At 72.7% G+C, this 45,404-nt stretch carries 40 protein-coding genes, 1 tRNA gene, 1 pseudogene and 1 riboswitch; of the genes and pseudogenes, 14 read left to right on the top strand and 28 right to left on the bottom strand.

The window, feature by feature from the left end; translation table 11 throughout:
• From ABD946_RS25590 to ABD946_RS25575, 4 genes are all read right to left on the bottom strand, one after another.
• Nucleotides 1-283, bottom strand: a 283-nt coding sequence (locus ABD946_RS25590; RefSeq protein WP_345287410.1) for a hypothetical protein, incomplete at its 3' end; no start/stop codon positions are given.
• Between the two features lie 248 nt (nucleotides 284-531).
• Nucleotides 532-840: a hypothetical protein gene (locus ABD946_RS25585; protein WP_345287408.1), complete on the bottom strand. Its 309-nt coding sequence runs from the start codon at nucleotides 838-840 to the stop codon at nucleotides 532-534.
• On the bottom strand, nucleotides 810-2,084 hold the full coding sequence (locus ABD946_RS25580) for a glycosyl hydrolase (protein ID WP_345287406.1): 1,275 nt from the start codon (nucleotides 2,082-2,084) through the stop codon (nucleotides 810-812). Before ABD946_RS25580 ends, ABD946_RS25585 begins: the two co-directional genes overlap by 31 nt.
• A gap of 85 nt (nucleotides 2,085-2,169) precedes the next feature.
• The gene (locus ABD946_RS25575; protein WP_345287404.1) at nucleotides 2,170-2,724 is read right to left on the bottom strand and encodes a hypothetical protein; all 555 of its coding nucleotides are present in this window, start codon (nucleotides 2,722-2,724) and stop codon (nucleotides 2,170-2,172) included.
• Between the two features lie 598 nt (nucleotides 2,725-3,322).
• Nucleotides 3,323-3,447: riboswitch (cobalamin riboswitch) on the top strand.
• A 158-nt stretch (nucleotides 3,448-3,605) separates the two neighbouring features.
• On the opposite strand from ABD946_RS25575, the gene ABD946_RS25570 reads away from it, so the two are divergent.
• On the top strand, nucleotides 3,606-6,023 hold the full coding sequence (locus tag ABD946_RS25570; RefSeq protein ID WP_380150135.1) for a ribonucleoside-diphosphate reductase subunit alpha: 2,418 nt from the start codon (nucleotides 3,606-3,608) through the stop codon (nucleotides 6,021-6,023).
• A gap of 32 nt (nucleotides 6,024-6,055) precedes the next feature.
• Complete coding sequence (locus tag ABD946_RS25565) at nucleotides 6,056-7,051, top strand: ribonucleotide-diphosphate reductase subunit beta (protein ID WP_345287434.1); 996 nt, start codon at nucleotides 6,056-6,058, stop codon at nucleotides 7,049-7,051.
• Between the two features lie 85 nt (nucleotides 7,052-7,136).
• Here the strand turns inward: ABD946_RS25565 and ABD946_RS25560 are convergent, their stop codons facing one another.
• The 10 genes from ABD946_RS25560 to ABD946_RS25515 form a co-directional block, all read right to left on the bottom strand.
• Nucleotides 7,137-9,143 carry a glycoside hydrolase domain-containing protein gene (locus ABD946_RS25560; protein WP_345287403.1) on the bottom strand — a complete coding sequence of 669 codons (2,007 nt, stop codon included), beginning with the start codon at nucleotides 9,141-9,143 and terminating at the stop codon, nucleotides 7,137-7,139.
• Between the two features lie 172 nt (nucleotides 9,144-9,315).
• Nucleotides 9,316-10,173, bottom strand: coding sequence for a hypothetical protein (locus ABD946_RS25555; RefSeq protein ID WP_345287401.1), 858 nt, complete (start codon nucleotides 10,171-10,173; stop codon nucleotides 9,316-9,318).
• Nucleotides 10,174-10,313: 140 nt separating this feature from the next.
• Entirely contained in the window at nucleotides 10,314-10,973 is a 660-nt protein-coding gene (gene def, locus ABD946_RS25550; RefSeq protein ID WP_345287399.1) for a peptide deformylase, read from the bottom strand.
• Nucleotides 10,974-11,053: 80 nt separating this feature from the next.
• The gene (locus tag ABD946_RS25545) at nucleotides 11,054-12,034 is read right to left on the bottom strand and encodes a tetratricopeptide repeat protein (RefSeq protein WP_345287397.1); all 981 of its coding nucleotides are present in this window, start codon (nucleotides 12,032-12,034) and stop codon (nucleotides 11,054-11,056) included.
• A gap of 205 nt (nucleotides 12,035-12,239) precedes the next feature.
• Nucleotides 12,240-13,538, bottom strand: a complete 1,299-nt coding sequence (locus tag ABD946_RS25540) for an HD-GYP domain-containing protein (RefSeq protein ID WP_345287395.1) — start codon at nucleotides 13,536-13,538, stop codon at nucleotides 12,240-12,242.
• Nucleotides 13,535-14,950, bottom strand: a complete 1,416-nt coding sequence (locus tag ABD946_RS25535) for an HD-GYP domain-containing protein (protein WP_345287393.1) — start codon at nucleotides 14,948-14,950, stop codon at nucleotides 13,535-13,537. The genes ABD946_RS25540 and ABD946_RS25535 overlap by 4 nt, the downstream gene beginning before the upstream one ends.
• A gap of 266 nt (nucleotides 14,951-15,216) precedes the next feature.
• Nucleotides 15,217-15,519: a mycothiol system anti-sigma-R factor gene (gene rsrA, locus ABD946_RS25530; RefSeq protein WP_345287391.1), complete on the bottom strand. Its 303-nt coding sequence runs from the start codon at nucleotides 15,517-15,519 to the stop codon at nucleotides 15,217-15,219.
• A complete protein-coding gene (locus ABD946_RS25525; RefSeq protein ID WP_345287389.1) occupies nucleotides 15,516-16,388 on the bottom strand; it encodes a sigma-70 family RNA polymerase sigma factor in 873 nt (290 codons plus the stop codon). Before ABD946_RS25525 ends, rsrA begins: the two co-directional genes overlap by 4 nt.
• 101 nt (nucleotides 16,389-16,489) lie before the next feature.
• Nucleotides 16,490-17,107, bottom strand: coding sequence for an alpha/beta hydrolase family protein (locus ABD946_RS25520; protein WP_345287387.1), 618 nt, complete (start codon nucleotides 17,105-17,107; stop codon nucleotides 16,490-16,492).
• A 58-nt stretch (nucleotides 17,108-17,165) separates the two neighbouring features.
• Nucleotides 17,166-17,921 (bottom strand): SOS response-associated peptidase, encoded by a 756-nt coding sequence (locus tag ABD946_RS25515; protein ID WP_345287385.1) that lies wholly within the window; start codon nucleotides 17,919-17,921, stop codon nucleotides 17,166-17,168.
• A 110-nt stretch (nucleotides 17,922-18,031) separates the two neighbouring features.
• On the opposite strand from ABD946_RS25515, the gene ABD946_RS25510 reads away from it, so the two are divergent.
• The 5 genes from ABD946_RS25510 to hisN all read left to right on the top strand — a co-directional run bounded on the left by ABD946_RS25510 (nucleotide 18,032) and on the right by hisN (nucleotide 22,675).
• Complete coding sequence (locus tag ABD946_RS25510) at nucleotides 18,032-18,745, top strand: M50 family metallopeptidase (RefSeq protein WP_345287383.1); 714 nt, start codon at nucleotides 18,032-18,034, stop codon at nucleotides 18,743-18,745.
• A gap of 216 nt (nucleotides 18,746-18,961) precedes the next feature.
• Nucleotides 18,962-20,281, top strand: a complete 1,320-nt coding sequence (aroA, locus tag ABD946_RS25505; RefSeq protein ID WP_345287381.1) for a 3-phosphoshikimate 1-carboxyvinyltransferase — start codon at nucleotides 18,962-18,964, stop codon at nucleotides 20,279-20,281.
• A 14-nt stretch (nucleotides 20,282-20,295) separates the two neighbouring features.
• Complete coding sequence (gene rsgA, locus ABD946_RS25500; protein ID WP_345287379.1) at nucleotides 20,296-21,351, top strand: ribosome small subunit-dependent GTPase A; 1,056 nt, start codon at nucleotides 20,296-20,298, stop codon at nucleotides 21,349-21,351.
• Between the two features lie 121 nt (nucleotides 21,352-21,472).
• Nucleotides 21,473-21,796, top strand: a complete 324-nt coding sequence (locus ABD946_RS25495) for a DMT family transporter (protein ID WP_345287378.1) — start codon at nucleotides 21,473-21,475, stop codon at nucleotides 21,794-21,796.
• An 81-nt stretch (nucleotides 21,797-21,877) separates the two neighbouring features.
• Nucleotides 21,878-22,675: a histidinol-phosphatase gene (gene hisN, locus ABD946_RS25490; RefSeq protein WP_345287376.1), complete on the top strand. Its 798-nt coding sequence runs from the start codon at nucleotides 21,878-21,880 to the stop codon at nucleotides 22,673-22,675.
• A gap of 76 nt (nucleotides 22,676-22,751) precedes the next feature.
• On the opposite strand, the gene ABD946_RS25485 is transcribed toward hisN, so the two are convergent.
• On the bottom strand, nucleotides 22,752-24,227 hold the full coding sequence (locus tag ABD946_RS25485; RefSeq protein ID WP_345287374.1) for a catalase: 1,476 nt from the start codon (nucleotides 24,225-24,227) through the stop codon (nucleotides 22,752-22,754).
• A gap of 128 nt (nucleotides 24,228-24,355) precedes the next feature.
• Between ABD946_RS25485 and ABD946_RS25480 the strand changes: the two genes are divergently transcribed.
• Nucleotides 24,356-24,772 (top strand): Fur family transcriptional regulator, encoded by a 417-nt coding sequence (locus ABD946_RS25480; protein ID WP_345287372.1) that lies wholly within the window; start codon nucleotides 24,356-24,358, stop codon nucleotides 24,770-24,772.
• A gap of 165 nt (nucleotides 24,773-24,937) precedes the next feature.
• Here ABD946_RS25480 and ABD946_RS25475 read toward each other — a convergent pair whose 3' ends face one another.
• From ABD946_RS25475 to ABD946_RS25465, 3 genes are all read right to left on the bottom strand, one after another.
• Nucleotides 24,938-26,617, bottom strand: coding sequence for a tetratricopeptide repeat protein (locus ABD946_RS25475; RefSeq protein ID WP_345287432.1), 1,680 nt, complete (start codon nucleotides 26,615-26,617; stop codon nucleotides 24,938-24,940).
• A 596-nt stretch (nucleotides 26,618-27,213) separates the two neighbouring features.
• Nucleotides 27,214-27,287: transfer RNA gene (locus ABD946_RS25470), tRNA-Met, on the bottom strand.
• Nucleotides 27,288-27,328: 41 nt separating this feature from the next.
• The gene (locus tag ABD946_RS25465) at nucleotides 27,329-30,235 is read right to left on the bottom strand and encodes a UPF0182 family membrane protein (protein ID WP_345287430.1); all 2,907 of its coding nucleotides are present in this window, start codon (nucleotides 30,233-30,235) and stop codon (nucleotides 27,329-27,331) included.
• Nucleotides 30,236-30,439: 204 nt separating this feature from the next.
• On the opposite strand from ABD946_RS25465, the gene ABD946_RS25460 reads away from it, so the two are divergent.
• On the top strand, nucleotides 30,440-30,997 hold the full coding sequence (locus ABD946_RS25460; protein WP_345287371.1) for a PPA1309 family protein: 558 nt from the start codon (nucleotides 30,440-30,442) through the stop codon (nucleotides 30,995-30,997).
• A 25-nt stretch (nucleotides 30,998-31,022) separates the two neighbouring features.
• Here ABD946_RS25460 and ABD946_RS25455 read toward each other — a convergent pair whose 3' ends face one another.
• The 4 genes from ABD946_RS25455 to ABD946_RS25440 form a co-directional block, all read right to left on the bottom strand.
• Entirely contained in the window at nucleotides 31,023-32,096 is a 1,074-nt protein-coding gene (locus tag ABD946_RS25455; RefSeq protein ID WP_345287369.1) for a YlbL family protein, read from the bottom strand.
• A 43-nt stretch (nucleotides 32,097-32,139) separates the two neighbouring features.
• A complete protein-coding gene (locus tag ABD946_RS25450; RefSeq protein ID WP_345287367.1) occupies nucleotides 32,140-32,319 on the bottom strand; it encodes a hypothetical protein in 180 nt (59 codons plus the stop codon).
• A 186-nt stretch (nucleotides 32,320-32,505) separates the two neighbouring features.
• Complete coding sequence (locus ABD946_RS25445; protein ID WP_345287365.1) at nucleotides 32,506-32,955, bottom strand: molybdenum cofactor biosynthesis protein MoaE; 450 nt, start codon at nucleotides 32,953-32,955, stop codon at nucleotides 32,506-32,508.
• Between the two features lie 109 nt (nucleotides 32,956-33,064).
• On the bottom strand, nucleotides 33,065-34,213 hold the full coding sequence (locus ABD946_RS25440; protein ID WP_380150136.1) for an NAD-dependent epimerase/dehydratase family protein: 1,149 nt from the start codon (nucleotides 34,211-34,213) through the stop codon (nucleotides 33,065-33,067).
• 183 nt (nucleotides 34,214-34,396) lie between these two features.
• Between ABD946_RS25440 and ABD946_RS25435 the strand changes: the two genes are divergently transcribed.
• Together ABD946_RS25435 and ABD946_RS25430 are read left to right on the top strand one after the other, a co-directional pair.
• Nucleotides 34,397-35,893 carry a zinc-dependent metalloprotease gene (locus ABD946_RS25435; RefSeq protein WP_345287363.1) on the top strand — a complete coding sequence of 499 codons (1,497 nt, stop codon included), beginning with the start codon at nucleotides 34,397-34,399 and terminating at the stop codon, nucleotides 35,891-35,893.
• Nucleotides 35,890-36,462: an NUDIX hydrolase gene (locus ABD946_RS25430; protein WP_345287361.1), complete on the top strand. Its 573-nt coding sequence runs from the start codon at nucleotides 35,890-35,892 to the stop codon at nucleotides 36,460-36,462. The genes ABD946_RS25435 and ABD946_RS25430 overlap by 4 nt, the downstream gene beginning before the upstream one ends.
• On the opposite strand, the gene ABD946_RS25425 is transcribed toward ABD946_RS25430, so the two are convergent.
• On the bottom strand, nucleotides 36,459-37,097 hold the full coding sequence (locus tag ABD946_RS25425; RefSeq protein ID WP_345287360.1) for a M48 metallopeptidase family protein: 639 nt from the start codon (nucleotides 37,095-37,097) through the stop codon (nucleotides 36,459-36,461). The genes ABD946_RS25430 and ABD946_RS25425 overlap by 4 nt on opposite strands.
• 212 nt (nucleotides 37,098-37,309) lie before the next feature.
• Here ABD946_RS25425 and ABD946_RS25420 point away from each other — a divergent pair, with 212 nt between their 5' ends.
• Nucleotides 37,310-38,422 carry a TOMM precursor leader peptide-binding protein gene (locus ABD946_RS25420; RefSeq protein ID WP_345287426.1) on the top strand — a complete coding sequence of 371 codons (1,113 nt, stop codon included), beginning with the start codon at nucleotides 37,310-37,312 and terminating at the stop codon, nucleotides 38,420-38,422.
• 119 nt (nucleotides 38,423-38,541) lie between these two features.
• Entirely contained in the window at nucleotides 38,542-39,894 is a 1,353-nt protein-coding gene (locus ABD946_RS25415) for an ABC1 kinase family protein (RefSeq protein WP_345287359.1), read from the top strand.
• A 158-nt stretch (nucleotides 39,895-40,052) separates the two neighbouring features.
• On the opposite strand, the gene ABD946_RS42910 is transcribed toward ABD946_RS25415, so the two are convergent.
• From ABD946_RS42910 to ABD946_RS25395, 4 genes and pseudogenes are all read right to left on the bottom strand, one after another.
• A complete protein-coding gene (locus tag ABD946_RS42910; RefSeq protein ID WP_380150137.1) occupies nucleotides 40,053-40,445 on the bottom strand; it encodes a hypothetical protein in 393 nt (130 codons plus the stop codon).
• A gap of 8 nt (nucleotides 40,446-40,453) precedes the next feature.
• Nucleotides 40,454-40,817 (bottom strand): annotated as a pseudogene (locus tag ABD946_RS25405) (WhiB family transcriptional regulator).
• Nucleotides 40,818-40,987: 170 nt separating this feature from the next.
• Complete coding sequence (locus ABD946_RS25400; protein WP_345287357.1) at nucleotides 40,988-41,419, bottom strand: hypothetical protein; 432 nt, start codon at nucleotides 41,417-41,419, stop codon at nucleotides 40,988-40,990.
• Between the two features lie 240 nt (nucleotides 41,420-41,659).
• Nucleotides 41,660-43,828: an ATP-dependent DNA helicase UvrD2 gene (locus ABD946_RS25395; protein ID WP_345287422.1), complete on the bottom strand. Its 2,169-nt coding sequence runs from the start codon at nucleotides 43,826-43,828 to the stop codon at nucleotides 41,660-41,662.
• A 303-nt stretch (nucleotides 43,829-44,131) separates the two neighbouring features.
• Between ABD946_RS25395 and ABD946_RS25390 the strand changes: the two genes are divergently transcribed.
• On the top strand, nucleotides 44,132-44,389 hold the full coding sequence (locus ABD946_RS25390) for a mycoredoxin (RefSeq protein ID WP_345287355.1): 258 nt from the start codon (nucleotides 44,132-44,134) through the stop codon (nucleotides 44,387-44,389).
• A gap of 25 nt (nucleotides 44,390-44,414) precedes the next feature.
• Here the strand turns inward: ABD946_RS25390 and ABD946_RS25385 are convergent, their stop codons facing one another.
• Complete coding sequence (locus tag ABD946_RS25385; protein ID WP_345287354.1) at nucleotides 44,415-45,317, bottom strand: GntR family transcriptional regulator; 903 nt, start codon at nucleotides 45,315-45,317, stop codon at nucleotides 44,415-44,417.
• Nucleotides 45,318-45,404 lie beyond the last annotated feature (87 nt).

Below are 45,404 nucleotides of genomic sequence, written 5' to 3'. Positions count from 1 at the left end.
GGCCATCGGTTCCTCGACCCGCCGCGCTGGTCGGCGAGGAGGAACGAGCGGCCCAGCACGACCACCAGACCGGCCGTGGACCAGGAGGCCCACCGCGAAGGTCGGACAGCTTGAGCCAGCCCTCGACGGTCCCGTGAACCACTCGCGTCTGCGGGGCGTCGAGCAGCGCGCCGGTCAGGCTGCGCAGGCGGTTGTACCCCTCCACCAGGGCGACGCCCATCACCACGCCCCGGGCCCAGTACCGCCCGCCGAGGATCAGCCAGGCCGAAACCAGGTAGACCACCGCGTAGTTTGGAGGTTGTTGGTCTCGGCCTGCGAGGAGCCGTCACTGACGCCGTAGTAGAAGATCCCCTGGACGAAGGTGGACGAAGCCCACCTGCCCGAAGCAGGTTGTACGCCGCCCAGATCAGCAGGATCGCGCGCCCCAGCCGCCCGCCACCACGGCGGCCGGCCGGACGTGCCGCCCGGCGTATCCGAGCTCGGTCGCGTAGGACACCGGTTGCCCCCCTGGTGATGGCCGGTCAAATGCGGCTAGCCTGCCCACACCGTTCCGACGCCGTTGACACCGGGTTCGGTCGCCCGGGCGATCGTTATGAAACTCAGTCCAAGTGCAGCGCCGACCAGTCCTGGTTCGCCCCGAAAACGCCCCGACCCGCCGGTGATCGCCAACGGGCTGTTGTAGGTGTCCTTGACGTCGGACAGTCGGTTCACCACCGGCCCGGGGCTGACGTTCCGTTCGGTGAGCGACTGCCCCCACACCGTCCACATCGTCCACGGGGTCTGCGCGAGCGTGTCCTGCTGACGGGAGTTCACCGGAACGGCGAACGACTCGGCCAGCACCCGGGGGCTTGCGGTACGCCGAGAGGCCGTCCGTAGTAGCGCTTGGTCCACAGCTCGCCGGTGCCGATCGGGTCGGTCGGGCTGCCGCTGTAGTCGTCCACCCCGACCACGTCGACGTACCCCTCGCCCGGGTAGTAGTCCCAGGGCTCGACGCCCGGGGCACCGTCCCAGGAGACCGGGGTCCAGACGAAGATCAGGTTGTGCAGCCCCCGGGTCTCCACCAGGTACCGGTAGGTGATCGTCCAGAGCTTCTTGAAGTCGGCGCCGGTCTGCCGGACCACCAGAAACTGCGCTGGCAGTCCTGGTTGTTCATCTCGTGGTACGGCCGGAAGAGCACAGGGACGTCGTGCGCGGCCAGGTACTCCAGGTGGTCCGCGAGGAAGCGCAGGTCCTCCATCAGGGCTTGTTCTCGCGGGTGCCGCCCGCCTGGTCGACCGACCCGGCCGAACCACTTCGGGTCGGTCGTCCGGGGGGGAGCTGCGGCAGAGCACGTTCTCGAAGGACTTCACCGGGGCACCGGGGTACGGCTCGTGGTAAGGACATGCCGACCATCCCGGCCGGGGCGCCGCCGTTGTCCGGCAGGGCCGTGGTGCTGCCGTCGCAGTTGCGCTGCGCGCCGCCCTCAACCGGTCCCCGTAACTGCCGTCCGCCGCACGGGGGTAGCCCGACCAGACCGCCTTCAGCAGGTCCACCGCGTCGTCGGTGTACTGCCACTTGGCCTCGCAGGACGGCCAGCGCCCGGCCGAGTAGCTCCGCTCGTTGCCGACCCCCCAGGTCGACTGCCCGTACCCCGGCCCCAGGTCCGTCTCGACGAACCCCGGCAGCTTGCCGGTGATGTCGGCCGCCTTCTTGTAGTAGTAGCCGGCCGGCTTGGAGCCGGCGAAGTCGCCGTAGGAGGTGTTGTAGAGCTCGTTCTGCAGCTCCACGTGCTGCCCGATGACCGTGCCGCGCGGCTTGCCCGAGCGGGCGGCCTGCTCCAGGTCGGCCAGCATCTGGAAGACCGCCCGGGCGTTGGGCGAAGCGGCCGGGTCGCGCTTGAGCAGGTCCTTGCCCAGGTCGGCCGGGACCGGACGCGGCGTCGGGGACGAGGTCGGGTCGGGCCCGGACGGGGTCGGGGCCGCGGCGGGCCCCGTCCCGTCCTCCGCACCGCTGACCGCTATCACCGTCGCGCACACGACCGAGGCGGCCAGCGTCACGGCGGCCAGCGTCACAGCACCGCCGTGCCGGCCCCGCAGAGATCTCACGGACTCCCCCTGAACGATCCTGATCATCCTTGACGGGGAGACAGTATCCGGACCACCGGGCGGAGCTGACTCCGGGTCACACCGGTCAGCCGGCCTGCGAGAGGGCCCGCTTCTCCAGCGTCGCGCGCACCCGGGCGGCGAAGCCCGGCCCGGCGTCGGTGGCGACCTTGTCCGCGACGACGCCGCCCTCCTTCGCCGAACCCGCGGCCGTGAAGTAGGCGAACCGGCCGAGCGAGCCGTGCGTGTTCGCGCAGCCCACCTCCTGGCAGAAGTCCTTCATGCCCTCCACCTGGAGGCCCTTGATCTGCCCGTTGACGTTGTTCGTCGCCGTCTCCGCCTGGAGCCGCTTGTCGAAGACCGCCACGCCGACCACCACGGCGCTGTCGTTCAGCACGTAGGTGGCCCGCAGCACCTGCCGGCAGCCCTGGTTCTCGATCACGTCCGCGAGCCCGCCGGTGATGGCGTGCCAGCACGGGGTGACCGTCGTCGCGCTGCGCCGCGTCCAGGTGGCGCCGCCGAAGTCGATGGTCTGGTCGGGGAAGAACGCGGCCGGGTCCACCGGAGCCTTGTCCGTGCTCGCGTCCCAGATGGCCTTGAGCGACGCGTCGTCACCCGCGAGCGGGGTCCCGGGGGCCGGCACGGGCGCCTTGCTCTCCCCCGCGGTGGCCGTCGGGCCGGAGCCGGGTTCTTTTTTTTCCAGGAGAAGGGGAGGAGGGGAAGATAGGAAGAGAAGGCGAGGAGGGGAAAAAGGCGGAGAAGAAAGGACGAGGAAAAAGAAGAAAGAAAAACAGAGAACAGAAACCTCGAACGAGTTTCCTCTCGCTCTAAAGAGAGGATGAGTAGAAAAAGAAGAGAAGAGAGTGAAGGAATAGGAAGCGGGGAGGGAGAGGGGAGGTACGGTAAGGAACGAAGAGGCAAGATAAGATGAGGAAAAGGAAGGGGAAGAAGGGAGGAGGGTAAAGAAGACAGGAGACGGAGGACGGGGAACGGAAGCGCGGAAGGAAAGGGAAAAGGGAGGAGGTATGGAAATGGGGAAAAAAAGGGAAGGAAAAAAATAAGAAAGAACTTGGGGGAAGAGCATAGAGGACAAAGAGAGGAAAAAAAATGAAAGGGGGGGGAAGGGAGACCGAAAAAGGAAGATAAGAAGGGCAAAGCACAATCAGGCGGAAACAAATGACGATAAACGAAACCACAACAAGATGTGGCGGTCCACCGCAGCATTGGGTAGCACTACATGTATGCTCGCTCTCGCTGTCGATGCAGGGGAACTCCGGTGGAAGTCCGGGACTGCCCCGCAACGGTGAGCGGGCTTCCGGTACGACCGCCCGCGAGTCCGGTGACCTGCCGACGGTGTGCCACACGGCTTCCCCGCAGACGCCTTGGAGCACAGCAGTGACGTCCGGGCCTCGCGGGTGGGCCGGGGGTGGATCGCGCGCGCCGTGACGGTGTCCGCGCCGTACTCCCCTGCGCCCGAGTCGGCCCGGCAGCCATGCCGACCGCCGCCGCCAGGAGAGAAGCGCCTTGACCATCGCTGCCTCAGTTGCCCTGCCCGCCCAGGGAACCGCCGAAGACCGGACCGACCCGGGCGCCGCCCTCCTCCGGCTCCTCACGGACCGCAGCGCCGACCTCCCCCAGGTGGACCCGGGCCACGTCGCGGCCGCTGCGCTGCGCGGCCGGCACGCCGGTTCGGACTTCGCCGAGCTGCGCGGCCTGGCCGTGGAGGCTGCCGCCTCGATGATCGCCGAGGACCCGCAGTACTCGAAGCTGGCGGCCCGGCTGCTCGCCCTGGAGATCCAGGACGAGGCCGTCTCGCAGGGCGCCGTCTCCTTCGCCGCCTCGATCGCCGTCGGCCACGCCGAGGGCCTGATCGGCGACGTCACCGCGGCCTTCGTGGCCAAGCACGCGGCCGCCTTCAACGGTCTGATCGACACGGCCGGCGACGACCGCTTCGAGTACTTCGGCCTGCGCACCGTGCAGTCCCGCTACCTGCTGCGCCACCCGATCACCCGTCAGGTGATCGAGACCCCGCAGCACTTCCTGCTCCGGGTCGCGGCGGGCCTGGCGGTCGGCGACACCGAGAAGTCGGTGGCCGAGGTGGCCGAGCTCTACAAGCTGATGAGCCGTCTGGAGTACCTGACCAGCTCCCCGACGCTGTTCAACTCCGGCACCAAGCACCCGCAGATGTCCTCCTGCTACCTGCTGGACTCGCCGCTGGACAACCTGGACTCGATCTACAACCGGTACGCCCAGATCGCCCGGCTCTCCAAGCACGCCGGCGGCATCGGCCTCTCCTACTCCCGGATCCGCTCGCGCGGCAGCCTGATCCGCGGCACCAACGGCAAGTCCAACGGCATCGTCCCGTTCCTGCGCACCCTGGACTCCTCGGTCGCCGCGGTGAACCAGGGCGGCCGCCGCAAGGGCGCGGCCTGCGTCTACCTGGAGACCTGGCACGCGGACATCGAGGAGTTCCTGGAGCTCCGCGACAACACCGGCGAGGAGGCCCGCCGGACCCACAACCTGAACCTCGCGCACTGGATCCCGGACGAGTTCATGCGCCGGGTGAACGCCAACGCCGACTGGTCGCTGTTCTCCCCGGCCGACGTGCCCGAGCTGGTCGACCTCTGGGGCGCCGAGTTCGACGAGGCCTACCTCAAGGCCGAGCAGGCCGGCAAGGCCGTCCGCACCATCCCGGCGCAGACCCTCTACGCCCGGATGATGCGCACCCTGGCGCAGACCGGCAACGGCTGGATGACCTTCAAGGACGCCTCCAACCGGGCCGCCAACCAGACCGCGCTGCCCGGCCGCGTGGTGCACTCCTCGAACCTCTGCACCGAGATCATCGAGGTCACCGACGACTCCGAGACCGCCGTCTGCAACCTCGGCTCGGTCAACCTGGGCGCCCACGTCGCCGCGGGCGCCACCGTCGCCGACCTGGTGAACGCGATGGACTGGGAGCGGCTGGACGCCACCGTGCGCACCGCCGTGACCTTCCTGGACCGGGTCATCGACATCAACTTCTACCCGACCACCGAGGCCGGGACCTCCAACTCCCGCTGGCGGCCGGTCGGCCTCGGGGTGATGGGTCTTCAGGACGTCTTCTTCCAGCTCCGCCTGGACTTCGACTCCGCCGAGGCCAAGCAGCTCTCCACGCTGATCGCCGAGCGCATCATGCTCACCGCCTACGAGCGCTCCAGCGAGCTGGCCGAGCAGTTCGGCCGCCACGAGGCGTACGGCGAGACCCGGGCCGCCCGCGGCCAGCTGCACATCGACCACTTCGGCGTCACCCCCGCGTGGGCCGACCGCTGGGACGCGCTGCGCGCCCGGATCGCCGAGACCGGCCTGCGCAACTCGCTGCTGCTGGCCATCGCGCCGACCGCGACCATCGCCTCGATCGCCGGCGTCTACGAGTGCATCGAGCCGCAGGTCTCCAACCTCTTCAAGCGCGAGACCCTCTCCGGCGAGTTCCTCCAGGTCAACCCGTACCTGGTCCGCGAGCTCAAGGAGCTGGGCGTCTGGGACCAGCAGACCCGGGACGCGCTGCGCGAGTCCAACGGCTCGGTGCAGGACTTCAACTGGCTGCCCGGCGAGGTCCGTTCGCTCTACCGCACCGCCTGGGAGCTGCCGCAGCGCGCGCTGATCGACCTGGCCGCCGCCCGTCAGCCCTACATCGACCAGAGCCAGTCCCTGAACCTCTTCATGGCGGCGCCGACCATCGGCAAGCTCTCCTCGATGTACGCCTACGCCTGGAAGGTCGGTCTGAAGACCACCTACTACCTGCGTTCGCGCCCGGCCACCCGGATCGCCCAGGCCGCCACCGGCGCCGCCCGCGCCGCCGCCCCGGTCCCGGTGACCGTGGGCGCCCCGACCCTCACCCCGGAGGAGGAGGCCGCGCTGGCCTGCTCCCTGGAGAACCCCGAGTCCTGCGAGGCCTGCCAGTGAGCACCACCCCCGAGACCCCCGGCCGCGAGAAGATGCTGCTCGACCCGGGCTTCGAGCTGACGCTCCGTCCGATGCGCTACCCGTCGTTCTACGACCGGTACCGGGACGCGATCAAGAACACCTGGACCGTGGAGGAGGTGGACCTGCACTCCGACGTCGCCGACCTCGCCAAGCTGAGCGAGGGCGAGCGGCACATGATCGGCCGGCTGGTCGCCTTCTTCGCCACCGGTGACTCGATCGTCGCCAACAACGTGGTGCTGAGCCTCTACAAGCACATCAACTCCCCCGAGGCCCGGCTCTACCTGTCCCGGCAGCTGTTCGAGGAGGCCGTGCACGTCCAGTTCTACCTGACGCTGCTCGACACCTACCTGCCCGACCCGGACGACCGCGCGGCGGCCTTCGCGGCGGTGGAGAACATCCCCTCCATCCACCAGAAGGCGCAGTTCTGCTTCAAGTACATGAACGCGGTCGACCACATCGACTCGCTGCAGACCAAGGAGGACCGCCGCGCGTTCCTCCTCAACCTGATCTGCTTCGCGGCCTGCGTCGAGGGCCTGTTCTTCTACGGCGCCTTCGCGTACGTGTACTGGTTCCGCAGCCGCGGCCTGCTGCACGGCCTGGCCACCGGCACCAACTGGGTGTTCCGGGACGAGTCCATGCACATGGACTTCGCCTTCTCGGTGGTGGACACCGTCCGCGAGGAGGAGCCCGACCTCTTCGACGACGAGATGGCCAAGCAGGTCACCGAGATGCTGGAGGAGGCCGTCGAGGCCGAGCTCCAGTTCGCCCAGGACCTCTGCGGCGAGGGCCTGCCCGGCATGAACACCGAGTCGATGCGCCAGTACCTGGAGGCCGTGGCTGACCAGCGGCTGGCCCGCCTCGGCCTGCCGGTCCGGTACGGCTCCAGCAACCCGTTCGGCTTCATGGAGCTGCAGAACGTCCAGGAGCTGACCAACTTCTTCGAGCGCCGGGTCTCCGCCTACCAGGTCGCGGTCGAGGGCTCGGTCGCCTTCGACGACGACTTCTAGGCCGCCCCGGACCACCGGAGTCCGAACGGACGGAGGGCCCCGACGCGATCGCGTCGGGGCCCTCCGTCCTCACGGTGCGGGCCGGTCAGCCCATCCAGGTCCCGGAGGACCAGACGGGGCTGCCGTCCTGACGGTAGATCACCAGGTTGCCGTCGTCCTGCAGGGTCAGCCGGGCGCCCGGGTTGCCCCAGGTGCCGGCGGACCAGAGGGCGCCGCCGGTGGTCGGGCCGCCGCCGCGGGCGTACAGGACCAGGTTGCCGTCGGCCTGCAGCACCAGGTAGGCGCCGGGGCTGTTCCAGGTGCCGGTCGACCAGGCGGCGCTGCCGTCCAGCTTGTAGATCACCAGGTTGCCGTCGGCCTGCATGACCAGCGAGTCCTTGACGCCCTGGGTCCACCTGCCGCTGCCCAGCTGCCCGCCCGAGGCGAAGGTCTGCCCCACCCGGTAGGTGCCGGAGCCCCAGGCGGCGCTGCCGTCCGGACGGTAGACCACCAGGTTGCCGTCGGCCTGGAGCTGGACCTTGGCGTTGGTGCTGCCGTAGGTGCCGGTCGACCAGAGGCCGCCGCCCAGGGTGTAGCCGCCGGTCGGGCCGTACACCACGAAGTTGCCGTCGCCCTGCATCACCGCGTAGGCGCCGAGGGTGCCGGAGGTCCCGCTGCGCCAGAGCACCGGGCCGGGGCCGTTGTGGGTGTTCAGCCGGGCCACCAGGTCACCGTCGGACTGCATGGTCACCGTGGTGCTGTCGCCGGCCAGGCTAGCGCCGCTGGGGAGCCGCTGGCCGGACTTGACCGTGCGGTCCGACGCCGCGGAGCTGACGTCCAGGACGTTGGAGTCGATGTTGATCCGGATGCCGCCCCAGGTCTCGTCGTGGTCGCCCCGGTGCTGGTGCACCCGGCGGCCGCCGGCCAGCCAGTAGTACGGCTTGGCCAGGCCCATGCCCTGGTCGGACAGGTCCGCGTACTGGTTCCAGGCCGCCGACCAGATGACGTCGGGGGTGGGGTAGTACGGGTCCTCGTACTTGGTGCCCAGGTCCTTCACCGCGCCGGTGGCGCTGGAGTAGACGCCCGAGCGGTAGCCGAGCGAGCGCACCTGGTTGGTCCAGCCCTTGAGGTAGGCCAGCACGCGCGGCGAGTCGGCGGCCGCGTAGCCGCCCTCGACGTCGCTGTAGACCAGGCTGAGCCGCGGGAAGCCGAGGTCGGTGACGGCCTTGACCGCGTCCGCGGCCTCCTCGGCGCCCTGCGCCTCGGCCTTCACCAGGTCGGTGTCGATCTGCAGCGAGTAGCGCGAGTTGGCCTGGCGGCCGACGTAGACCGGCAGGAAGGTCCAGCCCTTGGCGGCCCGGCCGGAGACCCAGGCCGGCGTCAGGTTGCCCTGGGCGCAGGCCCGGGCGGCACCGCCGACGTAGATGCCGACGGTCCGGTAGGGCGAGGCGGACCAGGAGTCCATCGCCGTCGAGGACGGGGCCGCGCAGGTGTCGAAGGCCTGGCCGACGGCCTCGGTCGAGGGCACGGCGGTGTCGGCGGCGGCGGCCCGCGGGGCCACCGGGGCGCCCGCCTGCGGGCTGCCCGCCGCCGCGAGCGACCGCTTCGCGGCCGGAGCGGACTGGACGGCCGCGGCGTCCACCGAGCCGCCGGCGATCAGGTCACCGAGCGCCTTGGCCGAGTCGCGGTAGGTCCCGGTGACCCGCAGCGCGGCCCCCTTGACCTCGGCCCGGAACTCCCGGCCGATCCGGCCGGCCTCCACGACCGGGGCGGGCAGCGGACGGCCGGCCTCCACCACCGGGGCGGAGCTGCCGGCCGGTACCGGCTCGACCACCAGGACGTCGGCCCGCTCGGCGGCCGGCTTGGCCGGGCAGTCCTGGTCCGCACCGGGGGTGCCCAGGAAGACCGCGTTCCGGTCCAGCCGGACGCAGGCCCTGGGGTTCTTCTCCAGGTCGACCACCTGCCAGCCGGCCGGGACGGCCAGCTTGAGCCCGCGGTACGAGACCTGCTGGGTGCCCGGCGCCTCGGCGGCGGCCGCCACCGAGACCCCGCTCGCGGCGGCGGACAGCGTCAGCAGCAGCACGGTGGTGCTCCTGCTCAAACGGTTGCGCATGGAATGAGGTCCACCCCTTCGTTCGACGGGCCGCCGCGCCGTACGCGACGGCTCGGCCCGCACAGGGGTGAGCACGGATGTCCCCGCGGCCGCCCCCGCTGGCCGGAGTGGACTCTAGTACGGAGAACGGACACCCCCTCACCCCGGTCGGGTGGTGAGGGGGTGTCAGGTGTCAGACCCGGCCCCAGGTCCCGGTGGACCAGAGCGCCCCGCCGGCCGACGGGCCACCGCCCTCGCGGTAGAGGACGAAGTTGCCGTCGTCCTGCAGCAGTCCGTACGCCCCCGGGTTGCCCCAGGTGCCGGTGGCCCAGACCGGGCGGCGGCCGGGGCCGGCACCCGGGCTGTAGACGACCAGGTTCCCGTCCCGCTGCAGCTCGATCGAGTTCAGGTCCCCGGAGGTGCCGGTGGCCCAGAGCGGCCTGCCGTCCGACTTGCGGTAGAGCACCAGGTTGCCGTCCTTCTGGTGCACCAGCCAGGCCGTCCTGGAGCCCAGCCACTGGCTGGCGCCGGAGCCCCAGTCCGCGGGCCAGAGCGCGTCCATGCCCGGGTTGCTGCTGACGGTACGGGTGTTGGAGGGGCTCCAGGCCTGGCCGTTCCCGTCACGGACCGCGAAGTCGCCGTACTCGTCGATCCGGGCACAGGCCCTGTCGATGCCCCAGGTGTGGGTGGACCAGAGCGCTCCGCCGGAGGTCGGGCCGCCCCCCTCGCGGTAGACCACGAGGTTGCCGTCGGCCTGCATCAGCAGGTACGCGCCGGGGTTCCCCCAGGTGCCGGTGGACCAGAGCGCGGGGCCGAGCCCGTTGCCGCGGGCCTGGTCCCAGAGGTGGAGCACCACGTTGCCGTCGGCCTGCACCACCAGCTTCACCTTGTCGGTCGCCAGGGTCTGCCCGGCCGTCAGCCTGTCGCCGGGCGACAGCGGCTGCGACTCGCCCGGGAGGCTCCTCGCCTCACAGCTGAGCGGCTGGTCCTCCGCCGCCGCGGCCGGAGCCGTGGCGGCGAGCAGTACCAGTCCGACGAGAGAGGCGGCCATCCGCCCCAACTGCCCTGATTTCAAAGGAGATCCCCCAGTCTGCGCGTGGACCACGATCCGCGGTCGCGGCACGCTACCAGGGGAGGACGAGGGTCCGGCACCGAAATACCGGACCCTCCGCACCGCCGGTTGACGGACCGTCAGTCGTTCGGGACGGTCGCGTAGCGCGGGGTGCCCTCGGCCATCTGCTTGAGGGCGTCCTTGCGGTCCCGCTTCGACAGCTTGTCGATGTAGAGGAAGCCGTAGAGGTGGTCGGTCTCGTGCTGCAGGCAGCGGGCGAAGAAGCCGGTGCCCTCGACCCGGACCGGGTTGCCGTCCTTGTCCTGGCCGGTCACCGCGGCGTAGTCCGGGCGCGGCAGCTCGGCGTAGGCGGTGGGGACGGAGAGGCAGCCCTCGTTGCCGTCGTCCAGGTTGCGCGGGCGGTCGGCCGGGAAGGGCTCCAGCACCGGGTTGATCACGTGGCCGACGTGGCGCACGCCCTCGTCGTCCGGGCAGTCGTAGACGAACACCTTGGCGTCCACGCCGATCTGGTTGGCCGCCAGGCCGACGCCCTCGGCCGCGTACATCGAGACGAACATGTCGTCGATCAGCGCCGACAGCTCCGCGTCGAAGTCCGTGACGGTCCTGGTCTCCCGGTGCAGCACCGGGTTCCCGACCACGGTGATCGGACGGGCCGTGCCCTTGGACGTGTCCGGCAGCTCACCCACGATCCGGCCCGCGCCCGACTCCTGGTGGTCGTGGTCGTGGTCGTGACCCTCGTGGTCGTGGTCGTGGCCCTCGTGGTCGTGCTGGTCCGCCATCGCTCCCGCTCTCCTGTACTCGGATCTTCCGGGTAAAGAGTACGGTGCGCCCGCCGCCCGCGGTCCTTGCTCCCGGGAGCTCAGCAGACCTCTTCGAGGTCCCGGTAGGCCCGGCTGTCCGGCGAGCCGTCCACCCATCCGTCCAGCAGTGCCCGGACCAGCGCCGCCGGGGCGGCGATCCCGCACTCCCGCTCGGCCAGCCAGGCCAGGCCCGAACCGGCCTGGCTGAGGTGGCTGAGGTGTCCCGGGTGGGCGGCGTCCCCGTCGTCGTGCGGATCGTGGTGCACCGTGCGGCCGTCGTCGCTCGGCATCCGGCTCTCCGAACAGGCCCGGCAGAGCAGGCGGACGGAGGAGGTCCAGTCCTCGGCGGCGTACCCGGCGTCGGCCACCAGCCGCTCCAGCGCGTCCCGGTCGGCCGCCGTCCGGGCGTGCAGCAGCACCACGTAGGTGGGCACCGGGGAGGGCGCCCAGAGCTCGATCTCGTCGAAGACCGGGTACGCCACCCCGTCGGCCACCCGCTCGCCGTGCGGGGCGCCGTCGTGCAGCACCACCTCGCCCCAGCGGCGGCCGGAGGAGGGCAGCGGGATGGAGAGCACCTCGATCCGGGCCGGGTCCAGGCGCCGGCCCCAGACCACCTCGGCCTCGCCCTCCGGCGAGAGCCGCACGGGCGTGGTGCCCAGGTCCAGCTGGACCGGGCCGCCCTGGGCGCCGCCGGGCAGCCGCAGGCCGTACGCCTGCCAGGCGCGCCGGGCCAGCGACCAGTCCTGGAGGGCGGTGGCGGTGATGCCGAGGTTCCACCAGTCGGGTGCGCCCTGGTCGCGGTCGAGCAGGGCGACGGCGCGCAGCCCGGCCGCCCGGGCCTGCTCCCAGTCGCGGCGGAACTTGTGCAGCAGGGCCAGGTTGAACCAGGAGTCGGAGAGCCAGGGCTCCAGGTCGGCGGCCATCACCAGCAGGGTGCCGGCGTCCTCGTAGCGGCCGTCACCGATCAGGGTGAACGCCCGGTCGGTGGTCTGCCGCCAGGTCGCCGACGGCCGGTGCCGTGCGCGGTGGAAGATCCTCACGTTCCGTCCCTGCCGTAGTCGTCCGCCGGTTGACCGGCCCGCCGGGTGACGGGCCCCCGGCCCGCCCGGACCGGGCCCTTTCCTCGCTATGACCGCATCCAACCACGACGCCCCCGGGCCGCGCTCCTTGCGAGGGTGCTCAGTCAGGTCCGGAGGCCACGCCGGGCGGAACCGTCCCGGGGGTGTCAGGTAGCGGCGTCCGCGATCAGTCCGGGTACCGAGCACCCGCGGCTGACGGGAACAGACCGCCCAGCGCGTCCAGCACCCTCGGGTCGTAGAGCCGGCCGCCCTCCGCCCGCAGCCGGCCGAGCACCTCCCGGCGGCCGTCCGGCTCGCCCAGCCCGCGGGCCCGGGCCGCAGCCGACAGGTCGTCATAGGCGTTGGCCACCCGGATGATCCGGGCGGCCAACGGGACGGAGGGGTCCTCCCGGCCGTCCGGCCCCCGGCACGGATCGGCCAGCCGGGCCACCTGCCCGGCCACCCGGCGGGGCACCCCGGTCCGGCTGATCACCTCGCTGCCGAGCCGGGCGATCCGCTGCTGCTCGGCCTGCGGCAGCAGCGCGGTGGCCCCGCCCGGCACCGGCTCGACCAGCGAGAGCTGCCCGATGTCGTGCATCAGGGCGGCGTACTCCAGCAGGGCCAGGTCCCGGCTGCCGAGCCCGAGCTCGCGGCCGAGCGCGCAGGCCGTGTCGGCCACCCGGCGGGCGTGGCCCGGCGGGGTGTAGCCGGCCACCTCGGTGGCCCGGGCCAGCGTCTCGATGGTCTGCCCGGTGGTCGCCCGGATCCCGGCGGCCCGGCGGAACGAGGCCTGCGCCAGCACCAGCGGGGCGCAGAACAGCGGCAGCGCCCAGAGCCCGACCTCGCCCGCCAGCAGGCTGATCAGCATGCCGGTGGCCACGATCGCCGAGCCGATCCCGAGCAGCGAGCGCAGCTCGTCCTCCAGCGCGGCCCCGAACCGCAGCCCGTGCGCGGCCCGCCGCTGCACCGCCGCCAGGGTGGCGTCGCAGAGTGCGGCCAGCGCGGCGACCCCGGTCAGGAACACCCCGTAGACCGGCCCGGCCAGCGGCAGCTGGTCCAGCGCGCCGCTGTTGTACAGCGGCTGGAACAGCACCCCGGCGAAACCCACCGTCAGCACCCGCCGGGCCGCCCCGTCCAGCACCCCGGGCGCCGGCTCCCCGCCCCCGTGCGCGGGGCGGCGGGAGCGCCGCCGGTGCGGGAAACGGCCGAGCAGGGTGCCCACCCCCGCGACCGCGACCACCTGGGTGACGCTGTGCGTGGTGGGCAGGCCGTGCAGCGGCCCGAGCAGGGCGTACGCCAGCGCCACCGCGGTGCCGATCGGGGCCTGCTCGCGGTCGCCCGGCAGGGTGATCCGGACGCGTTCGCCGACCGCCACCACCAGCGCGAAGGCGGCCGCCACCAGCGGCGCCGCCACCCCGTGGTGCAGCACGTCCAGGCAGCAGAGCAGGAACAGCCCGGCCGCGGCCAGCCGCAGCGCCCGGATCACGAGCTGCCGCGCATCAGGTCGGACGAGCCGCGGCGGGCGGGCTCGGGCACGCCGAGCGGGATGTCCGGCACCTCGCCGTCCCAGCCGCCGGGCGGCGGCAGCGCGGGCCGCCAGCCGTGCTCGGCCACCGCCTCGACCAGTGCCCGCACCATCCGCGGGTCGAACTGGCTGCCCGCGCACCGCTCCAGCTCGGTCACCGCCTCGGCCACCGGGCGTCCCCGCCGGTAGGAGCGGGTGGAGGTCATCGAGTCGAAGGCGTCCGCCACCGAGATGATCCGGGCGAACTCCGGGATCCGGTCCCCCGCCAGCCCGTTCGGGTAGCCGCGCCCGTCCATCCGCTCGTGGTGGTGCAGGATGCCGCCGCGCGCCTCGCCCAGGAAGTCGATCCCGCGGACCAGCTCGAAGCCGAACACCGGGTGCACCTCGACCGCGCGCCGCTCGGCCTCGGTGAGCGGGCCGTTGCGCCGCAGCAGCTCGGTGGCCACCCCGAGCTTGCCGACGTCGTGCAGCGTCCCGGCGAAGTGCAGGGTGCGCAGCCGGTCCTCGGCCATCCCGAGCTGACGGGCGATCAGCACCGCCGCCCGGCCGACCCGTTCGCTGTGGCCCCGGGTGTAGGAGTCCTTGATCTCCACCGCCTGCACCAGCGCCTGCACGGTGGCCCGGTGCGCCGTCCGCTCCCGGCTGCCCTGGGCCGAGACCCAGGCCGAGATGGAGAACGGCAACAGCGCCAGCACCGCGGCGAACGCCCCGTACGGGCCCTGCCAGAGCACCGCCACCATCAGCCCGCCGGCCCCGTGCAGCAGCGCCCCGGCCAGCCGGCCGCCGAGCCCCTCCGCCACCGCGGTCCGCCCGGGGCCGCCCGTGGCCAGGCGCCGCATCGCGGCCACCAGGGCCGCGTTGACCAGGCAGAACAGCAGGACGGCGGCCAGTGCTGGCAGCGCCGCGCCCGGGAAGCGGGAGCCGAGCAGCAGTTCGGGACCGTGCAGCAGCCGGAACAGCAGGGCGGCCGCGAAGGCGGAGAGCCCCAGCTGGGCCGCGTTCCACGCCCGGCGCAGCGCCCGGGGCGCGGCGGCCGGGGCCACCAGCGCGGCCGGGACGGCGACCAGGGCGGCCGCGGCGGGCGGCAGCATCAGCACCCCGGCGAACAGCACCGGCAGGAAGACCGGCCCGGCCGCCTCCGCCTCCACCGGCCGGGCCACCGGGGCCGACGGCCGCCCGGTGAGCACCGCCCGGGCCGCCCGCGCGGTGCGCAGGCAGGGGGTCGGGCTGCCCTGGGCCAGCGAGTCCCAGCAGGCGTGCAGCAGGGCCAGCAGCCCGAGCCGGGGCCAGTGCACCGGGCCCGACAGCGGCCCGCCGCCCGGCAGCGCGAGGGTCAGCAGACCCGCGACCGCGCCGCACAGCACCAGCACCACGTACCGTCTGGCCGCTCCCGGCAGGGCCGGGGCCGCCTCGTCACCGACGATCTCCGCCTCCCGCCAAGGCCGCAGTTCCCTTGGGGCACCCGCCTACTGAGGGCCCGTCAGGGAGAATAGGGGCCCGGCGGGCGGGCTGGACGCCCGATCCCGGAATGCCCCGGTCGGCGCAGCGCCGACTCACTCGAACGAGTGAGGGTGCGGCGGACACGGAGGAGCCCGGCAGGCCGCGACGGCCTACCGGGCTCCCCCGCGGGTGCTCGTGCCTACTCGGCCGCCTCGGCGGCCAGCGGCTGCGGCTCGCCCTCGCGCTGGGCCGCGCGGATCAGGTCGATCCGGGCCAGCACCTTGCCGCGCAGGTCGGCCGGCGAGTGGTCGCTGGAGCAGGAGCGCTTGACCAGGGCCTTGATGGCGGCCTCCAGGCCGTACTCCTCCAGGCAGGGGGAGCACTCCTCGAAGTGCACCCTCAGCTTGGCGCAGTCCCCCTCGGCCATCTCGTTGTCGAGCAGCTCGTAGAGGTGGTCGAGCACCTCTCCACAGTCGGTGTCGTGCGGATCGCCGCAGCTCATGAGCCCGAGCCCTTCGCTTCCTGCCCTGCACCGCTGCCGGCGGGGACCAGCCCGCGCTCGCGGGCGTAGTCCTCCAGCATGACGCGCAGCTGACGGCGGCCACGGTGCAGCCGGGACATCACCGTGCCGATGGGAGTACCCATGATGTCCGCGATCTCCTTGTACGCAAAGCCCTCTACGTCCGCGAGGTAGACCGCGATCCGGAACTCCTCCGGGATCGCCTGCAGGGCGTCCTTCACGTCGCTGTCCGGGAGGTGGTCGAGCGCCTGGGCCTCCGCCGAGCGCAGACCGGTCGACATGTGCGACTCGGCCCGGGCCAGCTGCCAGTCCTCGATCTCCTCGGCGGCGGTGCGCTGGGGCTCCCGCTGCTTCTTCCGGTACGAGTTGATGAACGTGTTGGTGAGGATCCGGTAGAGCCAGGCCTTGAGGTTGGTGCCCTCGCGGAACTGGTGGAAGGACGCGTACGCCTTGGCGAACGCCTCCTGGAGCAGGTCCTCGGCGTCGGCCGGGTTGCGGGTCATCCGCAGGGCCGCCGAGTACATCTGGTCCAGGTAGCCGAGGGCGTCGCGCTCGAAGCGCTCGCGCCGCTCGTCCTCGGTCTCGTCGGCCGACACCCGGAAGGTGTCCTCGCCGATCGCCTCGGCCAGCTCCTCACCCGTCAGCACCGCGCTGACCTCGACCGGCTCGGCCTCGTGCTCCGCTCCGACGACCGGACCCACCTCCTCGGCAGTACGGGCAGGCGCCTGGGTGGGCCCGCCCGACAGCGAGGATATCGGGCTGACGGACTTCCCGCCCGCGCCGATCCACTCGGACCAGTCCGGCATCGCGGAAGCCGCGCCCGCACGCTCGGGGCACGCGATCGAACCCATCTGCCCTGCCTCTCCACCGGTTTCACCGTGCTGACGTGAGGCTTCAACCCCTCACCCGCACAGGTAATTCCCGGTACGCCGGACGGACCTGTCAGGGCTGGTCAGAGCCAGTCCAGCACCGCCGCGGTGATCACCTCCAGCGCCTCCTCCTGGGAGACCGGCGCGCGCTTGGGCACCGCGAAGCCGTGGTCCCCGTACGGGACCTCGACCAGCCGGTGGGTGTCCGGCAGGGCCGGGTACTCGGCGGGCGTGCCGAAGGCGTCCCGGCCGCCCTGCAGCACCAGGGTGCGGCAGCCGGTGGAGAGCAGTTCGTCCGCCCGGCTCTTCTCCGGCTTCCCCGGCGGGTGGAGCGGGAAGGCCAGCGCGAGCACCCCGGCCGCGCCGAGGGCTCCCGCCGTCCGGCAGGCCACCCGGGCTCCGGCGCTGCGGCCGCCGAGGTACAACGGCAGCCCCTGCCCGCCGAGTTCGGCGATCACCGGGAGCCAGCCGGCGTCCAGGGTCTTCGGCGCTGGGGCGACCTTCTTGCCGGCCACCCGCCAGGGCTGCTCGACCAGGGCCACGGTGATCCCGTGCCCGGGCAGCACGGCGGCCAGCGCCCGGAGGTCGCGCGCCTCGACGCCGCCGCCGGCGCCGTGGCCGAGGGCCAGCAGGGCACGGGGCTGCGCGGCGGCCGGGTGGAGGGTGATCCGGGCCTCGCCGGCCGGGGTGGGAACGAGCATGACACTCCGTCAGGTGGGGCGGCGCTCTGTCAGAACCGCTACCGGGAACTGTGTCGTATCAGAACAGCACGCTCTCGTCGGGTTCGACCTCGTCCGCCGGGCGCAGCAGTTCGGGTCCGTTGTTGCGGATGTTGCCCACCGCCGGGCCGACCGGCCGGGCCACCAGGGCGCCGGGCGCGGGCGGGACGAGCAGCGGGAAGAGCCGGCCCGGGTCGTCCAGCGCCGGGTCGAGCCAGGCGTCGAAGGAGGAGGGGTCCAGGAAGAGCGGCATCCGGTGGTGGATCGGGGCCAGTGCGGGCTCGGCGTCGGTGGTGACGATCGCGCAGGTGACCATCCAGGCCTCCGGGTGGTCCGGCGGGTGGCGGCGGTCCCGCCAGAACTCGTACACCCCGGCCAGCGCGAGGACGGTGCCGTCCGCCCGGTGCACGAAGTAGGGCTGCTTCCTCGGCTTCCCCTTCTCCGTGGGTATGGTCTCCCACTCGTAGTAGCCGTCCACCGGGACCAGGCAGCGGCGGGAGGCGAAGGCCTGCCGGTAGGAGGGCTTCTCGTGGATGGTGTCCGAGCGCGCGTTGATCATCTTCACCGCCGTCTCCGGCGACTGCGACCAGGACGGCACCAGGCCCCAGCGCAGCACCCGCAGCTGGCGCACCGGCGCACCGCCGCCCCGCGGCGGGCGGTCCAGCACCACGAAGGCCGGGGAGGTCGGGGCGACGTTCCAGCTGGCCGCGACGGTCTCGGTCGGGTCCCACTGCTCGACGCCGAAGATCCCGACCAGGTCCTCGGGCGCGGTGGTGGAGGCGAAGCGTCCGCACATGACGGCCAGCTTGCCACGGCCGTTCTCACCCGAAGGGCAGAACCGGACGGTTCCGCCCGGCCGTCCTGGCATGGGAGGCTGCCGGTCCGGCGTGGTGGAGGAGGTAGGGAATGGACTTCGCGGGACTGTGGCGGACGGTCACCGATGCGGTCACCGCCACCCAGCCGGCCCCGCCGCGCTGGCTGGTGCTGGCCTGCGCCGGGGCCGCGCTGCTGGCGGTGGTGCCCCGGCCGCTCTGGCGGCTCAGCCGGAACGTGGTGACCATCGCGCACGAGGGCGGCCATGGGCTGGTCGCGCTGCTGACGCGCCGTCGGCTCTCCGGCATCCGGCTGCACTCGGACACCTCCGGCCTGACCATCTCCTCCGGCCCGCCGACCGGCCCCGGGATGATCCTCACCGCCGCCGCCGGGTACACCGCTCCCCCGCTGCTCGGCCTCGGCGGCGCCGCGCTGCTGGCCGGACAGCACGTCACCCAGCTGCTCTGGATCTCGGTGGTGCTGCTGGCCGGGCTGCTGGTGATGATCCGCAACCTCTACGGGCTGCTCTCGGTGGTGGTCACCGGCGGCGCCTTCTTCCTGATCTCCTGGTACGGCGGCAGCCAGCTGCAGTCCGCCTTCGCCTACGCGGGCGTCTGGTTCCTGCTGCTGGCCGGGGTCCGGCCGGTGCTGGAGCTCCAGGGCAAGCGCCGCCGCGAGGGGGCCCGGTCCACCGACGCCGACCAACTGGCCCGCCTCACCGGCCTCGGGCCCCTCCTCTGGGTGACGGTCTTCCTGCTGGTCGCCCTGGTCTCCCTGGCCCTGGGCGCCGCCTGGCTGCTGGCCTGAACCACCGTCAGCTCCGCCGGAGCGGTACGTGCCGGGACGGCCCAGGGGCCGTCCCGCCGAGCAAGCCGAAGGGGCCGCGGCGTTGGGGTGCGTGGCTCGGCGGCGCCGAGGAGGGAGTCCATGCGGAGCATCGGCGACCGACGAGAAGCCGGCGAGGCGCGTGCCCCGGCGTCGCGGCCTCGGCTTGCTCGGCGGGACGGCCCCTAGACTGACTGCATGACCGAAGAGCTGTGGCCCGCACCCGTCGCGAGCGGTGCCGTCGACGCGACCGTCACCATCCCCGGATCGAAGTCGGCGACCAACCGCGCGCTGGTGCTGGCCGCGCTGGCCGACGGCCCCGGGTGGGTCCGGCGGCCGCTGCGCAGCCGGGACTCCCAGCTGATGGCGGACGGCCTGCGCGCCCTCGGCGTGACCGTCGAGGAGACGGTCAACAACGCCAGCGGCGGCACCGGCGGCGGCGAGGCCTGGCGGGTCATCCCGGCCGGCCGGCTCCGCGGCCCGGCCCAGGTGGACGTCGGCAACGCCGGCACGGTGATGCGCTTCCTGCCCCCGCTGGCCGCGCTGGCCGACGGCCCGGTGCACTTCGACGGCGACCCGCGCAGCCACGAGCGGCCGCAGCACGGCGTGATCGACGCGCTGCGCGCCCTCGGCGTGCGGATCGACGACGGCGGCCGCGGCGGCTTCCCGCTGACCGTGCACGGCACCGGCGCGGTGGACGGCGGCACGGTGGAGCTGGACGCGTCCTCCTCCTCCCAGTTCGTCAGCGCCCTGCTGCTCTCCGGCGCCCGCTACAACTCCGGCGTGGAGGTGCGCAACACCGGCTCCACCGTTCCCTCCCTGCCGCACATCCGGATGACCGTCGACATGCTCCGCAAGGCCGGCGCCCAGGTCGACGCGCCCGAGGACGGCGGTGAGAAGGACGTCTGGCGGGTCACCCCCGGCGCCCTGATCGGCCGTGACCTGGTGGTCGAGCCGGACCTCTCCAACGCGGCCCCGTTCTTCGCCGCCGCGCTGGTCACCGGCGGCCGGGTGACGGTCCGGGACTGGCCGAAGCACACCTACCAGCCGGGCGACCAGCTCCGTGACCTCTACACCCGGATGGGCGGCGCCTGCGCCTTCACCGACGAGGGCCTGGAGTTCACCGGCACCGGCCGGATCCACGGCATCGAGGCCGACCTGCACGACGTCGGCGAGCTCACCCCGGTGATCGCCGCCGTCGCGGCGCTGGCCGACTCCGAGTCGCACCTCTACGGCATCGCCCACCTGCGGCTGCACGAGACCGACCGGCTGGCCGCCCTGGCCAAGGAGCTGAACGAGCTCGGCGGCGACGTCAGCGAGACCGCCGACGGCCTGCGGATCCGCCCGCGCAGGCTGCACGGCGGCACCTTCCACACCTACGAGGACCACCGCCTCGCCACCGCCGCCGCCGTCCTCGGCCTGGCCGTGCCCGGCGTGCTGGTCGAGAACGTGGCCACCACGGCGAAGACCCTGCCGGACTTCCCGCAGATGTGGGCCGAGCTCCTCGGCCGGGGCTGACGGGGAATCACGACATGCGCCGCTACGGCAAGGACACCGACGAGGACGACATCCGCAACCGCCCGGCCCGCAAGGGCTCGCGGCCGCGGACCAGGATCCGGCCCAAGCACGAGGACGCCTCCGAGGCGATGGTGCTCACCGTCGACCGGGGCCGGATCACCTGCCTGGTCGAGGCCGGGACCAAGCGCGAGCGCGAGGTCACCGCGATGAAGGCCCGCGAGCTGGGCCGCAAGGGCGTGGTGGTCGGCGACGTGGTCCAGCTGGTCGGCGACCTCTCCGGCGAGCCGGACACGCTGGCCCGGATCGTCCGGGTGGAGGAGCGCAGCTCGGTGCTGCGCCGCACCGCGGACGACGACGACCCGTACGAGCGGATCGTGGTGGCCAACGCCGAGCAGCTGGCCATCGTCACCGCGCTGGCCGACCCGGAGCCCCGCTCCCGGCTGATCGACCGCTGCCTGGTGGCCGCGTACGACGCCGGGATGACGCCGCTGCTGGTGCTCACCAAGTCCGACCTGGCCCCGGCCGAGCCGCTGCTGGAGACGTACGCGCCGCTCGGCATCGACTACGTGGTGACCCGGCGGGACGAGCTGGAGACCACCGGCGCGGAGACCGTCCGGGAGCGGCTGCGCGGGATGGCCACCGTCTTCATCGGCCACTCCGGCGTCGGCAAGACCACCCTGGTCAACGCGCTGGTGCCGGAGCGTCAGCGGACCACCGGCCACGTCAACGCGGTGACCGGCCGCGGCCGGCACACCACCGTCTCGGCGCTGGCGCTGCGGCTGCCCCCGCCGCCCGGGGCCAAGCCCGGCTCGAAGAAGGCCCTGGAGCCGGGCTGGGTGATCGACACCCCCGGCTTCCGCTCCTTCGGCCTCTCCCACATCGACCCGTCCCGGGTGATCCTGGCCTTCCCCGACCTGGAGCCCGGCACGGAGGGGTGCCCGCGCGCCTGCAGCCACGACGAGCCGGACTGCGCGCTGGACGCCTGGGTCGAGGAGGGCCACGCCGAGCAGGCCCGGCTGTACTCGCTGCGCCGGCTGCTGGCCTCCAAGGAGGCCCGGGAGGGCGACTGAGGTGACGTCCAGATGACTGGTCGACACCTTTCGGCCCGTCAGAAGTGTCGGTCCGCCCCCTCGCGGCGATCATAGGAAGGTCGGACCGGCCGGTCCGGCCTCGCGAGGGGAGTCGGCTCGGATGGCTTGGGCTTTGGTGATCATCGCCGGACTGCTGGAGACCGGCTTCGCGATCAACCTCAAACTCAGCGAGGGCTTCACCAAGCTCTGGCCCACCGTCAGCTTCGCGGTCTTCGCCCTCGGCAGCTTCGGACTGCTCACCCTCTCGCTGAAGACCCTCCCGGTCGGCCCCGCCTACGCGGTGTGGACCGGGATCGGCGCGGCCGGCACCGCGATCTACGGCATGGTCTTCCTGGACGAGGCCACCTCGGTGCTCAAGCTGGTCTCCATCTCGCTGGTGGTCGCCGGGGTGATCGGCCTCCAGCTCAGCGGCTCCGCCCACTGAGTCCGGCCGGTCTGGGACGGACCGGTCCGCAGTGCGAGCCGAACTGGTCCCGGACGGACCCGGCTCGCTAGGGTTTTCGGCATGGCCGACTACCACGACGATCTCCGACTCGCCCACGTCCTCGCCGACTCGGCCGACTCGATCACCATGGAGCGCTTCAAGGCGCTGGACCTCAAGGTCGAGACCAAGCCCGACCTCACCCCCGTCAGCGACGCCGACAAGGCCGCCGAGGAGCAGGTCCGCAACGTGCTCGCCCGGGCCCGGCCCCGGGACGCGGTGCTGGGCGAGGAGTTCGGCCTCCAGGGCTCCGGCCCGCGCCGCTGGGTGATCGACCCGATCGACGGCACCAAGAACTACGTCCGCGGCGTCCCGGTCTGGGCCACCCTGATCTCCCTGCTGGAGGTCGGCCCGGACGGCGAGCAGCACCCGGTGGTCGGCATCGTCTCCGCCCCCGCGCTGAACCGCCGCTGGTGGGCCGCCAAGGGCCTGGGCGCCTACGCCGGCCGCAGCCTGGCCAAGGCCAGCCGGATCGAGGTCTCCAAGGTCTCCCGCCTGGAGGACGCCTCGCTCTCCTACTCCTCGCTCAGCGGCTGGGAGGAGCGCGCCCGGCTGGACGCCTTCCTGGACCTCACCCGCTCCTGCTGGCGCACCCGCGCCTACGGCGACTTCTGGTCCTACATGATGGTGGCCGAGGGCGCGGTGGACGTGGCGGCCGAGCCCGAGCTCTCGCTCTGGGACATGGCCGCGCCCTGCATCGTGGTGCAGGAGGCCGGCGGCCGCTTCACCGGCCTGGACGGCGTCGACGGCCCGGGCGGCGCCGACGCGGTGGCCTCCAACGGGCTGCTGCACGACGAGGTGCTGCGGGCGCTGACCGTCTGACGGCGCGTCCCCGGACATTGGTGCGGGCCCCGGGGGTGACTGAACACACCCGGGGCCCGCGGTCTCTGAACGTCCGTTACTTCTGCGTGCGCAGCTCGCGGACGGTCTCCTCCAGGCGCTTGCCGAAGTCGGCGTCGGCCTGGCGGAAGTTGTTGACCGCGCGCTCGACGATGTCCTCGCGGTCCGCCGACACCTTGGCGATGAAGCCGCCGAGGTTGGCGATCAGACGGGCCTTCTCGTCCTCGGAGAACAGGCGGTAGAGGTTGCCCGCCTGGACGAAGTCGTTGTCCTCGGCGTGCGAGGGGGCCGCGCTCTCACCGGTGGCGCCGGTCAGCGGCACCGAGGCCCAGAGCGGACGGTCGATCTGCACCGGGCCGCCGAAGGAGTTCGGCTCGTAGTTCTTCGCCCGGCCGTGGCGGCCGTCGTAGAGGTACCCGTCCCGGCTGTTGGTGTTCGCCTCGGTGGCGTGCGGACGGTTCACCGGCAAGTGGTCGGCGTTGATGCCGACCCGGTAGCGGTGCGCGTCGCCGTAGCCGAACAGGCGGCCCTGGAGCATCTTGTCCGGCGACGGGCCGATGCCCGGCACGAAGTGCGCCGGCGAGAAGATCGACTGCTCGACCTCGGCGAAGACGTTCTCCGGGTTGCGGTTGAGCTCCAGCTTGCCGATCTCGATCGGCGGGTAGTCCGCGTGCGGCCAGACCTTGGTCAGGTCGAACGGGTTGAAGCGGTAGTTCGCCGCGTCGGCCGCCGGCATGATCTGGACCTGCACGGTCCAGGTCGGGAAGTCACCGTTCTCGATCGAGGTGCGCAGGTCGCGCTGGTGGCTGTCCGGGTCCTCGCCGGCCAGCACGGCGGCCTCGGCCGCGGTGAGGTTCTTGATGCCCTGGTCGGTCTTGAAGTGGTACTTCACCCAGAAGTACTCGCCGGCCTCGTTCTCCCACTGGAAGGTGTGCGAGCCGTAGCCGTTCATGTGGCGGTAGGACGCCGGGATGCCGCGGTCGCCGAACAGCCAGGTCACCTGGTGGGTCGACTCGGGCGACAGGCCCCAGAAGTCCCAGACGTTGTCCGCCTCCTGGGAGCCGGTGTACGGGTCGCGCTTCTGGGTGTGGATGAAGTCCGGGAACTTCACCGCGTCCTTGATGAAGAAGACCGGGGTGTTGTTGCCGACGAGGTCGTAGTTCCCCTCCTCGGTGTAGAACTTCAGCGCCCAGCCGCGCGGGTCGCGCACCGCGTCGGCCGAACCGAGGTTGCCCGCGACGGTGGAGAACCGCAGGAAGGTCTCGGTCTGCTTGCCGACCTCGGAGAGGAAGTTCGCCCGGGTGTACGCGGTCACGTCCGCGGTCACCGTGAAGGTGCCGTAGGCGCCGGCGCCGCGGGCGTGCACCACGCGCTCCGGGATGCGCTCGCGGTTGAAGTGCGCGAGCTTCTCGAACAGCAGCTGGTCCTGGACCAGCGCCGGTCCGCCCACACCCGCGGTCTCGGTGTTCTGGTTGTCCGAGACCGGCGCACCGGCCTCCGTGGTGAGGATGGGCCGCTCGCTCTGGGTGGTCATGTCGGGGTGCCTCCGCGTGTCCGGTCGTCGGTCGTAACCGTGTGCCTGAGCTTCGGCTCGATCCTAGCTTGGACTTTGTCTAAGTCAACACTGGAACCAAGTCGAGAACCTGGCTTACCCTGTCAGGCATGAGTGACCTGTTGGAAAGACTTCGCGGACGCGGCTGGCGCATGACCTCGCAGCGTCGTGTGGTGGCCGAGGTCCTCGACGGCGAGCACGTGCACCTCACCGCCGACGAGGTACACGCCCGGGCGGTGGAGCGCCTCCCCGAGATCAGCCGCGCCACGGTCTACAACACGCTGGGCGAGATGGTCTCCCTGGGCGAGGTGCTCGAGGTCTCCACGGACGGCCGCGCCAAGCGCTACGACCCCAACGCGCGGCACGCCCACCAACACCTCATCTGCTCCGGTTGCGGCTCCATCCGCGACGTCCACCCCCAGGGTGACCTGCTCGCCGCCCTCCCCGCAGCCGAGCGCTTCGGCTATGTCATCTCGGCGGCCGAAGTCACGTACCGGGGCCTCTGCCCTTCGTGCAGTCAGGCCTGAACTTCGGAATTGGTTACGCCTTCGGGGGCGCGAGGAACTGCGCGCTTCGGGAGGCGGCCCACCGGCAACTGAACCGCCGTCAGCCAGTTGCAGGTGCTGCCGTTCCCCTGCGCGCAGTTCCTCGCGCCCCCGGTGTAACCACGTACGTCCCTCGCGCCGCCGGTACTAAGCGCTGAGGTCCGTGTGCAGCGCGCCGAGGAGGCGGGCGGCCCGCTCGGTGACCTCCGGGGGGCCGTAGTCGGCGGCGCGGCGGCACCAGGACTCGGCCTGGACCGGCTCGCCGCGACGGAGCGCCAGCAGGGCCAGCCGCAGGGCGGCCCGCCCGTGGCCGGCGTCGGCGGCCCGGGTGTACCAGGCGATGGCCTCGGCCTCCTGGTCCTGACGGGCCAACAGCAGCCCCAGGTTGAAGGCGGCGCTGCGGCTGCCCGCCTCCGCCGCCCGCCGGTACCAGCTCTCGGCGATCTCCAGCGCCCCGCGCTCCGCGGCCCGCACGCCCATCCGGACCTGCGCCCGCCGGTGCCCGGCGTCCGCCGCGACCGCGTACCAGTGCTCGGCCTCCGCGTCGGCGTCGCCGCGCCGGTCCAGCAGCGAGGCCAGCCGGAAGCCGCCCTCGGCCGAACCGCCCGCCGCCGCCTGGCGGTAGCGCTCCAGAGCACCCGTCAGCTGCCCGCGCTGCTCGTGGACGACCGCGAGCTGCAGCGCCGCCTCCCCGTGCCCCTCCGCCGCAGCGCGCGCGTACCACTCGTGCGCCTGCTGCTGCTCCCCGCGCCCGGCGTGCAGCACCCCGAGGTTGAACGCCCCGTCGACGCTCCCCGCCTCGGCGGCCTTCGAGAACCACGGCTCGGCCCCGGACTCGTCGCCGCGCTGGAGCAGCACGACGGCCAGGGCGTTGCAGGCCTCCCGGTGCCCGGCGTACGCCGCGCGCCGGTACCACTGCTCGGCCTGTGCCTCGCGCCCGGCGCCCGCGCAGAGCAGGCCGAGGTTGAAGGCGCCGTTCTGGTCGCCGGCCTCCAGCGCCAGCCGGTACCAGTGCTCGGCCTCGACGGCCTCGCCGCGACCGGCGTGCAGGGCGCCGAGCGCGTTGGCGGCGTTGCCGTCACCGGCCTCGGCCGCCTCCTGCCACCACTCGGCGGCAGCGGTCAGGTCGCCCGCGTCGCGGTGCAGGAAGCCCAGCGCGCACGCCGCGCGCGCCTCCCCGTTCTGCGCCGCCTGCCGGTACCAGCGCGCCGCCTCCTCCACGTCGCCGCGCTCCTCCAGGAGCACGCCGAGCCGCAGCCCCGCGCGGGCGTGGCTGCGGGCGGCGGCGGTGCGGTACCAGGTCTCGGCGGTCTCCTTGTCGCCGGCCGCCTCGCGCATCCGGGCCAGGCGGTAGGCGGCCTCCCGGTGGCCGGCGTCGGCGGACACCTTGAACCAGCGCTCGGCGCGCACGTCGCGCCGGTGCTCCATCAGGTCGCCCAGCGCGTAGGCGCCGAGCGGGTGGCCGTGCTCGGCGGCGAAGTGCAGCCAGTACTCGGCGGCCTCCTCCTCGCCCTGGTCGCGCAGCTGCAGACCGAGCGCGTGCGCGGCCGGGGCCGAGCCGGCCACGGCCGCCTGCCGCCACCACTGGGCGGCCTCGGCCCGGTGGCCGCGCTGGTGCAGCAGCACGCCGAGGTTGTTGGCGGCGGCCCGCAGTCCGGCGGAGGCGGCGCTGCGCAGGTAGGGCTCGGCGTCCTCCAGGTCACCGCGGCGCAGCAGCAGCGCACCGAGCTGGCTGGCCGCGTTCGGGTCGCCCTGGTCGGCGGCCTGACGGTGCCTCACCTCGAGGGCGGCCTGCTCGCGGGCGGCGAGGGCGGACTCGAAGCTCATCGGGTCGGGCTCGGGCTCGTCGGCGGGCGCGGCGTAGCTGCCCGCGGCGGGCGCGAACTGCCTGGCGGGCACCCGGACCAGGCTGTCGGGCCCGTAGCCGGCGGCCCGGGGAACGGTCAGGCCGCTGGTGCGCTGGGCCGGCAGCGCGGCGGCCGGCTCCTCGCTCTGCGCCCACGCCTCGGTGTCGACCGCCCCCACGGCCGACTTGTCCGCCCTGCCCGGATCGTTCCTTCCGATCAGCCTCATGCCGACTCCCGCTTCCCCCGAGTGCCGCGGCATCCGCCGGGGACGTCGAGGCTGCGACGGCGACCTCCCCGGGGCAGGGGAGTCAACTGCCGTACGGCGTCCCCCATGTGCTCCATCGTCGCATCACCCGCAACCCGCGTACACCTGCCCCGGCCAGGTTTGGCGGGAGCGGGCCGAAGCCCGGCGAGATTGCTTCAGCGCTTTGTCGATTTCCCGACACTTGCCCCCCACAAACCCCGGGGACGCATCGTACCGGAGCACGACCCGGACGGGTGAGCCCATTTGACGGGCGATCAGCCCCGGGAAGCACCGAAGGCCCGGAGATGAATCTCCGGGCCTTCGGTTCAGAGTAGCGGGGACAGGATTTGAACCTGCGACCTCTGGGTTATGAGCCCAGCGAGCTACCGAGCTGCTCCACCCCGCGTCGTTGTGTTCACAACTGTAGCACGGGGTCTGAGCAGGTCGTTAACCGGCCTTCTGCTGCGCTGCCGCCGTCGCGGCGTCGAGGGCGGACTTCAGTGCCTTCTGGGCCTCGCCGTACTTGGCCCAGTCGCCGTCCTTGCGCGCCTGCTCCATGTCGTTGAAGGCCTTCTGCGCGTCGGCCACCGCCTTCTGCTGCGCCGCGTCGCCGGTGCCCGGCGTGGTGGGCGTCGTCGGGGTGGTCGGGGTGGTCGGCGTGGTGGGCGTCGTCCCCGGGGTGGTCGGCGCGGTCGGCGTGGTGCCGGTGGTCGCGTTGCCGAGCACCTTCTTGAGCGCCTCCTCCAGCGTGCTCTCGAAGGCCACGTTGTCGTTCCCGTAGACCGCCAACACCCGCTGCAGCACCGGGTAGTTGGCGCCGCGGCCGCGGACGTAGACCGGCTCGATGTTGAGCAGGCCGCCACCGACCGGGAGGGTCAGCAGGTTGCCGTACTCGACCTCGGAGTCGCCGCCGATCTTCAGGGTGTTCAGCTTGTTCGCCACGTCGGCGTTGGAGTTGAACTGCGACTGCACCAGCTTGGGACCGAGCGTGTTGGAGTCGCCCGGCACCTTGAGGATGCGGATCTTGCCGTACTCCGGCCCCGGGTCCGCGCTGACGGCCATGAAGGCGGCCAGGTTGTCCCGCTTGCTGGGCACGAAGGTGGTGGTCAGCGAGAAGCTCGCCTGGGTCACCGCCGGGTCCGGCATCCGCACCGTCATGTAGTACGGCGGCTGCACGTCACCGGTGTTGGTGGTCGGGTCCACCGGCACCTGCCAGATGTCGGTGCCGTTGAAGAAGGAGTTGGCGTCCGTCATGTGGTACATGCCGAGCAGGTCGCGCTGCACCTTGAACATGTCCTGCGGGTACCGCAGGTGCGGCATCAGCGCGGACGGGATCTTGTCCTTGGCCTCGACCGTGCCGGGGAAGGCCTTCATCCAGGTCTTCAACACCGGGTCGGCGTCGTCCCACTGGTAGAGCGTCACCTCGCCGGTGTAGGCGTCCACGGTCGCCTTCACCGAGTTCCGGATGTAGTTGACCTTGTTGACCGTGGTGAGCGTGCGCCCGCGCTGGTCGGTCAGCGAGTCCTTGGTGACGTCGCCCAGGGTGGTCTTGGAGGCGAACGGGTAGCCGTCCGAGGTGGTGTAGCCGTCCAGCACCCAGACCAGCTTGCCGTCCTGCACCACCGGGTACGGGTCGGCGTCGATCGACAGCCACGGGGCGACCTTCTCCACCCGCTCCTTGGGGGTGCGGTCGTAGAGCACCTTGGCGCCGTCGGTGATGGCGCCGGCGTACAGGATCTGCGGCTCGGCGAAGCGCACCGCGTAGGCGGCCCGGGTGAACGGGTTGTCCAGCGAGACGCCGCTGTCGCCGGTGTACTTGTAGGTCTTGTCCCCGTTGTCGGTGGAGTAGTCGATCTCGTCGTTGGAGCCGCCGACGATGGAGTACGTCTTGGTCTCCTCGCCGTAGTAGATCCGCTGCTGGTAGTCGCCCAGCGCCCCGGTGGACGGCAGGCCCGACTCGGTGAAGACCGGCTGGCCCTTGTCGTTGACCTGGTTGCCCTTGGCCGAGACGACGCCGTAGCCGTGGGTGTACTTGAAGTGGTCGTTGATCCAGTTCCGCTGCTGCACCCCGTTGAGGTCCAGCTCGCGCAGGCCGATCACGGTGTCCTGGCCGCCGATCTGGCCGTTGGTGTACCGGTCGACGTCCAGCGTCTTCGGGAACTTGTAGTACGACCGCTGCTGCTCGATCTGCTGGAAGGTCGGCGAGACCACGTTCGGGTCGAGCAGCCGGATGTCGGCGATGGTCTGCGCGTCCTGCTTGAGCGCCTCGGTGGAGGTGGACGCCTTGGGCGAGTACTGCTGCGTCTCGCTGTCGGCGATGCCGTACGCCTGCCGGGTGGCGTCGATGTTCTTCTGGATGTACGGCGTCTCCTTGGCCTGCTCGTTCGGCTTGACCTGGAACTGCTGCACGATCGCCGGGTAGAGCCCGCCGATCAGCACCGCCGAGAGCGCCATCAGCCCGAAGCCGATCAGGGCCGGGGCCCAGGTCTTGCGGATCGGGGTGAGGAAGAACAGCAGGGCGCAGATGATCGCCACGAAGAACAGGATGGTCTTGGCCGGCAGGAACGCGTTGGCGTCCACGTAGCGCAGCCCGGTCCAGCCGTCCACGCCCTTGTAGCCGCCGGTCTTCACCGCGAGCGCGTACCGGTCCAGCCAGTACGCGACCGCCTTCAGCAGCACGAACACGCCCAGCAGCACCGCCAGGTGGCCCTGCGCGCCCGGGCTGGCCTTGCGGCCGGGGCCCTGCAGGCGCAGCCCGCCGTACAGGTAGTGCACCAGCGCGGCCGCCAGCAGCGAGACGATCACCGCACTGAACGCGAAGCCCAGCAGGAACTCGTACCAGGGCAGCTCGAAGGCGTAGAACGAGACGTCCAGGTGGAACTGACTGTCCTTCACCCCGAACGGCGTCTGGTTGGTCCACAGCATCCAGGTCCGCCACTGACCGGCCGCCGCCGCGCCGGCCACCAGGCCGGTCAGCAGCGAGATCCCGATCAGCAGCCACTTCCGGTAGGGCGCCACGCCCATCCGGTAGCGGTCCAGGCTCTGCTGCTCCACCGACATCGCGGCCAGCGGCGGGCGCAGCCGGTGCGCCAGCCAGACGTTCAGTCCGACCACCACCGCCATCGCCAGACCGAAGACGGCGAACAGGCCCACCTTGGTCCAGAGCTGGGCGGTGAACACGGAGGAGTAGTGGAGCGACTTGAACCAGAGCCAGTCCGTCCAAAGACCCGCGAACATCACGAACAGCAGGAACAGCACCGCGAGGACGCCTGCGGTCAGCAGGAGCACCCGGGTGCGGCGGGAGGGCGGGCCGACTCTGGCACGGAAGCCCGGGCCTTGCGGGCGGTCCGGCATCTGGAAAACCAAGGGGGCACCTCTGGTGTGTCGTGTCGTCAGATTTCGGGCGGGTCTCCTGATGCAACTTAATGGCTCTTTACCTGAGTTCCCACGGTTCACCACGACTTCACGCACTCCGTCCGGTCGGACGGCGGCACTCCCCCCACCCACGGCCCCCAGAGCCTGCGCGGACCGCACCCGCCGCCGTGTGAGGATGGAGCCATGTCCGATGCCCTTGATGCCCTGGCCGGCGGCAAGCCGCCCGCCGCCTCCCCGCTGACCCGCGCCGCGCTGGAGATCGACGAGTACGCCGCCACCCTCGGCTGGGACCTCCCGGCCCGGCTGTTCGCCCTGGTCGACAGCGCCGCCCTGCGCCGCCAGGACCCGCGGCTGGCCAAGCAGCTCGGCCTGGGCCCGGACGACGACGGGCTGACCCCGGTCGAGCAGGACGAACTGCCCGCCGGCATGGAGCTGGACAAGTTCCTCGGCACCATCGCCTGGCCCGAGCAGGTGGCCGGCTGCGCCCTGGTGGTGGAGCGTCAGATGCTTCCGCCGGGCGCCGAGCAGACCCGCCCGAAGAACGCCACCGAGGCCCAGATCGCCGAGTGGGTGGCCAACCAGCCGGGCCGCGAGGAGGTCCGGATCACCGCCGCCGTGCTGCGCGACGGCAAGAAGGAGATCGCGCTGCGGCTGCGCTCCAAGGACGTCGCCCGCGAGGTGCTGACCGGCCCGGAGCTGGTCCCCGGCCTGACCGAGGCGCTGCTCTCCACCTTCTCCTAGGGCTTCTCCCAGGGCTGACCCCGGGTCAGGCGGCCTTGCAGGACGGCAGGTCCGCCGCCTTGCCCTCCCGGATCAGGTCCAGCGACTTCAGTGCGCTGTCGAGGGTCTCCGCCTTCACCAGGCGGAGGCCCTCCGGCGTGTTCTTGGAGGCCTCGGCGCAGTTGTCGGCCGGGGTGAAGAAGTACTGGGCGCCCTTGTCCCGGGCCGCGATCAGCTTCATCGAGATGCCGCCGATCGGGCCGACCTTGCCCTCGTCGGTGATGGTGCCGGTGCCGGCCACGAACGTGCCGCCGGTCAGGTCGGTCGGGGTCAGCTTGTCCACGATGCCGAGGGCGAACATCAGCCCGGCGCTGGGACCGCCGACGTCCTGCAGACCGATCTCGATCTTGAACGGGTAGGTGTGGTTCACCCGGGGGCGGATGCCCACGACCGCCCGGTCGGAGTCGGGGGCCTTGGCGGTGGTGATGACGACCCGCTGCTGCTCGCCGGAGCCCGCCTCCTTGTCCTTGGGCAGGACGGTGAAGACCACCTCCTCGCCCGGCTTGTGCTTGGTGACCTGCTCGGCCACCTGGGTGTCGGTGGTGATCGTGGTGCCGTCCACCGCGAGGATCCGGTCGCCCGCGTGCAGCTTGCCGTCGGAGGGGCCGCCCGCCACCACCGAGTTGACGATCACCTCGCTGCCGATCGGGATGCCCAGCTGGTTCAGCGCCGCGGTCTTGGCGCTGTCCTCGGAGGAGGCGAACTCCTCCGCGTTCTGCTGCTGCGCCTCCTGGTCGGTCTGCCCCTCGGGGTAGACGTTGTCGTGCGGCACCACCAGCACGTCCCCGCGCAGCCAGCCGACCACCGCCGAGACCAGGCTCGGCTCGTACTTGGCCCCCGTCACCTGAACCGTCGTCATGTTGAGGTGGCCGCTGGTCGGGTAGGTCTCGTGGCCGGTGATCTGGATCACCGGCTTGTCGCTGTTCTCCTGCGTCCCGAGCGTGTTGTACGTCGGGCCCGGGCTCATCTCCGTGTACGGGACCTTCATCAAGACCGACGCGCAGAGCAGTGCTATGAGCAGCAGGGTGGCGGCGAGCATCGTCGCGGAGCGGCGTGGCATGGGACCGACAGTACGGGACGGAACCGTCACCGCGCCGCCCGGGTCACCGGTCCCGTTCCCCGCCGGCCGAGGTGCTGCGCTCCATCGCCGCCTTGAACCGCTGGTGCTCGGCGAGCGAGGCGGGATCGCCGGTGGCCCTGGGGGTGCGGGCGGCCCAGCCGGCCCAGACCATGGCGCAGAGCGCCGCCACCACAGGAATGATCAACCAGGCGAGCGCAGCCATGTCCCCAACTCCCAGCTCCTCGTTCGTATGAGCAGATTAACCACCCGGGAGTCCAACGGTGACGGCGCCATTCGGGTTACGGCGCGGGGAGCGCGCTCAGCTCGGCGGAGTATTCGTATGACCGGGTGCGCCCGAACGTGACCGGGCACGACCGAACGGCCGTACCCGCCGGAGCGGCCGGACCGGTCAGCAGGAGCCGGCGCCGACCCACTCCTCCTCGCCGTCGGCGAAGACCTGGTGCTTCCAGATCGGCACCTCGTGCTTGAGGTCGTCGATCAGCCGCCGGGCGGCCGCGAAGGCCTCGCCCCGGTGCGGGCACGAGACCGCGACGATCACGGCCTTGTCGGTGATCTCCAGCCGGCCCACCCGGTGCACCGCGGCGAGCGCCCGGACCGGGAACTCGGCGACGATCTTCTCGGCGATCCGGCGCATCTCCGCCTCGGCGGTCGGGTGCGCGCTGTACTCCAGCGCGGAGACCGACTTGCCGCCGTCGTGGTCCCGCACCGTGCCGACGAAGACGGTGGTGCCGCCGGCGGCGTCGTCGCCGACCGCCTCGTACACCTCGTCCAGCGAGAGCGGGGTCTCGCGGATGGCCAGCAGCCGGATGGGGTCGTGGTTCTCGGACATGCTCCCCATGATTCCTCATCCCCCCGGGCTCGCGACAAGAGCCTTCCGCATCACGATTGGAGCATTCCGCACTGCGGAAAGCTCCAAGCCCGCCGACACTCCGTCAGGTCCACCGCCGTCAGATCCGCCGCCGCTTGCGCATCTGCCGCACCAGCGCCGCCGTGCCGACCAGCGCCACCGTGGCGCCCGCCGCGCCCAGCCCGGCCGTGGCCTCCTTGCCGCCGAGGCGCCGCCCGGCCACCGCGTGCTTCCCGGCGACCTGCTCCAGCAGCTCGGCCAGCACCTCCTCGTTGCTGAGCGTGGGCCGCCAGCCCGCCTCGTACAGCCGGGAGCCGGAGACCACCCAGGGGTACATGGTGTAGGCCAGGTCCCCCGCCGGGGCCGGGGTGAGGCCGAGCCGGTGCAGCCGGGCGGCGGTGCCGAGCGCCAGGGCGGCGGGCAGCTCCATCCGGCGGATGCCGGAGAGCGCCTCCACCTCCTCCTGCTCCAGCCAGCCGTCGCAGCCGACCGTCACCTCGCCCTCGACCAGGCCGAGCACCGCGTACTCCAGCGCCGCCGCCAGGTCGTCCACGTGGCAGAACTGCCAGCACGGCCGGGAGCCCGGCACCACCAGCAGCCGGGGCGCCTCGAAGTGCCTGGTCAGCACGGTGTCGATGCCGGGGCCGACCACCACGGCCGGGCGCAGCACCGTCACCTGGAGCCCCGGGTGCGCCCGGGGCGCGCGGCGGGCCAGCCGCTCGATCTCCAGCAGGTCGCCGACCAGCGAGGCCTCCTCGGTGGCCCGCAGCTCGGCCGACTCGGCCAGCGGCACCTCGTTGTCCGGCAGTGCGCCGTAGACCATCGCCGAGGTGCAGAGCACCACCCGGGAGACCCCGGCGGCCGCGGCGGCGGTGATCACCGTCTGCGCGCCCCGCACGTTGTACGCGCTCCGGGCGCGCGGGTCGGACTCCATCCCCAGGTCCATCGCCAGGTGCACCACCACGTCCACCCCGGCCAGCCGCTCGGCCACCGCCGGGTCCCGGACGTCCAGCACCCGCCAGAGCACCCCGGGCACCTCGCCCCGCCGGTCGTCCAGCGCCAGCACCTTGCGCACCGAGGGCGAGGCCACCAGGCGGGCGGCCACCCGTTCGCCGAGCACTCCGGCGGCGCCGGTCACGGCCACGGTCAGCGGCTTGCCGCCGTAGGCTGGAGGCGGCGAACCCGCGGTGGCAGGGACGTCCTCTCCTCCGGTCAGCCCAGAGCGAACGTCCGAGGGCGGGGAACTCACCGGCCATCCTCCACGGTTAGCTTATGTGCGTACGTACGAGTGTCTTGTACGTCCATCCTGCCCGAGGCACGGCCCCGGCGGTGCACCCGGCGCGGTCGGGCCGCGATCCCGCCGGTGGTTTTCCCCGGGCGTCGCAGCCCCCGCCACACCACTTGCGTGACGGCCGACCGGATCGAGGACCCCGTGAGCGACCTTCCCTTCGGATTCGGCGTTCCTCCTGAGGAGCCCGAGGACGGCAAGGCCAAGGGCGACAAGGACAAGAAGGACGAGAGCTCCGGCGCCACCCCGCCGCAGCAGCCGTTCGGCTTCGGCGGGGCCAATCCGTTCGGCGCACTCTTCGGCATGGGCGCCCCCGGTGCGGGCTCCGGCGCCCCCGGGGACAACCCGTTCGGGGCGATGTTCGGCAACCTCAACCCGAACGACCTCGGCGCCGCCTTCCAGCAGCTCGGCCAGATGCTCTCCTTCGAGGGCGGCCCGGTGAACTGGGACCTGGCCCGGGACATCGCCCGGCAGACCGTGGTCGCCGAGCAGCCCGAGGGGAAGAGCAAGGACCGCTCGGTCAGCGCCACCGAGCGCTCGGCGGTGGCCGAGGCCGTCCGGCTGGCCGACCTCTGGCTGGACTCGGCGACGGAGTTCCCCTCCGGCGCGGGCACCGCCGTGGCCTGGAGCCGGGCCGAGTGGGTGGAGGCCACCCTGCCGGTCTGGAAGGACCTGGTGGACCCGGTGGCCGAGCGGGTCGGCAACGCCATGGGCGGCGTGCTGCCCGAGGAGATGCAGGCGATGGCCGGGCCGCTGATGGGCATGATGCGCTCCATGGGCGGCGCCATGTTCGGCACCCAGATCGGCCAGGCGCTGGGCGCCCTGGCCGCCGAGGTGGTCGGCTCCACCGACGTCGGCCTGCCGCTGGCCCCGGCCGGCAAGGCCGCGCTGCTGCCGCAGAACGTGGCCGAGTTCGGCGAGGGCCTGAGCGTGCCCGCCGAGGAGGTCCGGCTCTACCTGGCCCTGCGCGAGGCCGCCCACCAGCGGCTCTTCGCCCACGTGCCGTGGCTGCGGGCGCACCTGTTCGGCGCCGTCGAGGCCTACGCCCGCGGCATCAAGGTGGACACCACCCGGATGGAGGAGCTGGTCGGCCAGCTCGACCCGTCCAACCCCGAGGCGCTGCAGGAGGCGCTCGGCAACGGGCTGCTCCAGCCCGAGGACACCCCCGAGCAGAAGGCCGCGCTGGCCCGGCTGGAGACCGCCCTGGCGCTGGTCGAGGGCTGGGTGGACGCGGTGGTGCACGCCGCCGCCGAGCCGCACCTGCCGCAGGCCGGGGCGCTGCGCGAGACCGTCCGCCGCCGCCGCGCGGCCGGCGGCCCCGCCGAGCAGACCTTCGCCACCCTGGTCGGCCTGGAGCTGCGACCGCGCCGCCTGCGCGACGCCTCCCGGCTCTGGGCCTCGCTGGCCGACGCCCGCGGCGTCGAGGGCCGGGACGCCCTCTGGGAGCACCCCGACATGCTGCCCACCGCCGCCGACCTGGACGACCCGGACGGCTTCGTGCACCGGGGCCCGGGCGACTCCCTGGAGGGCGGCATCGACTTCTCCGAGCTGGACAAGCTGCTCGGCGAGGCCGCGGCCGGCTCCGAGGGCGGGGCCGGCGCGAAGAAGGACGACGAGGACGAGGACGGCAAGGGCGAGTGAGCACCACCCTGCACGCGGACGCGGTCCGCGCACTGACCGACTGGACCGTGGCCGACGCCGGGCAGGACCTGCTCCGGCAGGACTACCTGGCCCACCTGGCCGCGCATCCGGAGGGCCTCTGGCGCTCCAACCTGCCCGCCCACATCACCGCCAGCGCCCTGGTGGTCGACCCGGCGGCCGGGCGGGTGCTGCTGACGCTCCACCCCAAGGTCGGCCTCTGGCTGCAGATGGGCGGGCACTGCGAGCCCGGTGACGCCACGCTGGCCGCCGCCGCGCTGCGCGAGGCCACCGAGGAGTCCGGCATCGCCGGGCTGGAGCTGCTCGCGGTGGACGGCGCCCCGGTGCCGGTGAAGCTGGACCGGCACACCGTCCGCTGCACCGGCAAGACCGGGCCGGAGAACACCCACCTGGACGTGCAGTACGTCGCGCTGGCCCCGGCCGGGGCCGAGGCGCTGATCAGCGAGGAGTCGCTGGAGCTGGGCTGGTTCGCCTTCGACGCCCTGCCCGAGCCCACCGACGACGCGGTGCGCGAACTGGTCGAGCTGGCGCGGAAGCTGACGGAGCGTTAACCGGCCTCCTCGGCGGGATCCTGACGGGCCTGCGGGAGCCTGGGAGCGGCGGCCACGCCCTCCAGGTACCCGCGGGCCCGTTCCGTGCGCGGGTAGGCCTCCAGCAGGGCCCAGAAGGCCGGGCCGTGGTCGGCCTCCAGCAGGTGGGCCAGCTCGTGCAGCAGCACGTAGTCCACGACGTACTCGGGCATGCCCCGCAGGCGGTGGGAGAGCCGGATGCTGCGCTCGGCCGGGGTGCAGGAGCCCCAGCGGGAGTTCTGGTTGGTGACCCAGCGGACCACGCTGGGGCGGGCCCGGCCGCCCAGGTAGGCCGCCGAGAGCCGCTCGGCCCGGGCCGCCAGCTCCTGGTCCCCGCCGAGCTCGCGGCGGCTCTCCTGCCGGGCCAGCCGCTCCACCATCTTGGCCACCCAGCGCCGCTCCTCGGCCAGCGACATCCGGGCCGGGATCAGCACCACGGTGCGGTCGCCCTCGCGGTGGGCGGAGACGGTGCGGCTGCGGCGGGCGCTGCGCCGGACCTCGACCAGGGGCTCGCCGGAGGCCGTCAGGGGCTCGCCGGGGGCGTGCGGGGACGTGCCCCGCGCTGAGGGGCCGCCCGCTGCCGGGCCCTGCCGTCGGAAGTCCTGTTCGGTCGCCATGGCAACCGACGGTACCCCGCGGCACCGACGGCCGGCCTCCACCGGTGCGGGCACCGTCAACTCGGGGCCTCCGGTTGTCCACAGGCTGTGCAGAACGATCGTCGTACCAGCCCACCGGGCCTGTGGACAGGCCTCGGCGGGACGGCCCCCGGGTCGGGCATGCTGCCTCTGTCAGCTCTGCCCCACCCTCCCCGGAGGTGCCCGTGCGACCGATGGTGAAGCCCGCGCTCTCCCGCCTCTGGCGGGACGGATCGACCCTGCAGTTCGGCACCGTGCACCGGCACGCACGGGTGGTGGAGGAGGTCGGCCAGCCGGTGGCCGCCTTCCTGGAGCTGCTGGACGGCAGCCGGGAGCGGCCGGCCCTGCTGGAGGCCGGCGAGCGGCTCGGGCTCGGCCGGGAGGTGGCCGAGGAGCTGCTCGGCTCGCTGGAGCAGGCCGGGCTGCTGGACGACGCCGAGGCCGGGCAGGCCGCCCTCGGCGGCTTCCCCCGGGCCCGCCAGGAGCTGCTCGGCCCTGACGTGGCGTCACTCTCCCTGGTGCACCCCGCCCCCGGCGAGGCCCCGGCGGTGCTCCGCGGCCGGGCCGCCTCCCGGGTGGAGGTGCACGGGGCCGGCCGGGTCGGGGCCGCGATCGGCGCGGTGCTGGCCGCCGGGGGCGTCGGCACCGTCACCCTCACCGACCGGGGCCGGGTCACCGCCCGGGACTGCTCCCCCGCCGGGTACCCGCCGACGGACGTCGGGCGGCTGCGCACCACCGCCGCCAGGGAGGTGGTGCACCGCACCTCGGGCACCCCGGCCGCGGAGCAGCGGCGCCGCCGGCCCGCGGACGAGCCGCCACCCGCCCTGGTGGTGCTGGCCCCCCGGGACGGCGCCGGCGCCTTCGCCGGGGTGGCGGCCGAGGCGCACAAGCTGATGCGCGCCGGGGTGCCGCACCTCTACGTCGGGGTGCTGGAGCACCTCGGGGTGGTCGGCCCGCTGGTGCTGCCCGGCGCCTCGGCCTGCGGCGCCTGCGCCACCCTGACCAGACGGGACGAGGACGAGGCCTGGCCCCGGCTGCTCGCCCAGCTCGGCGAGGAGGGCGCCGGGCGCCCCCGCACCCCCGCCTGTGACAGCGCGCTCGCCACCACCGTCGCGGGGCTGGCCGCCCTGCACGTGGAGCTCTGGCTGGACGGCGTCCGCCCGCCCAGCGTGGACGGCTGGTGCGAGGTCTCCGCTGCCGACGGCATGGCCCGCCGCCTGCGGCTTCCCACCCATCCGGCCTGCGGCTGCACCTGGCCCTCCGGCCCGCCGGTGCACCGGACGGAGGTGATCGCCCCTCCCCGGTGAGCGGGCCGTGGGCGGAGCCGTGATCCGCTGGTCACAGTCCGGCCGGGCCCGCATCCGGAGCGGGCACAATGGCGTAGTGACACGCCCACCCACGGGCGTCGTAGCAGGGAGGCCCTGGGGTGAGCGATCTTCCGCGCAAGGCAGTGACCCGGACGGCTCGGCTGGCCGCCCTGCCGCTCGGGATGGCGGGCCGGGCCACCCTCGGTCTGGGGCGGCGGATCGGCGGCCGCTCGGCCGAGGTGGTCACCGCCGAGCTCCAGCAGGCCACCGCCGACCAGCTGTTCAAGGTGCTCGGGGAGCTCAAGGGCGGGGCGATGAAGTTCGGGCAGGTGCTGTCCGTCTTCGAGGCCGCACTGCCCGAGGAGGTGGCCGGCCCCTACCGGGCCGCCCTGACGAAGCTTCAGGACGCCGCTCCCCCGATGCCCTCCGCCAAGGTGCACGCGGCGCTGGCCGAGCGGCTCGGCAAGGACTGGCGCAAGAACTTCCGCAGCTTCGACGACCGCCCGGCCGCCGCGGCCTCGATCGGCCAGGTGCACCGCGCCGTCTGGAAGGACGGCCGGCAGGTGGCCGTCAAGATCCAGTACCCGGGCGCGGGCGACGCCCTGCTCTCCGACCTGACCCAGCTCAGCCGGGTGGCCTGGCTGCTCGGGCCGCTGATCCCCGGCCTGGACATCAAGCCCCTGATCACCGAGCTGCGCGAGCGGGTGGCGGAGGAGCTGGACTACGCGCTGGAGGCCGAGGCCCAGCGCCGGCACGCCGAGGAGTTCGCCGACGACCCGGACATCACCGTCCCGAAGGTGGTCGCCCAGGCCGACCAGGTGCTGGTCAGCGAGTGGCTGGACGGCACCCCGCTCTCCGAGGTGATCAGCGGCGGCACCCAGGAGGAGCGGGACAGGGCGGGGCAGCTGATCGCCCGCTTCCTGTTCGCCGGCCCGTCCCGGACGGGCCTGCTGCACGCCGACCCGCACCCGGGGAACTTCCGGCTGATCAAGGACGACGGCCCGGCCGAGGGCTGGCGGCTGGGCGTGCTGGACTTCGGCACGGTGGACAGACTGCCCGGCGGCCTGCCCTCCCCGATCGGCGACTCGCTCCGGATGGCCCTGGCCGGGGACGCCGACGGTGTGCTGGACATGCTCCGCGAGGAGGGCTTCGTCAAGCCCTCGATCAAGCTGGACCCGACGGCGGTGCTGGACTACCTGCTGCCGATCATCGAGCCCGCCACGGTCGAGGTCTTCCACTTCACCCGGGCCTGGATGCGGGCCCAGGCGGCCCGGATCGCCGACCCGCGCTCGCCCGCGTACGACCTGGGCAAGCAGCTCAACCTGCCGCCCGCCTACCTGCTGATCCACCGGGTCACCCTCTCCACCATCGGGGTGCTCTGCCAGCTCGGCGCCAAGGCCCCGTTCCGCGCCGAGATGCTGGAGTGGCTGCCCGGCTTCGCCGCACCGGTCGCCGAGCCCGCAGAGGGCTGAGACTCCGTCAGAACGCGCCGATGGCCGCCCTCCTGGAGGAGGGCGGCCATCGGCGTTCGGGGAATGTCACTGCGGGGCACTGCTGTTGGTACCACTGGAACGACGCGCCGCGTGGGCCTACGCGGTTGTCACTCCGTCACCTCTCGGTCCGTCAGGTCTCACATGACCGCGACGGCGAGGGCCTTGCGGGCGCGGAGCGAGGCACGCTCGGCCTTCCGCATCAGTCGGGCGGCGCGGTCGAGGCGCTCGCCCATCCGTTGGTGTTCGGCCTCGTGCAGTCGTTCCTGCATATGGGCACGGGCCAGGGTTTCTTGCATGAGTTGCATCTCGCGGGTCCTGTTCTGGATCAGAAGTTCTTTGGCCTGGTCGGCGCGGGCGGTCTTGTCGGCTGCGGGGGTCATGTGGTGGTCCTGCTCGTGGTACGTGCTCGGAAACGGACGGGGGTTCGCGGCTGCGTCGACCTTGGCTGTGGCGACGCGGACCGACCGGCGCAGTGTGGTGGTGCCCAGCGGGGGCTGCTCTCCCCGTCGGGCGGGCACTGCGGTGGTCATCGCGGGGTTCACGCCATGACCTCGGTCTTGCGCGGACGGCCCCGGGGGGCGCTTGCGGGCGACGACGACGCCCTGGACGAAGAGCTCGCCACCCCAGACGCCCCACGGCTCGCGCCGCTCGAGGGCGCCGGCCAGGCAGGCCTCCTTGACGGGGCAGGTGCCGCAGAGCGACTTCGCGTACTCGACGTCGGCGGGGGTCTCGGCGAAGAAGACCTCCGGGTCGAAGGCCCGGCAGGGGATGGGCTGGCCGTTGACCTCGGCCTCGTCGATCGCGGTGAGCTGCATGAGAGAAACCTCCGGGGGGTCGGCCTGGTCGGCCTTGGTGATGTCTGTCGGTACGGACGGGAGTGGCGGCGTGATGACCGTGGACACTGTGGCGTCTTCCTCGTCTTTGCTTGTGGTTCCGGCCAGCTGACTGGTGGGGCTGGACCGGAGGACCCGAAGGTCCAGGCTGGGTCTTGACGTACCGGACAAAACAGAAGGGCCGCGAATCCCGGTGTGAGACGGGTTCCGCGGCCCTGGAGGCTCCGACCTGAGGCTACTCAGGTTCGAACTCTCCAGGGTTCGGGGCCGCGGAAGGCCCACATCCGGACGGCCTCGGCGCCTGCGAAGGCGGCCTTGGCCTCGATCTGCTTCTCGTCCTGCTTCTGCTGGGCCCCGGCATCGACGGCCGCCGCATAGGCGCCATGCTCGGCGTCTACCTGGATTGCCTTCGATGCCTGGAGCGGTCGCTCACTGCGCAGTCCACGACCGCCGCCGAACGCCGCCCCGGCAAGGGACAGACCCGTCTCGACGGAGGTGCCGCGGGTGCCGTTGCCGCCCAGGCCATTAATGCCGGAGCCACTGACAACGCCGGAGACACCGGTGCCGTTGAGACCCAGACCGAAGGGAGCGGTGACGACCTGCGAGGAGACGCACGAGGGCACGGCGACGACGGTCTGGCCAGTCAGGTTGGTGATCATCTTGGTTTCCACTGTCTTCGCCTCCTCTCGGCGTCTCGCGCGGCCCAGTCCCCCGGGCCCCGATGTTCGGATGTTTGGACGGTCATGCAGGTACTGCGGTACTGCTGGCAGGCGTGCGGAAGGGAGCCTTCCGAGGCCTTGCGATCTCGTTCCCTTGACCGCTCCGGCAGGCTATTGCGCCCCGTGTACGGCGCGCAAACTATTTTTCCGGCGAGTTTCGCGGAGTGACTCGGGCGGCTCCCGGAAGCGGCTTCACGCCTGCTCCTCGGACTCCCCCCGAAGCCCCTCGACGGTGGCCTCGGACTCGTCCGTGGGCTCCTCGCCAGCACACAACAAGAGCACGTCGGCACCGTACTTGTCCAGCTTCATCGCGCCGACGCCCGAGATCAGGGCCAACTCGCGCTCGCTGGAGGGCACCGCCTCGGCGATCGCCATCAGGGTCGCGTCGGTGAACACCACGTAGGCCGGAGCCCCCTGCTTCTTCGCCTGCACGGAGCGCCACTCGCGCAGCCGCTCGTACAGCGCCTCGTCCATGTCCGAGGGGCAGCTCTCGCAGCGGCGCAGCTTGCGCTCGACCGCCTCGGTCAGCGTCCTGTCGCAGACCCGGCACTTGACCGGGCCGCGGACCTTGCGGCCGCCGGAGCGCTCGGCGCCCTGCTCGACGCCGCCCCGGCCGCCCCGGCTGGTGGGGCCGGAGTACGAGGAGCCGGGCCGCAGGCCGTCCAGGAAGCGGGTGGGCTTGCGGCTGGCCCGGCCGCCCGGGGAGCGGGAGAGCGCCCAGGAGAGCGACAGGTGGACCCGGGCCCGGGTGACGCCGACGTAGAGCAGCCGGCGCTCCTCCTCGATCTGCTCGTCGGTCTTGGCGTAGATGATCGGCAGGGTGCCCTCGGTCAGGCCGACCAGGTAGACCGCGTCCCACTCCAGGCCCTTGGCGGCGTGCAGCGAGGCCAGCGTGACGCCCTCGACGGCGGGGGCGTGCTGGGCGGCCGCACGGGCGTCCAGCTCGGCCACGTAGGCCGCCAGGTCGGCCGGCTGACCGGCCGTCAGGCGGGCCGACTCGAACTCCTCGGCCAGCCGCACCAGGGCCGCCAGCGACTCCCAGCGCTCGCGCACCGTGCCCGAGCCGGACGGCGGCTCCGGGGTGAAGCCCCGGGTGGCCAGCACCGCGCGGACCTGCCCGGCCAGCGCGGGGCTGTCGGCCGTCAGCGGGTCGTCGGAGGCCCGGGCCGCACCGCGCACCAGCATCACCGCGTCCCGCACCTCGGGGCGCTCGAAGAACCGCTCGGCGCCCTTGAGCTGGTACGAGATCCCCAGGTCGGCGAGGGCCTGCTCGTAGACCTCGGACTGCCCGTTGGTCCGGAACAGCACCGCGATCTCGCTGGCCCGCACGCCCCGGCCGAGCAGGGCGCGGATCTCCCGGGCGGTGGCCTCGGCCTCGGTGGGCTCGTCGGCGTACTCGACGTAGACCGGGGCCGGGCCCGCCTCGCGCTGCGAGACCAGCTCCAGGCGGTGCTGGGCGGCCTGGCCGCGGGCCTTGGCCAGCAGGCCGTTGGCCAGGTGGACCACCTGGGGGGTGGAGCGGTAGTCCCGGACCAGCTTGACCACGGTTGCCTCGGGGTGGCGGTGGCGGAAGTTCAGCAGGTGGTCGGGGGTGGCGCCGGTGAAGGAGTAGATCGTCTGGCTGGCGTCGCCGACCACGCAGAGGCTGGCGCCGCCGGTGGACCACTGCTCCAGCAGGCGCTGCTGCAGCGGCGAGACGTCCTGGTACTCGTCCACCGTGAGGTGCCGGTACTGGGCCCGGACCCGCTCGGCGATCTCCGGGCGGTCCTCCAGGATGGCCGCGGTCAGCAGCAGCACGTCCTCGAAGTCGATCACGCCGCGGTCGCGCTTGGTCTGCTCGTAGGTGGCGTAGACCCGGGCGATCTCGGCCGCGTCGCGCGGGGCCTCGCGGCCGGTCTTGAGCACCGCGGCCGGATAGTCGTCGGGGACGATCTGGGTGACCTTGGCCCACTCGATCTCGCTGGTCAGGTCGCGCAGCTCGGTGCGCTGCACCCGCAGGCCGGACCGGCCGGCCGCCTCGGCGACCAGCTGCACCTTGCGCTCCAGCAGCCGGGGCACCTCGCCGCCGATCGCCCGGGGCCAGAAGTACTGGAGCTGGCGCAGCGCGGCGGAGTGGAAGGTGCGGGCCTGCACGCCCTCGGCGCCGAGCTGGCGCAGCCGCCCGCGCATCTCGCCGGCCGCGCGGGCCGTGAAGGTGACGGCGAGCACCTGCTGCGGCTGGTAGGCGCCGCTGCGCACGCCGTAGGCGATCCGGTGCGTGATGGCCCTGGTCTTGCCCGTGCCGGCGCCCGCCAGCACGCAGACGGGGCCCTGCAGGGCGGTGGCGACCGCGCGCTGCTCCGGGTCGAGCCCGGCCAGCACGGCGTCGGCGCTGCCGGCCGAGCCGTGGGGGGCGCCGTAGTGCGCGCCGCCACCTGACGCAGTGCCGTACCGGTCGCCGTGGCCGTCGGGGAGGCCCAAGAGCTGTTCCTGCATGCCGTCCATCCTCGCAGGGCGCTCGGACGTTCCGGTCCGCGTCGTCCACAGGGCCCGGCCGGCGGACGATAATCACCTCACTGACCGGCGCGCGTGGTATCTCACACGCCGGGAGCGCGCGGAATGTTCCGTCGCGCCCCGGACGTTGTCGGCACAGACCGCACGCCCCTTCCCGAAGGAGTCCCCCGAATGTCCGGCAGCGTCACGATGTACAGCACGACCTGGTGCGGGTACTGCAACCGGCTGAAGAGCCAGCTGGACCGCGAGGGCATCGGCTACGACGTGATCAACATCGAGGAGGACCCGGCCTCGGCGTCCTTCGTCGAGTCCGTCAACAACGGCAACCAGGTGGTGCCGACCGTGATCGTCCAGCCCGCGGGCGGCGGCGAGCAGGTCGTGATGACCAACCCGAGCCTGCGTCAGGTCCAGGCCGCGCTGGCCGGCTGACACCGCGTCGGCCCCGGGGCCGTCCCTAGTGGTGCTCCAGGTGGCCCCGTCCCGCCCGGGACGGGGCCACCTGTGCGTCGTCCACCGGCCGGGACGGCCCGGGCACCGGCACCGGCTGCACCGCCGGCCGCCCGGCCAGCTCGCCGAGCCCGTAGACCAGCCGGCAGCGGTCCGCCGAGTACCTGGTCTCGATCACCCGCACCGGCCCCCGGGCGTCGTAGCTGACCCGGGTCTGCACCAGCAGCGGTGCCCCCGGGCCGCCCTGGAACCAGGCGGCCTCCTCCGGCCCGGGCATCCGGGAGACCAGGTGGTCCACCGCGCCGATCTCGGTCCGGCCGAGGGCCTCCAGCACCGACTCGTCGCCCTCGGGCACCTGGTCCGGCTCCATCAGCGGGGTGCCGGCCGCCAGCCCGGCCCGGTAGTGGCTCTCCTCGATCGAGTAGGGCTCGCGGTCCAGCAGCCGCAGCTGGCGGCGGACCACCACCGCCTCGCCGGGCCGCAGGCCGAGCCGCTCGGCGATGTCCACCCTGGCGCGGACGATGAGCATCTCGAAGTCCACCGAGAGCCGGCGCCCGGCGTCCCCGGCCTCCGCCTCGTAGACGCCGGTGGGCGCGGTCAGGCAGTGGCCGGAGGCTCGGCCGGGCGGCGGGCCGGGGAGCAGGTCGGGCCCGAAGACCCGGTGGTCCAGCACCGGGTGGTCCTTGAGGTACGTGCCCTTGCCCTGGAGCCGGACCAGCCGGCCCTCGTTGACCAGGACGTCCACGGCCAGCCGGACGGTGTTCCGGGCGACCCCGTACTGCTGCTCCAGCTCGGTCTCGACCGGCAGCGGCGCGTCGCCGCGCCACTCGCCGGCCGCGATCCGGCGGCGCAGGTCGGCGGCCAGCCGCTGGTACTTCGGTGATTGGGAACTGCCCCGCGAGATTGTCACGCGAGTGAATGTAGCGATCCGGGTTGCGCCATTTCAGCGAAACCGGCCAATATTGCCCGGGATCGGGGATCTCGGTTTCCGTCCCGA

This window comes from Kitasatospora albolonga (assembly GCF_039535905.1).
In the GTDB taxonomy this organism is placed as follows: Bacteria; Actinomycetota; Actinomycetes; order Streptomycetales; family Streptomycetaceae; genus Kitasatospora; species Kitasatospora albolonga.
Note: the sequence above shows the minus strand (reverse complement) of the source record. Positions and strands in the feature narration are given on the sequence as shown.

Coding starts and splice junctions, on each gene's coding strand:
- def (WP_345287399.1), bottom strand. CDS start 10,973: ATGGCGGACCAGCACGACCACGAGGGCCACGACCACGACCACGAGGGT.
- ABD946_RS25465 (WP_345287430.1), bottom strand. CDS start 30,235: ATGCCGGACCGCCCGCAAGGCCCGGGCTTCCGTGCCAGAGTCGGCCCG.
- ABD946_RS25455 (WP_345287369.1), bottom strand. CDS start 32,096: ATGCCACGCCGCTCCGCGACGATGCTCGCCGCCACCCTGCTGCTCATA.
- ABD946_RS25425 (WP_345287360.1), bottom strand. CDS start 37,097: ATGGCGACCGAACAGGACTTCCGACGGCAGGGCCCGGCAGCGGGCGGC.
- ABD946_RS25480 (WP_345287372.1), top strand. CDS start 24,356: ATGAGTGACCTGTTGGAAAGACTTCGCGGACGCGGCTGGCGCATGACC.
- ABD946_RS25390 (WP_345287355.1), top strand. CDS start 44,132: ATGTCCGGCAGCGTCACGATGTACAGCACGACCTGGTGCGGGTACTGC.
- ABD946_RS25445 (WP_345287365.1), bottom strand. CDS start 32,955: ATGGGGAGCATGTCCGAGAACCACGACCCCATCCGGCTGCTGGCCATC.
- ABD946_RS25460 (WP_345287371.1), top strand. CDS start 30,440: ATGTCCGATGCCCTTGATGCCCTGGCCGGCGGCAAGCCGCCCGCCGCC.
- ABD946_RS25560 (WP_345287403.1), bottom strand. CDS start 9,143: ATGCGCAACCGTTTGAGCAGGAGCACCACCGTGCTGCTGCTGACGCTG.
- ABD946_RS25475 (WP_345287432.1), bottom strand. CDS start 26,617: ATGAGCTTCGAGTCCGCCCTCGCCGCCCGCGAGCAGGCCGCCCTCGAG.
- ABD946_RS25485 (WP_345287374.1), bottom strand. CDS start 24,227: ATGACCACCCAGAGCGAGCGGCCCATCCTCACCACGGAGGCCGGTGCG.
- rsrA (WP_345287391.1), bottom strand. CDS start 15,519: ATGAGCTGCGGCGATCCGCACGACACCGACTGTGGAGAGGTGCTCGAC.
- aroA (WP_345287381.1), top strand. CDS start 18,962: ATGACCGAAGAGCTGTGGCCCGCACCCGTCGCGAGCGGTGCCGTCGAC.
- ABD946_RS25450 (WP_345287367.1), bottom strand. CDS start 32,319: ATGGCTGCGCTCGCCTGGTTGATCATTCCTGTGGTGGCGGCGCTCTGC.
- hisN (WP_345287376.1), top strand. CDS start 21,878: ATGGCCGACTACCACGACGATCTCCGACTCGCCCACGTCCTCGCCGAC.
- ABD946_RS25520 (WP_345287387.1), bottom strand. CDS start 17,107: ATGCTCGTTCCCACCCCGGCCGGCGAGGCCCGGATCACCCTCCACCCG.
- ABD946_RS25510 (WP_345287383.1), top strand. CDS start 18,032: ATGGACTTCGCGGGACTGTGGCGGACGGTCACCGATGCGGTCACCGCC.
- rsgA (WP_345287379.1), top strand. CDS start 20,296: ATGCGCCGCTACGGCAAGGACACCGACGAGGACGACATCCGCAACCGC.
- ABD946_RS25555 (WP_345287401.1), bottom strand. CDS start 10,173: ATGGCCGCCTCTCTCGTCGGACTGGTACTGCTCGCCGCCACGGCTCCG.
- ABD946_RS25420 (WP_345287426.1), top strand. CDS start 37,310: ATGGTGAAGCCCGCGCTCTCCCGCCTCTGGCGGGACGGATCGACCCTG.
- ABD946_RS25515 (WP_345287385.1), bottom strand. CDS start 17,921: ATGTGCGGACGCTTCGCCTCCACCACCGCGCCCGAGGACCTGGTCGGG.
- ABD946_RS25565 (WP_345287434.1), top strand. CDS start 6,056: ATGCTGCTCGACCCGGGCTTCGAGCTGACGCTCCGTCCGATGCGCTAC.
- ABD946_RS42910 (WP_380150137.1), bottom strand. CDS start 40,445: ATGACCACCGCAGTGCCCGCCCGACGGGGAGAGCAGCCCCCGCTGGGC.
- ABD946_RS25495 (WP_345287378.1), top strand. CDS start 21,473: ATGGCTTGGGCTTTGGTGATCATCGCCGGACTGCTGGAGACCGGCTTC.
- ABD946_RS25525 (WP_345287389.1), bottom strand. CDS start 16,388: ATGGGTTCGATCGCGTGCCCCGAGCGTGCGGGCGCGGCTTCCGCGATG.